General features: G+C 70.3%; 51 protein-coding genes, 1 tRNA gene and 1 pseudogene (1 of these 53 cut by a window edge). 26 read left to right on the plus strand and 27 right to left on the minus strand.

What is annotated here, in order from left to right; all coding sequences use genetic code 11:
- Positions 1-121: 121 nt before the first annotated feature.
- Both CFN78_RS16610 and CFN78_RS30340 read left to right on the plus strand, forming a co-directional pair.
- On the plus strand, positions 122-478 hold the full coding sequence (locus tag CFN78_RS16610) for an AfsR/SARP family transcriptional regulator (protein WP_094863726.1): 357 nt from the start codon (positions 122-124) through the stop codon (positions 476-478).
- A 218-nt stretch (positions 479-696) separates the two neighbouring features.
- A pseudogene (locus CFN78_RS30340) lies at positions 697-852 on the plus strand (AfsR/SARP family transcriptional regulator); the annotation flags it as partial.
- A gap of 327 nt (positions 853-1,179) precedes the next feature.
- Here CFN78_RS30340 and CFN78_RS16620 read toward each other — a convergent pair.
- Positions 1,180-1,253: transfer RNA gene (locus CFN78_RS16620), tRNA-Leu, on the minus strand.
- Between the two features lie 179 nt (positions 1,254-1,432).
- Between CFN78_RS16620 and CFN78_RS16625 the strand changes: the two genes are divergently transcribed.
- From CFN78_RS16625 to CFN78_RS16655, 7 genes are all read left to right on the plus strand, one after another.
- Positions 1,433-2,035 carry an ANTAR domain-containing response regulator gene (locus CFN78_RS16625; protein ID WP_094863727.1) on the plus strand — a complete coding sequence of 201 codons (603 nt, stop codon included), beginning with the start codon at positions 1,433-1,435 and terminating at the stop codon, positions 2,033-2,035.
- Between the two features lie 269 nt (positions 2,036-2,304).
- Positions 2,305-3,489, plus strand: coding sequence for a branched-chain amino acid ABC transporter substrate-binding protein (locus CFN78_RS16630; RefSeq protein WP_094863728.1), 1,185 nt, complete (start codon positions 2,305-2,307; stop codon positions 3,487-3,489).
- A gap of 97 nt (positions 3,490-3,586) precedes the next feature.
- The gene (locus CFN78_RS16635) at positions 3,587-4,597 is read left to right on the plus strand and encodes a branched-chain amino acid ABC transporter permease (RefSeq protein ID WP_094863799.1); all 1,011 of its coding nucleotides are present in this window, start codon (positions 3,587-3,589) and stop codon (positions 4,595-4,597) included.
- A complete protein-coding gene (locus CFN78_RS16640; RefSeq protein WP_094863729.1) occupies positions 4,594-5,718 on the plus strand; it encodes a branched-chain amino acid ABC transporter permease in 1,125 nt (374 codons plus the stop codon). The genes CFN78_RS16635 and CFN78_RS16640 overlap by 4 nt, the downstream gene beginning before the upstream one ends.
- Positions 5,715-6,644 (plus strand): ABC transporter ATP-binding protein, encoded by a 930-nt coding sequence (locus tag CFN78_RS16645; RefSeq protein ID WP_094863730.1) that lies wholly within the window; start codon positions 5,715-5,717, stop codon positions 6,642-6,644. The genes CFN78_RS16640 and CFN78_RS16645 overlap by 4 nt, the downstream gene beginning before the upstream one ends.
- Positions 6,631-7,344 (plus strand): ABC transporter ATP-binding protein, encoded by a 714-nt coding sequence (locus tag CFN78_RS16650; RefSeq protein ID WP_094863731.1) that lies wholly within the window; start codon positions 6,631-6,633, stop codon positions 7,342-7,344. Before CFN78_RS16645 ends, CFN78_RS16650 begins: the two co-directional genes overlap by 14 nt.
- Positions 7,345-7,478: 134 nt before the next feature.
- Complete coding sequence (locus CFN78_RS16655) at positions 7,479-8,285, plus strand: prolyl oligopeptidase family serine peptidase (RefSeq protein ID WP_094863732.1); 807 nt, start codon at positions 7,479-7,481, stop codon at positions 8,283-8,285.
- Here the strand turns inward: CFN78_RS16655 and CFN78_RS16660 are convergent.
- Both CFN78_RS16660 and CFN78_RS16665 read right to left on the minus strand, forming a co-directional pair.
- Positions 8,251-9,225, minus strand: coding sequence for a LysR family transcriptional regulator (locus tag CFN78_RS16660; protein ID WP_094863733.1), 975 nt, complete (start codon positions 9,223-9,225; stop codon positions 8,251-8,253). The two genes, CFN78_RS16655 and CFN78_RS16660, sit on opposite strands and share 35 nt — an antisense overlap.
- An 11-nt stretch (positions 9,226-9,236) precedes the next feature.
- On the minus strand, positions 9,237-9,644 hold the full coding sequence (locus CFN78_RS16665) for a PaaI family thioesterase (RefSeq protein ID WP_094863800.1): 408 nt from the start codon (positions 9,642-9,644) through the stop codon (positions 9,237-9,239).
- A 151-nt stretch (positions 9,645-9,795) separates the two neighbouring features.
- On the opposite strand from CFN78_RS16665, the gene polA reads away from it, so the two are divergent.
- Both polA and CFN78_RS16675 read left to right on the plus strand, forming a co-directional pair.
- On the plus strand, positions 9,796-12,507 hold the full coding sequence (polA, locus tag CFN78_RS16670; RefSeq protein WP_094863801.1) for a DNA polymerase I: 2,712 nt from the start codon (positions 9,796-9,798) through the stop codon (positions 12,505-12,507).
- Between the two features lie 62 nt (positions 12,508-12,569).
- The gene (locus tag CFN78_RS16675; protein WP_240519499.1) at positions 12,570-13,160 is read left to right on the plus strand and encodes a Rossmann-fold NAD(P)-binding domain-containing protein; all 591 of its coding nucleotides are present in this window, start codon (positions 12,570-12,572) and stop codon (positions 13,158-13,160) included.
- 30 nt (positions 13,161-13,190) lie between these two features.
- On the opposite strand, the gene CFN78_RS16680 is transcribed toward CFN78_RS16675, so the two are convergent.
- Genes CFN78_RS16680 through CFN78_RS16690 form a run of 3 tightly spaced genes read right to left on the minus strand, consistent with a single transcriptional unit; the run spans position 13,191 to position 16,362 of the window.
- Positions 13,191-13,790 (minus strand): TetR/AcrR family transcriptional regulator, encoded by a 600-nt coding sequence (locus CFN78_RS16680; protein ID WP_094863734.1) that lies wholly within the window; start codon positions 13,788-13,790, stop codon positions 13,191-13,193.
- On the minus strand, positions 13,787-15,682 hold the full coding sequence (locus CFN78_RS16685) for a YhgE/Pip family protein (protein ID WP_094863735.1): 1,896 nt from the start codon (positions 15,680-15,682) through the stop codon (positions 13,787-13,789). The genes CFN78_RS16680 and CFN78_RS16685 overlap by 4 nt, the downstream gene beginning before the upstream one ends.
- Complete coding sequence (locus CFN78_RS16690) at positions 15,679-16,362, minus strand: ATP-binding cassette domain-containing protein (RefSeq protein ID WP_094863736.1); 684 nt, start codon at positions 16,360-16,362, stop codon at positions 15,679-15,681. Before CFN78_RS16690 ends, CFN78_RS16685 begins: the two co-directional genes overlap by 4 nt.
- Before the next feature lie 142 nt (positions 16,363-16,504).
- Between CFN78_RS16690 and CFN78_RS16695 the strand changes: the two genes are divergently transcribed.
- Positions 16,505-17,290, plus strand: a complete 786-nt coding sequence (locus CFN78_RS16695; protein ID WP_094863737.1) for a GNAT family N-acetyltransferase — start codon at positions 16,505-16,507, stop codon at positions 17,288-17,290.
- 22 nt (positions 17,291-17,312) lie between these two features.
- Here the strand turns inward: CFN78_RS16695 and CFN78_RS16700 are convergent, their stop codons facing one another.
- Positions 17,313-18,236: a GNAT family N-acetyltransferase gene (locus tag CFN78_RS16700; protein WP_094863738.1), complete on the minus strand. Its 924-nt coding sequence runs from the start codon at positions 18,234-18,236 to the stop codon at positions 17,313-17,315.
- A 10-nt stretch (positions 18,237-18,246) separates the two neighbouring features.
- Positions 18,247-19,143 (minus strand): class I SAM-dependent methyltransferase, encoded by an 897-nt coding sequence (locus tag CFN78_RS16705; protein ID WP_240519500.1) that lies wholly within the window; start codon positions 19,141-19,143, stop codon positions 18,247-18,249.
- Positions 19,144-19,480: 337 nt separating this feature from the next.
- On the opposite strand from CFN78_RS16705, the gene rpsA reads away from it, so the two are divergent.
- On the plus strand, positions 19,481-21,001 hold the full coding sequence (gene rpsA / locus CFN78_RS16710) for a 30S ribosomal protein S1 (RefSeq protein ID WP_094863739.1): 1,521 nt from the start codon (positions 19,481-19,483) through the stop codon (positions 20,999-21,001).
- Between the two features lie 203 nt (positions 21,002-21,204).
- On the opposite strand, the gene CFN78_RS16715 is transcribed toward rpsA, so the two are convergent.
- Positions 21,205-21,417, minus strand: coding sequence for a hypothetical protein (locus tag CFN78_RS16715; RefSeq protein ID WP_094863740.1), 213 nt, complete (start codon positions 21,415-21,417; stop codon positions 21,205-21,207).
- A gap of 166 nt (positions 21,418-21,583) precedes the next feature.
- On the opposite strand from CFN78_RS16715, the gene coaE reads away from it, so the two are divergent.
- Positions 21,584-22,765, plus strand: a complete 1,182-nt coding sequence (gene coaE / locus CFN78_RS16720) for a dephospho-CoA kinase (protein ID WP_094863741.1) — start codon at positions 21,584-21,586, stop codon at positions 22,763-22,765.
- Positions 22,766-22,784: 19 nt separating this feature from the next.
- On the opposite strand, the gene CFN78_RS16725 is transcribed toward coaE, so the two are convergent.
- From CFN78_RS16725 to CFN78_RS16755, 7 genes are all read right to left on the minus strand, one after another.
- Entirely contained in the window at positions 22,785-23,411 is a 627-nt protein-coding gene (locus tag CFN78_RS16725; protein ID WP_094863742.1) for a response regulator, read from the minus strand.
- The gene (locus CFN78_RS16730; RefSeq protein ID WP_094863743.1) at positions 23,408-24,685 is read right to left on the minus strand and encodes a sensor histidine kinase; all 1,278 of its coding nucleotides are present in this window, start codon (positions 24,683-24,685) and stop codon (positions 23,408-23,410) included. Before CFN78_RS16730 ends, CFN78_RS16725 begins: the two co-directional genes overlap by 4 nt.
- A 1-nt stretch (position 24,686) precedes the next feature.
- A complete protein-coding gene (locus CFN78_RS16735; protein ID WP_094863744.1) occupies positions 24,687-26,219 on the minus strand; it encodes an ArnT family glycosyltransferase in 1,533 nt (510 codons plus the stop codon).
- Positions 26,220-26,336: 117 nt separating this feature from the next.
- Positions 26,337-27,899 (minus strand): ArnT family glycosyltransferase, encoded by a 1,563-nt coding sequence (locus CFN78_RS16740; protein ID WP_094863745.1) that lies wholly within the window; start codon positions 27,897-27,899, stop codon positions 26,337-26,339.
- Positions 27,899-28,657 (minus strand): ABC transporter permease, encoded by a 759-nt coding sequence (locus tag CFN78_RS16745; protein WP_094863746.1) that lies wholly within the window; start codon positions 28,655-28,657, stop codon positions 27,899-27,901. The genes CFN78_RS16740 and CFN78_RS16745 overlap by 1 nt, the downstream gene beginning before the upstream one ends.
- A 49-nt stretch (positions 28,658-28,706) precedes the next feature.
- A complete protein-coding gene (locus CFN78_RS16750; protein ID WP_094863747.1) occupies positions 28,707-29,606 on the minus strand; it encodes an ABC transporter ATP-binding protein in 900 nt (299 codons plus the stop codon).
- Between the two features lie 263 nt (positions 29,607-29,869).
- On the minus strand, positions 29,870-30,370 hold the full coding sequence (locus CFN78_RS16755) for a polyketide cyclase (protein ID WP_094863748.1): 501 nt from the start codon (positions 30,368-30,370) through the stop codon (positions 29,870-29,872).
- 142 nt (positions 30,371-30,512) lie between these two features.
- On the opposite strand from CFN78_RS16755, the gene CFN78_RS16760 reads away from it, so the two are divergent.
- A complete protein-coding gene (locus CFN78_RS16760; protein ID WP_094863749.1) occupies positions 30,513-31,379 on the plus strand; it encodes a class I SAM-dependent methyltransferase in 867 nt (288 codons plus the stop codon).
- Positions 31,380-31,404: 25 nt separating this feature from the next.
- Here the strand turns inward: CFN78_RS16760 and CFN78_RS16765 are convergent, their stop codons facing one another.
- Complete coding sequence (locus CFN78_RS16765) at positions 31,405-31,917, minus strand: ribonuclease FAU-1 family protein (protein ID WP_094863750.1); 513 nt, start codon at positions 31,915-31,917, stop codon at positions 31,405-31,407.
- A 146-nt stretch (positions 31,918-32,063) separates the two neighbouring features.
- On the opposite strand from CFN78_RS16765, the gene CFN78_RS29525 reads away from it, so the two are divergent.
- Both CFN78_RS29525 and uvrB read left to right on the plus strand, forming a co-directional pair.
- Entirely contained in the window at positions 32,064-33,302 is a 1,239-nt protein-coding gene (locus CFN78_RS29525) for a DUF5685 family protein (RefSeq protein ID WP_094863751.1), read from the plus strand.
- A gap of 59 nt (positions 33,303-33,361) precedes the next feature.
- Positions 33,362-35,521 (plus strand): excinuclease ABC subunit UvrB, encoded by a 2,160-nt coding sequence (gene uvrB, locus CFN78_RS16775; protein WP_094863804.1) that lies wholly within the window; start codon positions 33,362-33,364, stop codon positions 35,519-35,521.
- Here uvrB and CFN78_RS16780 read toward each other — a convergent pair.
- The 3 genes from CFN78_RS16780 to CFN78_RS16785 all read right to left on the minus strand — a co-directional run bounded on the left by CFN78_RS16780 (position 35,514) and on the right by CFN78_RS16785 (position 38,044).
- Positions 35,514-36,725: a nucleotide disphospho-sugar-binding domain-containing protein gene (locus tag CFN78_RS16780; RefSeq protein ID WP_165777583.1), complete on the minus strand. Its 1,212-nt coding sequence runs from the start codon at positions 36,723-36,725 to the stop codon at positions 35,514-35,516. The genes uvrB and CFN78_RS16780 overlap by 8 nt on opposite strands.
- A gap of 222 nt (positions 36,726-36,947) precedes the next feature.
- Positions 36,948-37,106: a hypothetical protein gene (locus CFN78_RS29180; RefSeq protein WP_165777584.1), complete on the minus strand. Its 159-nt coding sequence runs from the start codon at positions 37,104-37,106 to the stop codon at positions 36,948-36,950.
- Positions 37,107-37,459: 353 nt separating this feature from the next.
- On the minus strand, positions 37,460-38,044 hold the full coding sequence (locus CFN78_RS16785; protein ID WP_094863752.1) for a TIGR03086 family metal-binding protein: 585 nt from the start codon (positions 38,042-38,044) through the stop codon (positions 37,460-37,462).
- Positions 38,045-38,647: 603 nt separating this feature from the next.
- Here CFN78_RS16785 and CFN78_RS16790 point away from each other — a divergent pair.
- Positions 38,648-39,565 (plus strand): methyltransferase, encoded by a 918-nt coding sequence (locus tag CFN78_RS16790; protein WP_205660537.1) that lies wholly within the window; start codon positions 38,648-38,650, stop codon positions 39,563-39,565.
- A gap of 14 nt (positions 39,566-39,579) precedes the next feature.
- On the opposite strand, the gene CFN78_RS16795 is transcribed toward CFN78_RS16790, so the two are convergent.
- From CFN78_RS16795 to CFN78_RS16810, 4 genes are all read right to left on the minus strand, one after another.
- Positions 39,580-40,341, minus strand: a complete 762-nt coding sequence (locus CFN78_RS16795) for a phytanoyl-CoA dioxygenase family protein (protein ID WP_094863754.1) — start codon at positions 40,339-40,341, stop codon at positions 39,580-39,582.
- Between the two features lie 387 nt (positions 40,342-40,728).
- Positions 40,729-40,929 carry a hypothetical protein gene (locus CFN78_RS16800; RefSeq protein WP_094863755.1) on the minus strand — a complete coding sequence of 67 codons (201 nt, stop codon included), beginning with the start codon at positions 40,927-40,929 and terminating at the stop codon, positions 40,729-40,731.
- A gap of 171 nt (positions 40,930-41,100) precedes the next feature.
- Positions 41,101-42,066, minus strand: coding sequence for an ABC transporter permease (locus tag CFN78_RS16805; protein ID WP_165777585.1), 966 nt, complete (start codon positions 42,064-42,066; stop codon positions 41,101-41,103).
- A gap of 61 nt (positions 42,067-42,127) precedes the next feature.
- Positions 42,128-45,025: an alpha/beta fold hydrolase gene (locus CFN78_RS16810; RefSeq protein ID WP_094863756.1), complete on the minus strand. Its 2,898-nt coding sequence runs from the start codon at positions 45,023-45,025 to the stop codon at positions 42,128-42,130.
- Positions 45,026-45,327: 302 nt separating this feature from the next.
- Here CFN78_RS16810 and CFN78_RS16815 point away from each other — a divergent pair, with 302 nt between their 5' ends.
- The 3 genes from CFN78_RS16815 to CFN78_RS16825 are packed head-to-tail and all read left to right on the plus strand — an operon-like array spanning position 45,328 to position 48,967.
- Positions 45,328-46,401, plus strand: coding sequence for a TerC family protein (locus tag CFN78_RS16815; protein ID WP_094863757.1), 1,074 nt, complete (start codon positions 45,328-45,330; stop codon positions 46,399-46,401).
- A 29-nt stretch (positions 46,402-46,430) separates the two neighbouring features.
- Complete coding sequence (locus tag CFN78_RS16820; RefSeq protein ID WP_094863758.1) at positions 46,431-48,416, plus strand: S9 family peptidase; 1,986 nt, start codon at positions 46,431-46,433, stop codon at positions 48,414-48,416.
- The gene (locus CFN78_RS16825) at positions 48,416-48,967 is read left to right on the plus strand and encodes a GNAT family N-acetyltransferase (RefSeq protein ID WP_240519504.1); all 552 of its coding nucleotides are present in this window, start codon (positions 48,416-48,418) and stop codon (positions 48,965-48,967) included. Before CFN78_RS16820 ends, CFN78_RS16825 begins: the two co-directional genes overlap by 1 nt.
- Here the strand turns inward: CFN78_RS16825 and CFN78_RS16830 are convergent.
- Together CFN78_RS16830 and CFN78_RS16835 are read right to left on the minus strand one after the other, a co-directional pair.
- On the minus strand, positions 48,945-49,601 hold the full coding sequence (locus CFN78_RS16830; protein WP_094863760.1) for an RES family NAD+ phosphorylase: 657 nt from the start codon (positions 49,599-49,601) through the stop codon (positions 48,945-48,947). The two genes, CFN78_RS16825 and CFN78_RS16830, sit on opposite strands and share 23 nt — an antisense overlap.
- A 53-nt stretch (positions 49,602-49,654) precedes the next feature.
- Positions 49,655-50,233 carry a DNA-binding protein gene (locus CFN78_RS16835; protein ID WP_094863761.1) on the minus strand — a complete coding sequence of 193 codons (579 nt, stop codon included), beginning with the start codon at positions 50,231-50,233 and terminating at the stop codon, positions 49,655-49,657.
- Positions 50,234-50,420: 187 nt separating this feature from the next.
- On the opposite strand from CFN78_RS16835, the gene CFN78_RS16840 reads away from it, so the two are divergent.
- The 4 genes from CFN78_RS16840 (at position 50,421) to CFN78_RS16855 (ending at position 54,839) form a co-directional block, all read left to right on the plus strand.
- Positions 50,421-51,035 (plus strand): hypothetical protein, encoded by a 615-nt coding sequence (locus tag CFN78_RS16840; RefSeq protein WP_094863762.1) that lies wholly within the window; start codon positions 50,421-50,423, stop codon positions 51,033-51,035.
- A gap of 108 nt (positions 51,036-51,143) precedes the next feature.
- Entirely contained in the window at positions 51,144-52,742 is a 1,599-nt protein-coding gene (locus tag CFN78_RS16845; protein WP_094863807.1) for a sugar ABC transporter ATP-binding protein, read from the plus strand.
- A complete protein-coding gene (locus CFN78_RS16850; protein ID WP_420807892.1) occupies positions 52,735-53,793 on the plus strand; it encodes an ABC transporter permease in 1,059 nt (352 codons plus the stop codon). The genes CFN78_RS16845 and CFN78_RS16850 overlap by 8 nt, the downstream gene beginning before the upstream one ends.
- Positions 53,794-53,810: 17 nt before the next feature.
- Entirely contained in the window at positions 53,811-54,839 is a 1,029-nt protein-coding gene (locus tag CFN78_RS16855; RefSeq protein ID WP_420807893.1) for a substrate-binding domain-containing protein, read from the plus strand.
- 48 nt (positions 54,840-54,887) lie between these two features.
- Here CFN78_RS16855 and CFN78_RS16860 read toward each other — a convergent pair whose 3' ends face one another.
- The gene (locus CFN78_RS16860) at positions 54,888-55,886 is read right to left on the minus strand and encodes a LacI family DNA-binding transcriptional regulator (RefSeq protein WP_094863764.1); all 999 of its coding nucleotides are present in this window, start codon (positions 55,884-55,886) and stop codon (positions 54,888-54,890) included.
- Between the two features lie 220 nt (positions 55,887-56,106).
- Between CFN78_RS16860 and CFN78_RS16865 the strand changes: the two genes are divergently transcribed.
- Positions 56,107-56,907 carry the 5' portion of an L-fucose/L-arabinose isomerase family protein gene (locus CFN78_RS16865; RefSeq protein ID WP_094863765.1) on the plus strand. 615 nt of this gene lie beyond the right edge of the window, so only the first 801 of its 1,416 coding nucleotides appear in the window; it begins with the start codon at positions 56,107-56,109; its stop codon lies beyond the right edge, outside the window.

Raw genomic sequence — 56,907 nt, forward strand, 5'->3', positions numbered from 1 at the left:
ACGACTGTCACCTACTCGTGCAGCAGACCCCGGGACTGTCCGAATAACGGTGGATCCGGAGGTGGCCCGCGGCTACCAGGCCGTGCGCTGACTGGGACGTGGGTAGGGCAACGCTGGATGCGTGTTGCCATTTTTGGCAACGGGCAACACGTTGCTGGACGGGCCGTCAGCTGGAAAAACTGGAGCGGTGGAATACTGCATCACATTGCTGGGCGAGTTCCGAATCGACTGTGATGGTAGTGAAATTCAGTTGCCGCCAGGAAAACTGAGATCTCTACTTGCGGTTCTCGCGCTGCGCCCCGACCGGGCGACCACTGTGGCGGAGACCTGCGACTACTTATGGGATGGTGAGCCGACGGAGGCGGCCGCGACGACCGTGCGCAGTTACGTCAAACGCCTGCGCCGCGCCCTGGCCGGTCCGGCCCCGCGGTCCGTGGTCGTCACCCAGCAAGGCCTACCGCTTGCACGTGAACCGTGAGTCGGTTGATGTCAACTTGTTTTTCAGCATGGTGGACAGGTCGAGGAACGTGTCCGGCCCGGCTCAGGAGCGGGAGATTCTCGGCCGGGCACTCGAATTGCACCGGGTGCCTTCGTTTTCGACGTGCAGTGTGAGGCGCTGCGGCGGGAGTTCGAGCCGATGCTTCGTGAGGGTTTTTCTCCGCCCTGAGCCGGCGAATCGAGATCGACATCGCCACGATGCCGGAGATCGTGCTGGGCGAACTGTACCGCCTGGTTGCCGAGAACCCGATCCGTGAGGATTTCTGGGGCCACCTCATGCTCGCCTTAAGCCGAGTTGGCCGCAAGGCCGAGGCGCTCCTGTGCTTCGAGAGGTGCCGTCGTGTACTGGCGGAGCAGCTGGCCTCGACCCGGGCTTGCATGTTCGCCGCATGCACCAGCGAATTCTCGACGACGACACGCTGTTCGAGCCCGTCAGGGCTCAGCCGATCACACTTGCTCCGTAGCCGGTGGCGGGGTCGTCTCCCAGTCGAGAGTCTGCCGGTGACCGGATCACACCCGGAGAACAGACGCACCTGTAGCGAGTTGCCACGCTGCCGGACCGAGCCGAGCGAGCGCACAGAAGTAACTCTGACCATCTCACCAGTGGACTCATGGACACCGGCATGGACAGAGCTTCTACTTCTGATCTTGTATTCGGTTATATTGGCTGCTCAGAGCCCGTGCCCCCGGTGCGACTCGAACGCACACTGGACGGATTTTGAGTCCGCTGCCTCTGCCGATTGGGCTACGGGGGCGGCGACGAGAAACCCTACGCGATCAGTGACGGGTGCCGGTGCGCGGGGTGAGACCGTTACCTGTTCGCGGATGATCACGCCACGTGGTGAACGCCATCTGGCCGGACGGCCTCGTGGCGGTAGTCTTCAGGCTCCGGCATTTGCCGTTTCCGCAGTCGAGCGCACGTAGGAGGACCCCGGTGACCGAGCAGGCTGCCGAGGGAGACGGCACCGTGAAGCGCCGTGTACTCGTTGCCGAGGACGAGGCCCTGATCCGCCTCGACCTGGTGGAGATGTTGCGCGAAGAGGGCTACGAGGTCGTCGGAGAGGCGGGCGACGGCGAACAGGCCATCAAGCTGGCCACCGAGCTGGTGCCGGACCTGGTGATCCTCGACGTCAAGATGCCCAAGCTGGACGGTATCGAGGCCGCCTCCAAGATCACCGGTGACCGGATCGCGCCCGTGGTGATTCTGACGGCGTTCAGCCAGCGCGATCTGGTGGAGCGGGCGCGGGACGCGGGCACGATGGCGTACCTCGTCAAGCCGTTCGCGAAGCGGGACCTGGTGCCGGCGATCGAACTCGCGGTGAGCCGGTTCGCCGAGTTGCAGGCCCTCGAATCCGAGGTCGCCGGTCTCACCGACCGGCTGGAGACCCGGAAGGTCATCGACCGCGCCAAGGGGCTGCTGATGACCAAGCAGGGCCTGACCGAACCCGAGGCGTTCACCTGGATCCAGCGTGCGGCCATGGACCGCCGCACCACGATGAAGGCCGTGGCCGAGGCCGTGGTCGACAGCATCGCCTGAACTGCCGGGAATCGCTGGCGCATCGCTCAGTAATTACTGACACCGTGCCATCACTCGTTCGTTGCAACGGGGTCTCGGCTCGCCGCGTGCGCTAACGCTCGTGAACACCGTCACGATGTGGAAACAACAAGGTCAGTGACCCTGTGCAACCCCACGCTGGGCCGCTACGTTCAGCGACCAGTCCAACGTCCCGACGGGACTGCCGTTCACCGGGCGGCATGTGGCATTTGGAGGAACGAGTGTCAAGAGCACGTCTCACGAGGGTCATCGTGCTGGCAGCGGCGGCGACGCTGACGCTGGGCGCCTGCGCAGCGCGCGATGACAGCGGAGGCTCCGGTGACGCACCGGCCGCCCCGCAGGCCGAAGCCCCCGCCCAGGCGGACAACGCCGCCGACCCCAAGGGCGACGGTCAGGCGCAGTGCGATCCCAACACCTCGATCGCCTACGCCGGCACCATCAACGGCAACAACGCCGCTCTCGGCCAGAACATCCTCAACGGTGTCAAGGTCGCCGTGGAACGCCACAACGGCAACAACCCGAACTGTCAGGTCAAGCTGGCCGAGTTCGAGACCGAGGGCGTGCCGGACAAGGCCCCCGGCATCGTCACCCAGATCGCCAACACTCCGAACATCATCGGCGTGGTCGGCCTCCCGTTCTCGGGTGAGTCCAAGGCCGCGGGCAACATCTTCAACGATGCCAACCTGGTCCAGGTGACGCCGTCGGCCACCGGCCCGGCGCTCAGCGAGAACGGCTGGAAGACCTTCTTCCGCGGACTCGGCAACGACAACACGCAGGGCCCGGCCGCCGCGAAGTTCATCACCGACGAGCTCAAGGCCGAGAAGGTCTGCGTCATCGAGGACGACTCCGAGTACGGCATCGGCCTGTCGAACGCGATCAAGTCCGCGCTCGGCGAGAAGGCGAGCTGCCAGGACAAGGTCAAGACCAAGCAGACCGACTTCTCGGCGATCGTCAACAAGGTCAAGGGCGAGGCCCCGCAGGCCGTCTTCTACGCCGGTTACTACCAGGAAGCGGCGCCGTTCGCGCAGCAGCTCGCCGACGCCGGTGTCGAGGCCAAGTTCGTCGGCCCCGACGGCGTGAAGGACGACGAGTTCGTCAAGGGTGCCGGTGACGCCGCCGCCGCCGCGTACTTCACCTGCCCCTGCGTCCCCGCGGACCAGTTCACCGAGTTCACCGACGCCTACAAGGCCGCGTCCGGCAAGGAGCCGGGCACGTACTCGCCGGAGGGCTACGACCTCGCCACGATCCTGCTCAAGGGCATCGACTCCGGCAAGACGGACCGCGCCGGGATGCTGGACTTCGTCAAGACCTACGAGGGCCAGGGTCTGACCAAGAACTTCAAGTGGGACGAGAAGGGCGAGCTCGCTCAGACCACCGTGTGGACCTACAAGGTCGAGAACGGAAAGATCGTCCGCAACACCGAGATCAAGAACTGATCATCGGTTCCGACTGACTTTGTAGCCGGGGTGCGGGTTCAGCGGTGAAAACCCGCCGAGCCCGCACCCCGGACTCACATGGAGAACGAGTGTGTTCATGCACCACAATCTCCCTGCGCAGTTCCTCGCGCAGGACGAAAGCTGGATCAAATTCGATGTCGGTGCCCTCGGTGATCAGTTCTGGAACAACACCGTCGACGGGCTCACCCAGGGCAGCATCTACGCGCTGATCGCGCTGGGCTACACCCTGGTCTACGGCGTGCTGAAGCTCATCAACTTCGCGCACTCCGAAGTCTTCATCTACGGCGCCTACGCCACCTGGTTCACGTTCTACGCGCTCGGTTTCCGGCCCGGGCCGACGCCGGAACTGGGCGCGCTGGAGATAGTCGGGTTCCTGATACTCGCGTTACTGGCGGCCATGGTCGTCTCCGGCGGTACGGCGGTGATCCTGGAACGGGTCGCCTACCGGCCGCTACGGAACCGCGGCGCCCCCAGACTCGCGTTCCTGATCACCGCGATCGGCGCCTCGTTCGTGCTGCAGCAGATCATCTTCGTCTGGCGCGGCGGCAACGCCGAGCAGGCGATCCGGTTGCTGAAGCAGGAAGAGGTCTTCCAGGTCTTCGGCGCCAGCGTCACCAACATCTCGATCATCATCGTGGTGGCGTCGATCATCCTATTCCTCATCGCCGACACCTTCGTGAACAAGACCCGCTTCGGCCGCGGTATCCGCGCCGTGGCGCAGGACCCGGACACGGCCACGCTGATGGGTGTCAACAAGGAACGCATCATCGTGCTGACGTTCCTGGTCGGTGGTCTCCTCGCGGGTGCGGCCGCACTGTTCTTCATGATGGACATTCCGCAGGGTGCCTCCTACCAGGGTGGTTTCCTGCTCGGCTTGAAGGCGTTCACCGCCGCGGTCCTCGGCGGTATCGGAAACCTGCGCGGCGCCCTTCTCGGTGGCCTGCTGCTCGGGCTCGCGGAGAACTACGGCCAGGCGCTCTTCGGTGGCGAATGGCGCGACGTCGTCGCGTTCGTCCTGCTCGTGGTGATCCTGATGTTCCGCCCGACAGGCATTCTCGGCGAGTCCCTCGGAAAGGCGCGGGTATGACGACGGCAACGGCGAAACGCCGTTCACTCGGTGAATGGTGGAACAATCTCAACCGGCCCCAGCAGTGGGGCGTGCTCATCCCGGTGGTCGTACTCGTCTACGCACTGCCGATCCTGAACCCGCCGATCCTCACCACGGAACCCGGGTTCGACTTCCCGATCGCCATGTTCGAGGTGGCGCGGTACGCCCTGATCGCTATCGGCCTCAACGTCGTGGTCGGCCAGGCGGGGTTGCTCGATCTCGGCTACGTCGGGTTCTTCGCGGTCGGTGCCTATGTGGCGGCACTGTTCACCAGCCCGGACTCGGTGCTCTCGAAGCTGCCGTTCCTGGCGGTGCTGCCGATCGCGATGGCGATCACGATGATCTTCGGCATCATCCTGGGCACACCGACGCTACGACTACGCGGTGACTATCTGGCGATCGTCACGCTGGGCTTCGGCGAGATCGTCCGGCTCCTCGCGGACAACGTCGACCCGCTGCGCGGAAACCAGGGTTTCCAGCAGGTCGGTCACCCGCCGGGCACCAACGCCGACGGCACGGACTTGTTCAACAACACCGACGGTGTGCCGTGGTACTGGCTGACGGTCACGATCATCATCGTGATCCTGTTCGCGGTGGGCAATCTGGAACGCAGCCGTGTCGGCCGCGCCTGGGTCGCCATCCGCGACGACGAGGACGCGGCCTCGATCATGGGCGTGAACACGTTCAAGTTCAAGATCTGGGCCTTCGTCATCGGCGCGGCGATCGGTGGTCTCTCCGGCGCGCTCTACGCCGGGCAGCTCGCCTTCGTGAACAACCAGAAGTTCGACGTCGTCACCTCCATGTTGTTCCTCGCCGCGGTCATCCTCGGCGGGTCGGGCAACAAGGTCGGCGTGATCCTGGGCGCGATCGTGGTGGCCTACATCCCGCTGCGCTTCCTGGTGATCGCCGAGTACAAGTTCTTGATCTTCGGTGTCGCGCTGATCGTGCTGATGATCTTCCGCCCGCAGGGACTGTTCGGTGCCCGGCAGCGATTGCTCACCTACGGGCGACTCGCGTATCAGCGGCTACTGGGCAAGGGTGAACAGATCAGCAGCGACGGTGCGATGACCACCGAGGACACCGCGGGGGGCAAGCGATGACCCAGCCGGACAACGAGAACGGGCCGGAGGTGCCCGCCGAGGGCGGCATCGTCGCCGAGGTCGCCAACATGACGGCGCAGGAGCGTGCCGAGCACGAGGCCGAGGTCGCCGAGGTCGTCGCACCCGACCGCGAGATCGAGGTCGCGGTCGGCGAGACGCTGCTGCGGGTGGAGAACGTGACGATGCGCTTCGGCGGCCTCGTCGCGCTCGACGACGTGGACTTCGGCATCCGCCGCGGCGAGATCCTCGGGCTGATCGGCCCCAACGGTGCCGGGAAGACCACCTGCTTCAACACGATGACGGGTGTCTACCGGCCCACCTCGGGCCGGATCATGCTCGAGGACAAGCCGCTCGGCAAGGCCGCGAAGTACGACATCACCCGTCGCGGCATCGCCAGGACGTTCCAGAACATCAGGCTCTTCGGCGAGATGACGGCGCTGGAGAACGTCGTGGTGGGCACGGACGCCCGGCACAAGACCAGCGTGCTGGGTGCCCTGCTGCGGCTGCCGCGCCACCTCCACGAGGAGCGTGCGGCCGTGGACAAGGCGATGGCGCTGCTGGAGTTCGTCGGGATCGCCGATCGGGCCGCGGACAAGGCGAAGAACCTTCCCTACGGTTACCAGCGGCGGCTGGAGATCGCCCGCGCGCTGGCGACCGAGCCGAAGCTGCTCTGCCTCGACGAGCCCGCGGCCGGATTCAACCCCTATGAGAAGGAAGAACTCATGGGGCTGATCCGGAAGATCCGCGACGACGGCTACACCGTCCTGCTGATCGAACACGACATGAAGCTCGTCATGGGCGTGACCGACCGGATCGTCGTGCTGGAGTTCGGCAAGAAGATCGCCGAGGGCCTGCCCACGGAGATCAGGGAGAACCCCGCGGTGATCGCGGCTTATCTGGGAGTGCCAGACGATGACGTTGCTTGAGCTATCCGACGTATCCGTCCACTATGGACGGATTCAGGCGGTGTCCGGCCTGACGCTGACGGTCAACGAGGGCGAGATCGTGACGCTGATCGGCGCCAACGGCGCCGGCAAGTCCACCACGATGCGCGCCATCTCGGGTATCCGGCCGGTCTCGTCCGGTTCGATCCGCTTCGACGGCGAGGACATCACCAAGCTGCGGGCCGATCTCCGGGTCGTCCGCGGCATCTCCCAGGCACCCGAGGGCCGGGGCATCTTCCCCGGTATGACGATCCTCGAGAACCTGGACATGGGTGCCTACGCCCGCAAGGACCGCAAGAACCTCGAACCCGAGATCGAGCACGTGTTCGAACTGTTCCCGCGGCTCAAGGAACGCAAGTCGCAGATGGGCGGCACGCTCTCCGGCGGCGAGCAGCAGATGCTCGCCATCGGCCGCGCGCTGATGGCCAAGCCGAGGCTGCTGCTGCTGGACGAGCCCTCGATGGGGCTCGCGCCGCAGTTCATCCAGCAGATCTTCCGGATCATCACGGAGATCAACAAGGAAGGCACCACGGTGCTGCTGGTGGAGCAGAACGCGCAGCAGGCGCTGTCCCGCGCCCATCGGGCGTACGTGCTGGAGACCGGTGAGATCACCAAGACCGGCACCGGCAGGGAACTGCTCGCCGACGACTCCATCAAGGAGGCGTACCTCGGCGTCGGCTAGCCCGTGGCCGGGACACAACCACCGGTTGTGATCCCGGAGCCGAAAGGTTGTTGGACGCGAAGCCCCGTCCGGATGTGTGATTGTCCGGACGGGGCTTCCGGCGTTTCCGGGCCCCATGACATCGAGGAGCCACCATGCGGAGCACCGCCGCCGTCACCGGTCTCGCCGCCGGAGTGCCCTACCTCGCGCTCCCACCGCAGAACCACACTGGCCCCGCGCCCCTGGTCGTCACCTGGCACATGATGGACCCGCCGCGTACCGAGGCCGCCATGGCCGCGGCCGTGCCGATGGCCGGGCTGCCCGCGTGGCGGGTCCACTTCGGACTGCCGATGTTCGGCAGCCGTGTTCCGGAGGGTGGGCCCGAGGCGTTCTACGCCCTCGCCGGCCAGGACTACGTGCTCAACGTCGCCGGCCCGGTGACCGAGCGGGCCGCGGACGAGTTCCCCGCGGCGGTGCGGGAACTGCGCCGGACACTGTCCATCGTGGACGGCCCGGTCGGGGTGGTGGGCGGGTCCGCGGGCGGCGCGGTGGCGCTGGAAGTCATGGCCAGGGCCGAGGTGCCGATCACCGCCGCGGGACTGGTGAACCCGGTGACCACGCTCGCCGCGGTCGTGGCCGCGAACGAGCGCAGGTACGGCGTCACCTACACCTGGACCGAACGGTCCCGCGCGGTCGCCGACCGGCTGGACTTCGTCCGCCGCGCCGACGAGCTTCCCGGCGAGGTGCTGCTGGTACTCGGCGGCCTGGACGACATCTCCGTCACCGAACCCGCCGCGCGACTCGCCGCCGCACTGGGCGGACGGGGACACCTCGTCACCGTCGACGACCTGGAGCACGCGCTCGCCGAGGAACCCGGGGTGGATCCCGCCCCGCAGACCCCCGCCGCGGTCACGGCCGACGCGGCGCTCACCGACTGGTTCCGGTCCCGGCTGACGGGCTGATCCCCTCGTCCTCGGGTACCCAGTGCCGTGCCGGGTCGTAGGCGCACCAACCCTCGGCCCGGCCGGTGGCCACCGCCAGCGTCAGGAACCTGCGCAGGTCCGCCCGTTCGCCACCCCGGCGCCACACCACCGACCACGGGAACAGTGGGGCCGGTTCGAACGGCAGCACCCGCAGGTTGAGATCGCGCGGCAACTCCATGTCGGCACCGACCAGCGTCACTCTCGGCACGCCGTAGCGGGCCTGCTCCAGCGTGTGCCGCAGGTCGTAGCTGCGGCCGCCGGTGTCCACGGGCACGGCCAGGCTGGCGCTCATGTTGCGCAGGAACCCGGTGAACTCGGCCGGACCGGACAGCGACGGCAGCCACAGCCCCTCCGTGCGCAGGTCCTCGACGCGGACCGCCGAACCGCCCGCGAGCGGATGTTCCGGCGGTAGCAGCGCCAGCAACGGCTCGAGGCGGACCACCCGGTGGTCCAGTTCCTCCGGCCAGGGCACGCCCAGGTCGTGCACCCGGCCGAAGGCCAGGTCGATCTCCCCGCGCACCAGCGGATCCAGAGCCGCCGCCAGTCCCGACCGGCCGCTGCGCTCGACGCGCAGCGCGGGATCCCGTTCGGCCAGGCTGCGCAGCACGAACATCGGCGACAGCCGGTTGTCCACCAGGTCCACCCGCAGCGGACGGTCGTCGCCGCCCACCGAGGCGAGGGCCTCGTCCTGGACGCGCAGGAGTTCACGGGCGTGCGGCAGCAGCGCCGCGCCGTCCGGGGTCAGCTCGATCGCCCTGCCGGTGCGCGCGAACAGCCGCACCGAGAGCGTGTCCTCGAGCCTGCGGACGCGTTTGGACAGGGCCTGCTGGGTGAGGAAAAGCGTCTCCGCGGCGCGGCCGAACCCGCGCTGCTCGGCGGTGACCACGAAGGCACGCACCTGCGCCAGGTCGAGGTCCACGGCCCGCTCGCTCAGCCGGCCGGTGGCCGGTCCCGGACCACGCAGGTCAGCCGCGCCGAGCAGGTGCGGCGGCCCTGGTCGTCGGTGAGGACGATGTCGGCGGTGATCGTGCCGCGGCCGATGTGCAGGGGAGTGGCGACACCGGTGACCGTGCCCTCGCGAACCGCGCGGTGGTGGGTGCAGCTCAGTTCCAGCCCCATCGCCACCCGGCCCTCGCCCGCGTTCAGCGCGGCGATGGTCGAACCGAGCGCCTCGGCGAGCGTGGCGTTCGCGCCCCCGTGCAGCAGGCCGTACGGCTGCAGGTTCCCCTGTACCGGCATCGTGGCGACGACCCGGTCCGGGCCGAGCTCCACCAGCTCCATGCCGATCTTGTCGTTGAGCTGCTGACCCGCGATGACGGAGTTCATGCCGTCGAGCATCGCCTGGTATTCCTCGGACACGGAGGCGGACAAGTCGGGCTCCTCTCGGGGCGACGGCAGCGGTGCCGCACGCGACGCGGTGAACGCTCACGAAAGAGTGTCAGGGCTTCACCCTAGACTCGGCCGCGTGAGCAGCACGGAGAAGACCCCCATGGTGGACGCCTCAGTAACGAACGACACACCGCAGCCGCGGCTGCTGCTGATCGACGGGCACTCGATGGCCTACCGGGCCTTCTTCGCCGTGCCCGCCGACCGGTTCCGGACGTCGACGGGGCAGGTGACCAACGCGGTCTTCGGGTTCACCTCGATGCTGATCAACCTGCTGCGCGACGAGCAGCCCACCCATCTCGCGGTGGCCTTCGACCTCTCCCGCAAGACCTTCCGCTCGGAGGCCTTCGCCGAGTACAAGTCCAACCGGTCGGCCACCCCGGACGACTTCAAGGGCCAGGTCGCCCTCGTCCAGGACGTACTGGGTGTGCTCGGCATCCCGGTGCTGACCAAGGAGAACTACGAGGCCGACGACATCATCGCCACGCTCACCACCCAGGCCACCGGGCTCGGCTACCAGGTGCTGATCTGTACCGGCGACCGGGACGCGCTGCAGCTCGTCACCGAGGCGGTGACCGTGCTCTACCCGAAGAAGGGTGTTTCCGACCTCGTCCGCTACGACCCGCCGGGTGTCGAGGCGAAGTACGGCCTGACCCCGGCCCAGTACCCGGACTTCGCGGCGCTGCGCGGCGACCCTTCGGACAACCTGCCCGGTATCCCGGGGGTGGGGGAGAAGACCGCCACCAAGTGGATCAGCCAGTTCGGTTCGCTCGGCGAGCTGATCGACCGGGTCGACGAGGTGAAGGGCAAGGTCGGCGACGCGCTGCGTGCCCACGTCGACGCCGTGATGCTGAACCGCCAGCTCACCGAACTGGTGCGGGACGTGCCGCTGGAGCACACCCCCGACGAACTGGAACTGCGGCCCTGGGACCGGGACGCGGTGCACCGGCTGTTCGACGAGCTGGAGTTCCGCGTGCTGCGCGACCGGCTCTTCGCCACCCTGTCCAGCGCCGAGCCGGAGGCCGAGGAGGGCTTCGACGTCGCGGGCGGGGCGGTGGAACCGGGTGCGCTGGGCGACTGGCTGACCGTCCACGCGGGAGCGGGTACCAGCACCGGGCTGTCCTTCCGCGTCACCGGGGCTTCGGTCGCCGCCGACGTGCAGGCGCTGGCCTTCGCCGCGGCCGACGGCGAGGGCGCCTATGTCGACGTGACGACCATGGACGAGGCGGACGAGCGCGCGCTGGCCGGCTGGCTGGCCGACCGGTCCGCGCACAAGGTCGGGCACTCGCTGAAGGCGGCGCTGCACGCCGTGCTCGCCCGCGGCTGGACCCTCGCCGGGCTCACCATGGACACCGCACTCGCGGCCTACCTCGTCCGCCCGGGACAGCGTTCCTTCGAACTCGACGACCTGGTGCTGCGGTACCTGCAGCGCGAACTGCGCGACGACTCCGGCGAAGGGGACGGTCAGCTCTCGCTGCTGGAGAACGAGGACGCCGCGCAGGACCGGATCGTGCAGGCCGAGCTGGTGGCCGCCCGCGCCGTCGCCGAACTGGCCACGGCTCTCGCCGAGGAACTGGCCGGAATCGACGGCACCTCGTTGCTGGCCGACCTGGAGCTGCCGCTGCTGGAGGTCATCACCGACCTGGAGGCGGCGGGCATCTCGGTCGATGTCGAGCAGCTCACCGATCTGGAGGCGCACTACGCGAACAGGGTCCGGCAGGCCGCCGACGCGGCGTACGAGGTGATCGGCAAGCAGATCAACCTCGGCTCGCCGAAACAGCTCCAGGTGGTGCTCTTCGACGAACTGGGCATGCCGAAGACCAAGCGCACCAAGACCGGCTACACCACCGACGCCGAGGCGCTGCAGTCACTGTTCGAGAAGACCGAGCACCCGTTCCTGCAGCACATGCTGGAACACCGGGACGCGACCCGGCTGCGGGTCACCGTCGAGGGTCTGATCAAGGCGGTCGCCGACGACGCCCGGATCCACACCACGCTGCACCAGACGATCGCCGCCACCGGCAGGCTCTCCTCGGTCGACCCGAACCTGCAGAACATCCCGGTGCGCACCGAGGAGGGCCGCCGCATCCGCGACGCCTTCGTCGTCGGCGGCGGCTACACCGAGCTGATGACCGCCGACTACAGCCAGATCGAGATGCGGATCATGGCCCACCTCTCCGGCGACGAGGGCCTGATCGAGGCGTTCAACACCGGCGAGGACCTGCACACCTTCGTCGCCTCGAAGGCGTTCTCGCTGGAACCGGGCGAGGTCACCCCGGAACTGCGATACCGCGTCAAGGCGATGTCCTACGGACTGGCCTACGGACTGTCGGCCTACGGACTGGCCCAGCAGCTCCGCATTTCCACCGACGAGGCCAAGGCGCAGATGGACGCCTACTTCGCCCGGTTCGGCGGAGTGCGGGACTACCTGCAGACCGTGGTCGTGGAGGCCGCCAAGGTCGGCTACACCGAGACGATCTTCGGCCGCCGCCGCTACCTCCCCGACCTCAACAGCGACAACCGGCAACGACGCGAGATGGCCGAGCGGATGGCGCTGAACGCCCCGATCCAGGGCAGTGCCGCCGACATCATCAAGGTCGCCATGCTGGGCGTGCACCGTGCGCTCACCGCGTCCAACCTGCGCAGCCGGGTCATCCTGCAGGTCCATGACGAGCTCGTGCTCGAGGTGTCCGAGGGCGAGCGGGACGAGGTGGAAGCGCTCGTGCGTAAGGAGATGGGTGCAGCCTACGAACTGGCCGTGCCGCTGGAGGTCTCCGTCGGCCTCGGCCGGTCCTGGAACGACGCCGCGCACTGACCCGCGCCGTATCCAGGCCGAACCCGGCCATGTCCCGGCCCGATCGGCGATAACGTGGGCCGATGACGGCGGCGCGCGCTCTGGTACTGGGAGGCACCGGCATGCTCGCGGGCGTCGCCGAGGCGCTCGCGGCCGACGGCTGGAACGTCGTGCTGCCCAGCAGGAGATACAGCCCGATCCCCGGGGTGCCCGCCGGACCGGGCGTGGCCGCCAGGGCCGCGCTGCGCCGTCCCGGCCACCGGCCGGACGTTCCGGCGGCGACCGGGCGGGCGATCTGGGTGGAGGCCGACTGGTCGCGTCCCGCCGAGTTGGCGGCGGCAGCGGGAACGGCGCTCGGCGGGCGGGCCGATCTGCTGGTCGCCTGGGTGCACCCCGGTTACCGGGCCGCGGTGCTGGACGCGGTCGCACCCCTGCTCGCCGAGGGCGCTCCCGCCGTCGAGGTGATCCTCGCCCCGCCGTCCCCACGGATCGAGGGGGAGGGCCGGGAGCGCTCCGCGCTGGACCGGCATCCGGTGCACCGCGTCGTCCTCGGTCGCCGACCCGCCCGCCGCCTCACCCACGCCGAGATCGTGCACGGAGTCCTCGCGGCGGTGCGTCGCGCGGTGGCCGGGAGCCCGCCGGCAGCGTACGACGTCCGCCCGCCCCCGGCCTGACGCACCACCCCGGGCCTGCCCGGCGTACCGCTACGGCGCGCCCGCCGCCGGACCGCCGGTCACCCCGCGCACGAGCAGCAGCACCGAGTCGCGCACCTCCGCCCTGGTGCGCTGCGGCTGGAAGACCAGCCAGTCCAGCGCCACCACCAGCAGGGTGCCGAACAACCCGGCCGCCGCCGTCGCCACCTGCACGCCCCGCGGCATCCGGCCCGCCGCTTCCAGGACTTCGAGGCGCTCCTTCAGGATCCCGACGACGTCGTCCCGCAGCAGCGTCAGCGTCTCGTGCCACTGACCGGGCGTGCGCCACAGCTCGCTGACGACGATCTGCGAGAAACCGGGATACTCGGCGATGAACTCCAGCATGGCGTCCACAATGGACTCCAGGGCGCGGGACGGATCCGGATCGTCCCCCGCGGACCGCAGGCGCCGCGCCAGCATGCCGATGCCGTACCTGAGCAGGCCGTCGATCAGGCCGTCCTTGCTCTCGAAGTTGTAGTAGACGGTGCCCTTGGCGACGCCCGCCTCGGCGGCGATCTCGTCCACCGTCAACCCGACCAGACCCTTGCTCCCGGCCAGTCGCAGCGTCGCGGTGAACAGTTTCCTCTTCGTGGCATCGGACCGGGCGCTCACAGGCTCAGCTCCGGCTTGAGCTGGGAGACCGTCCACATGCGACGCTTGCGTGCCGCGAGTGTGGACACCAGCAGCCCGCCCGCCAGATAGGCGAGCAGTACCGCGACATCGCCGAGAATGCTCAGCGACGCACCGGTGTAGAGCAGGTGCCGCAGCCCGTCGATCACGTACCCCATCGGCAGCACGAGGTGCAGCGGATACAGCGCGTCGGGGATCGTCTGCCACGGGAACGTCCCGCCCGCGCTGACCAGTTGCAGTACCAGCAGTACCAGTCCCAGGAACTTGCCCACCGCACCGAACATCGCGTTCAGCGCGTGCATGATCGCGGTGAAGGCCAGCGAGGTGAGCACCAGGAAACCGATGGCGCCCAAGGGATGCGCGACCCGGATGCCGACGAGCCAGGTGACCGCGCCGAACAGCACCACCACCTGTGCGACGCCGAGAGCCGCCGAGGCCAGCCAGCCGCCGACGGCCACCCGCAGCGGTGACGCCCCCGCGGCCAGCGATCGGGTGGACAGCGGCCGCAGCAGCAGGAACAGCACGAACGCACCGATCCAGGTGGCCAGTGCCATGAAGAACGGTGCCAGCCCCGCACCGTAGGTGCCCGCCGAGGCGACGCCCACCGAGTTCACCGACACCGGATCGGCGATCGTGCTGGCCGTGGCGTCCCGGGTCGGATCGTCCGGGTTGGGGATCTGGGCCAGCCCGTCGCGCAGCCCGTCCCGGAGCTGCGCCGACCCCGAGGCCAGCTCGTTCGTGCCGCCGACGGCCTGCTGTTCGCCCTCGTCGAGGCGCGCCGCGCCGTCGCGGAGCTGGTTCGCTCCGTCCGAGGCCTTCGCGATACCGCCGGTCAGTGCCGGCGCCGAACCGGCGAGCTGGGCCGCCCCGTCGGACACCCTGCGTGCGCCGTCGGCGAGAGTGTCGAGCTGCCCGGAGGTCTCCTGGATCTTGCCGTTGGCGTCGTTGACGGGTTTCCGAGCGTCCTCGAGCACGGCGATCGTCGCCTGCACCTCTGCTTCCGGAAGGCCCGCGTCCCGCAGTCGCTGGGTGATCCGGTCCCGCGCGGCGTCAAGGTCGCCCTGGAGCCCGGTGGACGCGCTCGCGAGCAGAGATCCGGCCTCGGCCAGCCTGGTGTTGCCCTCGGCGACCTGGCTCGCCCCGTCGGCGAGTTGCCGGGACTGGTCCGGTAGCGCGGTGGTGCGCTCGCGCAGGGTGGTCAGTCCGCTCGCCAGTTCGGTCCCGCCGCCCGCGAGCTGCTTGGCCCCGTCGGCGAGTTCCTGTTGCCCCGATTGGAGTTTTCCGGCCCCGTCCGCCAGCGTGGTGGCCCCGTCGGAGGCCTGCCCGATGTTGGCGTAGATGGTGGAGAAGCCGACGAGGAACTTGTCGGCGGCCTCGGTGCCGACCTTCTTCGCGATCGTCCCGCGTACCTGCTCGGCGACCTGGTCGGCGATGGTGCCGGACAGGTAGTTGTTGGCGTCGTTGGTGGTCAGCGTCATCGTCGCCTGCTGCGGCCGGAAGTCGCCGGAGGAGAGCAGGGCGGCGGAGAAGTCCCGGGGGATTGTGATGGCGAAGGAGTACCGGTCGTCGCGCACCCCGGCCTGCGCTTCCTCCTCGGAGACCTCGTGCCACTGGAAGGTGCCCGAGCCGAGGACCTCGTCGGTGACCTCGCGCCCGATGTCGCGGCGCGCGCCGGAGGAGTCGGTGGCACCGGCGTCGGTGGTGACGATCGCCGCGGGCAGCTTGTCCAGCCTGCCGTACGGGTCGTAGTTGGCGTAGAGGTAGAAGCTCGCGTACAGCAGGGGAACGAGCACCATCGCCGCCAGCGCCAGCTTCGGCAGGACGCCGGTGCTGAGCCTGCGCAGTTCGTTGCGCGCGATGCGGAGGCCGCTCATTCGCCTGCTCCCTCGGCTTCGCCCGCCGGTACCGGTTCGGGTGCGCAGCGGGTGGGTGCCGGTTGCTCGTCCGAGCCGGCCCTCGCCGCCTCGGCCGGCAGGGCGGCGGACGGGACGGTCGCGGTGAGCACCACGACGGCGAGACCGCGCGCGGCGTGCTCCGTGGCGAGCGTCCACCAGCCGCCGGTGTCGCTGGTGTGCCGGTCGGGGGTGTCCAGCACCAGCGCGACCACCCCTGGCCGGGCGGCGGCGAGGTCCGCGAGCAGCCGGGTGCGGACGGCCGGTTCCAGGTTCTCGAAGCGGGTGCCCGCGTAGGGGGCGAGGTCGTGCGCCGCCAGCCAGGCGGCGACCTCCGCTCTGCCCGCGCCGCGCCGGGCCAGTGCCAGTTCCTCGCCGACGACGACCCGCAGCGGCAGCGCGTCGTCGGGTTCGCTGACGCCGGGCACGTCCACCAGGCCGACCGCCCGGCGCAACCCGGCCCGGTCGTCGTCACCGTCGAGGGTCACCGCGCCGGTGCCCGGCCGCAGGCGCCCGGCCAGTGCCAGGCCGAACGCGGTCAGTCCGGTGCCGGGATCGCCGTGCAGCAGTGCGAGTTCACCGCCGGCGACGGTGAGCGAGGTCGGTGGCAGCAGGCGCCCGTGCGGGCCGTCCACGGACACCCGATCGGCCTGTATCCGCATCGGGACTCTCCCCTGAATTGAACTGACTGGTCAGTCTAAAATTAGGCGCTCATCAGTCAGAACGGCAAGCCGAGGTGACCTGATCCACCGATACGAGTGATCCAGGGACCCTGCCGTGCGCCGTACCTGGGATGCTGGAGGAATGGACGACCCGCCGCCGGACGACCTGCGCCGCGCCGAGGCCGCGCTCCACCTGCGCGCGGAACTGGCCTGCGCGGCGGCCACCAGCGCGAGCCTGCCCGGACGGTTCGACGCCCGGCGTCGCGGTGGCCTGTTCACCGTCCACGTCAGCGAGCCCTCGCTGAGGTTTCTCTGCGCGGTGTGGGGTGCCGATCCGGGCGATCTCGGCCCCGCCCTGCGCGCGCTCGACGATCTGCCGCTCGCGCGACTGGTGCTCCCGCGGCCCGGAGTCGACGGCGCTGCCCGTTGCCGGTCCGCCGGGCTGCACCGCCTGCCGGACAGCGTGCTGGCGCTCGCCTCGCCTGCCTCCCCATCCGCCGGTCCGTCCGCCGGTTCCGTCCGGGTGCGGGTCGAGGACGCGGAACCCGCCGCGTTCGCCGCCGTTCTCCTGGATGGTTACCTGGCGGGCGGAGTGCTGGCGGATTTCCTGCGCACCGAGCACCTGGCATGGCCGGTGCACCGCTTCCTCGCCCGGTCCGGCGGACAGCTCCTCGGCGCCGCGGCGATGACGCTGCACGGCGACGTCGCCGTACTCGGTGGGGCGGCCACCCCGGTGCGCCATCGTGGACGCGGGGCGCAGTCGGCCCTGCTGCGGCATCGGCTCGGCGTGGCGGCCGGCTTCGGCTGCACTCTCGCCGTGGCGACCGCGGCGGTCGGTTCGCCGAGCGAACGCAACCTGGCCCGACACGGCTTCGCCACCCACCGCAGGACGAACTGGGTGCGTCCCGCAACCGTGCTCACTCGCTGAGGCGCCCGTCCCGCCCGCGTGCTCAGGCCGCCGGGCGGGCCTCCCAGACCGTCCACACCGGACGGTAGCCACGGCGGGGCCAGAAGACCGAGGACAACGGGTTGGTGGGGCTGAAGAACAGCACCGTGCCGTTGACCCCGTCGACATCGAGGGCCTGGTGTGCCTCCCGGGTCAGCGCCGCGCCCACGCCCCGGCCGCGCGCCCACGGCGCCACCGACAGCGTCAGCACGTACCCCCACCGTCCGGAGTGGACCTTCCCGTTGAGGGGACTGCGGCCGGTGGTCGGCATGGTGCCGCAGTCGGCGAGACCGGCCGGACGACCGTCGAGTTCCGCGATCCACACCGAGCCGCCGAAGAAGATCGACCGGCGCAGGCCGCGCTCCAGCAGGGCCGCGGAGTTCTCCCGCACCACGCTGGGTCCGGACGCCGCCGAGTAGCGCAGTTCCTCCAGTGCCAGCCCCACCAGTTCGCCCACGTCCTCGGCGGCGGCCCTGCGGATCACCGGGCCGTCCCCGGGCGTGGGTTGCGCCGCGGACGGGGGCGCGGCCGGCCTCGGCCGTACCGCGAGATGGTTCAGCGCCGCGAAACCGTGCGCGAGCAGTGTGTGCGTCGGCTCGACGTCGCGGCTCGGCCACATCACCGTGCGCACCGAGTCGGCTCCGGGATCCTCCTCGCGCACCCGGTCGGCGAACACCCGCAGCAGCGCGTCCATCCCGGCCGCACCGGTGTCGCCGAGCAGCGGGGTCAGCTCGAAGTTGTCCCTCGGCCCCCACAGGCTCTCCATCGACTCCGGGCCGTGGAAGCTGCGCACCAGCACGCCGCGCACCTTCGTGCCGTCCGGCAGCGCCGCGGTCAGCGTCTCGCCCTCGGGAACGTGCGACTCCGCCGCGATCATCGGGTCGAGCGCGGTGAACCGGCGGGACTGCGCCTCGTCGAACTCGCTCACCGTGTCTCCCTCATCGCGTCCCGTTCGTACAGCGGAAGATCGCCGTGCCGGGGAAGAGCCTGCCACGCAACGGGCTCCACTGGCCCCAGATCCGGTCGTGCCCCGGAGGCCACTCGGGTTCGAGCAACTCGTCGAGGACCAGCCCGGCGGCGGTCAGCGCGCGCACGTAGTCGCCCAGGGTCCGGTGGTACTCCACGTACGTCGCCCGGCCCGTCTCGTCGACCTCGACGTAAGGGGTGCGGTCGAAGTACGGCTGGGTCACCGTCAATCCGAGTGGCCCCGGATCGTCCGGGAAGATCCAGCGCATCGGGTGGGTCACGGCGAAGACCCACCGCCCGCCGGGCCGGAGCACCCTGGCCACCTCGCCGAACACGGCCTCGACGGAGGCGACGAAGGGCACCGCGCCGAAGGCCGAACAGGCGGCGTCCATGCTCGCGTCCGCGATGGGCAGGTACTCGGCGTTCGCCTGCACGAGCGGGACGGGCACGCCGGTGCGCTCGTTGGCCGCCCTGGCATGCCGCAGCATCCCGCCCGAGATGTCCAGCGCCACGGCGTCCGCGCCGTTGCGGATGAGCCAGCGCGCACAGGGTGCCGAGCCGGCGCCCACCTCCAGCACCCGGGCGCCCGCGACCTCGCCGAGCAGCCGGGCGTCCGCCTCGCGCAGTCCCTCAGGGCACCAGACGAAGTCCTCGTCGCCGAGGAAGCCGCCATGGGTGGCGTGGTAGTCGTCGGCGTCGGCGTCCCACCAGGCGATGCCGGCCGCCGCGGCCTCCGCGGACCCGACCTGCCGGTGGGCCGTCCCGGTGGTGCCGAGTGCCTGCTCGGCGTCCTGGTGACGGTGCGGGTCGGCGCCGGTCGCGGGCGGGGTTCCTGGGCTCTCGCCGGTGGCGGATCTGGGCGTGGACACGGCGGTATTCTGGCTGTTCACCCCGTACGGCCGGGCAGCGGGATGGGGCCGGTTGATCGGGTGCCACCCTGTTTGTGCCGGCGGGACGCGGCCGCGTAGGATAGCGGACAGCGCATTGGGTTCGCGCTGCCTTCCGTCCAGCGGACTCGATGCTGGGCAGTGTTCCGGATAGGACGTTCCGGAAGGGACATTCCGCACGGAACAAGGGGTCGCGCACCTGGCGGTGATGCTCGCGGCCGTTCTCCTGTGGACGTTTGCTCGCTCCGTCGCCTCGTGCCCATCGCGCACGCAAACCACACACCCACTATTCCCTATCCGTACCGGAGCAACCCGCCTAATGACCATCGACACCGCCACCGCCCCGACTGCTGCCGCCTCGCCGCAGGTCGCCATCAACGACATCGGGACGGAGGAAGACTTCCTCGCAGCCATCGACAAGACCATCAAGTACTTCAACGATGGCGACATCGTCGAAGGAACCATCGTCAAGGTCGACCGCGACGAAGTCCTGCTCGACATCGGTTACAAGACCGAGGGCGTCATCCCCTCGCGTGAGCTCTCGATCAAGCACGATGTCGACCCGGCCGAAGTGGTCACCGTCGGCGATGAGGTCGAAGCCCTCGTTCTCCAGAAGGAGGACAAGGAAGGCCGCCTGATCCTGTCCAAGAAGCGCGCCCAGTACGAGCGCGCCTGGGGCACGATCGAGGAACTCAAGGAGAAGGACGAGCCGGTTTCCGGCACCGTCATCGAGGTCGTCAAGGGTGGTCTCATCCTGGACATCGGCCTCCGCGGCTTCCTCCCGGCCTCCCTCGTCGAGATGCGCCGCGTGCGCGACCTGCAGCCCTACGTCGGCCGCGAGCTCGAAGCCAAGATCATCGAGCTGGACAAGAACCGCAACAACGTGGTCCTGTCCCGCCGCGCCTACCTGGAGCAGACTCAGTCCGAGGTGCGCAGCGAGTTCCTCAACGCGCTCGCCAAGGGCCAGGTTCGCAAGGGCGTCGTCTCCTCGATCGTCAACTTCGGTGCGTTCGTGGACCTCGGCGGCGTCGACGGCCTGGTGCACGTCTCGGAGCTGTCCTGGAAGCACATCGACCACCCCTCCGAGGTCGTCGAGGTCGGCCAGGAGGTCACCGTCGAGGTGCTGGACGTCGACATGGACCGCGAGCGCGTGTCCCTGTCGCTGAAGGCGACCCAGGAAGACCCGTGGCGTCAGTTCGCCCGTACCCACGCGATCGGCCAGATCGTGCCGGGCAAGGTCACCAAGCTCGTTCCGTTCGGTGCGTTCGTGCGCGTCGAGGAGGGCATCGAGGGCCTGGTGCACATCTCGGAGCTGGCCGAGCGCCACGTCGAGATCCCGGAGCAGGTCGTCCAGGTCGGTGGCGAGGTCATGGTCAAGGTCATCGACATCGACCTCGAGCGTCGCCGCATCTCGCTGTCGCTCAAGCAGGCCAACGAGGGCGTCACCACCGAGACCGAGTTCGACCCGACTCAGTACGGCATGGCGGCCGAGTACGACAACGAGGGCAACTACATCTACCCCGAGGGCTTCGACCCGGAGACCCAGGAGTGGCAGGAAGGCTTCGACACGCAGCGTGAGGAGTGGGAGCGTCAGTACGCGACCGCGCACGAGCGCTACGAGCAGCACATGAAGCAGATCGCGAAGGCCGCCGAGGCCGACGCGGAAGCCGCTGCCGAGGCCATCGCCGGGGGCGGCGAGTCCGCTACCACCGGTGGCGGTGGCGGGGAGCAGAGCTACACCTCCGCTCCGGCCGACTCCGCGCCCAAGGGTGGCGGCGGCTCGCTCGCCAGCGACGAGCAGCTCGCGGCCCTGCGGGAGAAGCTCTCCGGCGGTGCGTGAGCATCCGCTGAGCAGAGCTGACGCCTAGCGGCACCCAGCAGCGACAGCGAGGCCCCGTGTCCTATGTGGACACGGGGCCTCGCTGCGTTCCGGGCAACGGTATCGACTGGTCGTGCGGTAGGCGAAAAATGGTGGCGGACCTGCCGAGGGCATGCCGAAGCCCGCGGCCACCGGGGTGGTCGCGGGCCTCTGAAGCGATCGGGTCAGGTGGTCGCGGGCGCCCAGACGTGTTCCGCGGCGGCCGCGCGCGCCCTGCGGCGGAGGCCGGCCAGGCTGTGCTTCGCGGGTACCAGGAGCGCGGTCAGCCAGTTGCGGCGGTACTCGTCGAGTGCCTCGGAGACCATTCGATGGGTGATGCAGTGGACCAGGCCCGGCGTGCCGAGCCGGTGCCTGCCGACGTGCGTGCTGGCTGGCATGGTTCCTCCGTGTGGGCGACTGTCCCGTTCGGCACCGTACTCAATCGGCCGGTGAAAACTCGACAGGCCGACGGCGTGTCACCCACATCAGTTGCCGATTCGCAACTTGGACCCGGAGGGTCATCTCGCACGGGCCGGACCAGCGGCGACTGGTTGAATGCGTGTCATGTTGCGAGTGGGACTCACCGGAGGCATCGGAGCGGGCAAGTCGACAGTGGCGAACCGGCTGGCCGAGCACGGTGCCGTGATCATCGACGCCGACCTGATCGCCCGCGAGGTCGTGCAACGCGGTACCGAGGGACTGGCCGAGATAGTGCGCGCCTTCGGCACCGGCGTGCTCGACGCCGGCGGTGCCCTCGACCGCCCGGCACTGGCAGCGAAGGCGTTCGCCGACGAGGAGTCGCGCCGGACCCTCAACGCGATCGTGCATCCCCGGGTCGGTGCGCGGACCGCCGAACTCATGGAGCGCGCCGCGCCCGACGCGATCGTCGTGCACGACATCCCGCTGCTCGTCGAAGGCGGCCTCGCGCCGCACTACCACCTGGTGCTGGTCGTCGACGCCGATCCCGAGGTGCGGGTGGCGCGGCTGACGGACGCGCGCGGCATGACCGAGGCCGACGCCCGCGCCCGGATCGCCGCGCAGTCCACCGAACGGCAGCGCCGCGAGGTGGCCGACGTGTGGCTGGACAACGGCGGCCACACCGAGATCGTACTGTCCGAAGTGGACACTCTCTGGGCGGACCGGCTGGTGCCCTACGAGGCCAACGTGCGCCTGCGCCGCCCGCGCCCGCCCCTGTCGCCGGTGATCGCGGAGTACGACCCGTCGTGGCCGGAGCAAGCCGGCCGGGTGCTGGCGCGGATCCGCGCGGCCGTCGGCGACCGGGTCGAGCGAGTGGATCACATCGGCTCCACCTCGGTACCGGGACTGCCCGCCAAGGACGTGCTGGACCTGCAGATCCTGGTGCCCAGCCTGGACGCGGCCGACGGGATCGCGGACACGCTCTCCGAGGCGGGCTTCCCGAGGGCCGAGGGCGAGTGGTGCGACGAGTCCAGGGAACGGGACGGCCGGCTGCCGAAACGGTTCCACTTCGGCGGGGACCCCGGCCGGCCGGTCAACCTGCACGTCCGCTCCCCGGAGACACCGGCGTGGCGGGTCGCGCTGCTTTTCCCGGCCTGGCTGCGCGCCGAACCCGCCGAACGCGACGCCTACGCCGCGGTGAAACGGGAGCTCGCGAACGTGCACGAGGGCGGCAGCACCCTCGCCTACGCCGACGACAAGCAGGACTGGATCAACGCCGCCTTCGACCGTGCGGAGGAGTGGGCGGAGCGCACCGGGTGGACGCCCTGACGATCCGCCGCGGCAGGGCTCAGGACCGGAGCAGCCCGCGCTCGAAGGCCACCGCCACGGCGGCCGCCCGGTCACGGACACCGAGTTTCGCGTAGGCGTGCAGCAGGTGCGTCTTCACCGTCGCCTCGCTGATGAACAACCTGGCCGCCGCCTCCTTGTTGGTGGACCCGCGGGACACCAGGCCCAGCACCTCCAGCTCGCGTGCGCTCAGCGGCTCCTGCGCCGGCGCCCGCATCTGCACCATGATCCGGCTGGCGACGGCGGGGGAGAGCACGGCCTCGCCCCGCGCCGTCGCGCGGACGGCGCGGAACAGTTCCTCGCGTGGGGCGTCCTTGAGCAGATACCCGGTCGCGCCGGCCTCGATCGCGGGCAGCACGTCGGAATCGGTGTCGTAGGTCGTCAGCACCAGCACCCGGGCGGTGCTGCCGGAGCGGGTCAGTTCGGTGATCGCGCTGACGCCGTCCGTGCCCGGCATCCGCAGGTCCATCAGCACCACGTCGGGCCGCAGCGCGGTGGCCAGTGCCACGGCCTCGGCCCCGCTCGCCGCCTCGCCGAGCACCTCGAACCCGTGCTCGCCGGTGAAGATCCCGCGCAACCCGTCCCGGACGATCGGGTGGTCGTCGACGATGAGCAGGGAGATGGTCACGCCCGCTCCCCGCTGCCGATCGCCGGGACGCTCGCCGAGATCGCCGTGCCCGCGTCCGGTTCCGACTCGATCTCCAGCCGCCCGGCGAGCCGGTGCACCCGGTGCCGCATGCCGGCGAGCCCGAAACCGCTGTAGGGATTCCCGTTGCCGGACAACGAATCCGTTCGGAAACCGACTCCGTCGTCCCGGACGTCGAGAGTCACCAGATCCTCCATGTAGGACAGTGTCAGGCCGACCCGGCCGGCGGTGGCGTGTTTGGTCACGTTGGTCAGCGCCTCCTGGGTCACCCGCAGCAGGGTGGCCTCGATCTCCGGGTGCAGTCGTTGCGGGGTACCGGTGACCGTCAGCCCGGCCGGCACGCCGCTGAGGTCGGACCACCGCCCGACGACGCCGTCGAGAGCCTGCGGCAGCGTCGAGGACGCCAGCGCCTCGGGGCTCAGCGCCCGTACCGACCGCCGGGCCTCGGCGAGGTTCTCCCTGGCCAGGGTGAGTGCCTTGCCGATCCGCTCCCGCCCGCCGTCGGTGTCACCCGGCGCCTGGGCCGCCGCCTCGAGCTGGGTGATGATCCCGGTGAACCCCTGCGCCAGGGTGTCGTGGATCTCCAGGCTGAGCCGCTGGCGTTCGTCGAGCGCGCCCGCCTCCCGCGCCTGCGCCAGGAGTTGCCGGTGCAGTCCGGCGTTCTCCTCCAGTGCTGCCTCCAGGTCGACGACCGTGCGCCGCTGCTGCTCGCTCTTGGCGAGCAGGTGCACCGACATCCGCGCCCCCGCCCCGATCGCCAGCGTCTGCACGGCGACGATGGTGAGAAACGGGTAGGTCCAGTCGGTCAGCGCCCGGACCGGGCCCTCGTCGCCGAGGCTGTTGATCAGGGCGGACGTCGCGGCCAGCCCGAACCACATCAGCGGTTCGGGCCGCAGATGCAACGCGTGGAAGAACGAGCCGATCATGAACACCAGGAACGGCAGATCGCGGACCATCAGCAGGGAGGCGAACGTCAGCGTGCCCACGAAGGACACGGCGATCACGATCGCGCTGGTGCGTACCCGCTCGGGCAGCAGGGTGTCGAAGACGAGCAGCCAGAGGGCCGCGGCGGCGACCAGCAGCAGCGTCCCGTCGAACGGGGCGCCGTCACCGTCGGTGGCCGCGATGACCGTGGCCAGGGCGAGCAACGCGAAGGCCAGGTAACGCTCGGCGAAGCGCACCGCCGGTTCCCAGCGGGACGACGCCGGCCACAGCACGGCCCTGGCGCGGTCGTTCGCCGGGTTCCCGGGACTCATCTCAGACCCAGAGGTTGCGGAACTTCGGCCACAACGTCTGCCACGGTTCCTTCGGCCCCGTCGCCAGCCAGATCGGCTGCCGCTGGCTGATGTTGCCGATGCCGAGGCCGTTGTCGATCAGGCCGATCTTGTGCACGTCGGTGAAGTGCTCCTCGATCAGGCTCGGGTCCCAGGCGACGAACATCACGATGTCCTTGTCGTCGCCCGGCTGCCCGAAGTAGCCGAAACCGCGGTTGCCGCTGTACACCTCGGTGAGGCCGTGCTCGGCGCCGAACCGGTCGATCGCGCTCGCCTGCCAGTACTTCGCCGTCACGATCGCGGTGCGGTCGCGCATCGAGTCCGGCAGCCGGTCGTAGGTCTCGGCGACCGAGGCGGCCATCTCCGGCCAGCCGACCTCCTCCACCGAGTACGGCGGACGGGGGAATTGCGGATGATCGCGCAGCCACGACATCGGGTAGATCGGCAGCGCCGTCGGCAGGGTGATGATCGCGGACAGTACGAACACCGGCCAGGTGGGCACCCAGCGCCACCACTTCGACGGCTGCCCGCGTTCCACCGCGACCGCACCCGCCGCCCAGCAGACCGCGTAGATCCCGGATACGTAGTAGAAGCGGCCGTTGGTGATCGTGAAGATCAGCACCAGGCCCAGCACCGTCCAGCCCAGGAAGCGGTACGCGCGCAGCTCCTCCGAGCGCAGGAGCTGCCACAGCCCGTACAGCAGCAGTACCGAACCGACGACCAGCCCGGCTCCCTGGACCATGCCGGGAACCAGGTTCAGCCGTCCGCCCCAGCCCTGGTCGACCTCCGCGGAGATGGCCTGCCCCATACCGAACTGCGGCCAGCCGTTCGCGGTCTGCCAGATGATGGTGGGCACCAGCGCCACCACCGAGACGAGCGCGCCCGCCCACAGCATCGGCCGTCGTGGCAGCTCCCTCGGGCCGACCACCAGGGCGCACACCCCGGCGACGGCCCAGAAGGCCAGCACCAGGAGCTTGACGTTCAGCGCGACCCCGGTGACCACGCCTGCCCACAGCAGCAGGACGTCGTTGCGGGTCCGCACCCAGCGCACCACGACCCAGAGCAGCACCGTCCACAGGAAGGGATCGATCGTGGACGTCGCGAGGTTGTGGCCGGTCGCGAGGAAGTGGGCACACAGGGCGCTCGCCGCGGCACCGAGGGTCTGCGCCCTGCGGCCGCCGCCCAGTTCCCTGGCGATCAGCGCGGTGAAGACCGCTCCGGCCGCCGTGGCCAGCGTCGCGGGCAGCCGCAGCATGGTGACCGAGCCGGGGGCGATCGAGTCCATGGCGAGTGCCAGCAGGGGCAGCAGCGGCGGCTGGTCGGCGTAACCCCAGTCGAGCCGCTTGCCCGCGGACAGGAAGTACAACTCGTCGCCGAAGTACCCGTACCGGCTGCTGAGCAGGAACATGACCAGGGCGACGGCCGTGGCGATCGTGAGCACCGGGCCACGGGCGAACGCGGGGATCGCGCTCGCCGGTGCCAGTTGCGGCTCGGGAGCCGCCGTCGTGGTCGTCATGCGTCACTCCCAGCAGGACCGCGTGCGGAACAGCGCTGGAAACATTACGGTCTCCACGTGACCGGGGCGTAACCAGTAGCCCCGTCGCCCGTTCGGGGGCCTGGTATCGGCCGCCGCTCACACCCCCATCTCCCGCATTCTCGGCCAGACCGCCGACCACGGCTGCCGGATGTCGGTGGCCAGCCAGATCGGCATTCCCTGGCTGCTGTTGAGAACGCCGTGGCCGTTGTCCAGCGCGCCCACCGGGCGGACCTCGCCGAACATCGGCGTGATGCGGCCGGGGTTCCAGCCGACGTACAGGATGTCGGTGACCGTGTCGTCCGGCCTGCCGAGGGCCCAGTACCCACGGTTGCCGCTGTGTGGTTCCGGCAGGCCGAGTGCCGGTCCGTACCGGTCGACAGCGCCCGCCTGCCAGTAGAACTCGGTCACCACGCCGGTGCGCTCCCGCCGCTGCGGGGGCAGGGCCCGGTAGGCGTCGGCGACCGAGGTGGTGACCTGTGGCCAGCCGATCTCCTCGGTGGCGAACGGTGCGCGGGGCACCGCCGGGTTCGCGGCCAGCGTCGGGATCGGCAGCACCGGCAGGCCCAGCACGATCGCCAGCATGCCGCTCACCGCGAACGACGGCCAGGACAGCAGCCAGCGCCACCAGCGCGCCGGACGTGCCCGTTCGATCTCCACGGCGGCCGCCGCCCAGCAGACGCCGAACATCCCGGCGACGTAGTAGTAGCGCCCGTTGACGGCGAGGAACAGCACGGTGAGCCCGAGGACCGTCCAGCCGAGGAAGCGGTACGGCCGCAGGCGCGGCGAGCGCAGTAGCCGCACGACGCCGTAGACCAGCAGGATCGCTCCGGCGACCAGGCCCGCCCCGGAGAGCGCGGAGGGAAGGAAGAACAGCCGGCCACCCCAGCCCGCACCGACCTCCGTCGAGATCGCCGCCCCCATGTCGAGCTGCGGCCAGTCGTTGGCCGCCTGCCACACCACCGTCGGCGCGACGGCGAGCAGCGCGATCACGGCACCGGCCGCCAGTGCCGGCCTGCGCAACAGCTCCCGCGGTCCGCAGGCCAGCAGGCAGAGCCCGGCGACCACCCAGAACGCCGGCACCAGGAACTTGACGTTCAGTGCGATTCCGGTGACCACACCCGCCCACAGCAGCAACCGGTCGTCCCGGGTACGCACCCAGCGCACCAGCAGCCACAGCAGCATCGTCCACAGGAACGGGTCGAGCGTCGAGGTGGCCAGGTAGTGCCCGCCGCCCAGTAGCTGCGCGGAGCAGGCCGCCGCCGCGGCGGCGAGCACCTGCGCCCTCCGGCCGCCGCCGAGTTCCCTGGCGATGAGCGCGGTCAGCACCACGGTGCCCACGGTCGCCAGCACGGCGGGCAGCCGGAGGACCGTCAGCGAGCCGGGCGCGAGGGTGTCCATCGCCTGCGCCAGCAGGGGCAGCAGCGGCGGCTGGTCGGCGTACCCCCAGTCCAGACGCCGACCAGCCGCCAGGAAGTAGAGCTCGTCACCGAAGTACCCGTAGCGGCCACTGGTCACCAGGAGCACCGCCGCCACCGCCGCGGCGACGGTGAGCACGGGCCCGCGGGCGAACGCGGGCACCCCGGTCTCCGGCGGGGCCACGGCCGCCGCAGCCCGCCCCGCCGCGTCCGGCGCTGTCGTTCTCGTCGGCGGCTTTCCCATCACTGCCACCGGAAGAATCGGGCCGAGAGGCCGGCGAACACCAGCGCCGTGACCACCAGGGCGACGAGCTGGATCGCCTGCGGCGACCCGCCGGCGGCGGTCTCGCGCAGGCCGTTGAGTGTCCCGCCGAGTGGCAGGACGTCGGCGGCGTGCTGCAGGAACACGGGCAGCTTCTCCTTGGGCACCCACACACCGCCCAGTGCCAGCATCGGAAAGAAAGCGAGCGCACCCACCCCGCCCGCGGTCCGTGCCGTGCGGGCCAGGGCCGCGATCAGCATGCCGACCGAGAACAGCGCGGCCGTGCCGAGGACGGCGACGAGGGCGTAACCGGCGGGGTTCTCCGGCAATGCCATGCCCAGCGCCCCCGCCCCGAGCACCAGCACCAGGAGCAGCACGACGACGGCCGCGAGGAGGTTGACGATGAGCTGGGCGGTCAGCAGCAGAGCGGGCGACACCGGGCCGGCGGCGAACCTGCGCAGCACGCCCTTCTCCCGGTAAGTGGCGATGACCACCGGAAACAGGGTCAGGGCCAGCATCGCCAGCAGGATCGCCACCGATATCGGCGCGATGACCGTGGCGAGTGCGGACCGGCCGCCGTACTCGGCGCTCGGTTCCCGCACGCCCGGCATCAGGCCGAACACCAGCAGCAGGGCGATCGGAATGCCCACGACGGTGATCGGTGCCCCGGGATCGCGCAGGAACAGTTTCGTCTCGACCGCGGTCATCGCGGCCAGTGGTCCGGAACTCGGTGCGGGCATGGTTCTTCCCCCGGATCGGATGGTGGCGGGTAATGGGTTCGGTGGCGGATCAGCCGGGTTGCCTGCCGGTGAGGGCGACGAAGGCGTCGTCCAGGTTCGCCCGCTCGACGCGCAGGCCGTCGGCGATGACCTGCCTGCGGGCCAGCACGGAGGTGACGGCGTGCAGCAGGTAGCCGGTGACGATCACCTCGGGGCCGTGCCGCTCGACGGACCGGACCTCGGCGAGGCCGGTGAACACCGAGTCCTCGACGGGGGCCGAAGGGCGGAAACGGATGCGCTGCTCGTCGTCCACGCCGGCGACCAGCCCTGCCGGCGTGTCGATCGCGACGATCCGGCCCGCGTCGATGACGGCGAGCCGGTCGCACAACCGCTCGGCCTCCTCCATGAAGTGGGTGACCAGCACGATCGTCACGCCGCGATCGCGGACACCTTCGATCAGCGACCAGGTGTCCCGGCGAGCCTGCGGGTCGAGGCCGGTGGTCAGTTCGTCCAGCACGGCGATCTCCGGGCTGCCGACGAGAGCCAGCGCGATCGACAGCCGCTGTTTCTGGCCGCCGGAGAGCTTGGCGAACGCGGTGTCCTGCTTGTCCGCGAGCCCGAGCGTGTCGAGCAGTTCGTCGATGTCGGCGGGGTTCCGGTAGAACGAGGCGTACAACGCGAGCGCCTCCCGCACCCGCAACTTGTCCGGCAGTTCGCTCTCCTGAAGCTGGACGCCCAGTCGCTGGCGCAGCTCGGCCGTCTGCCGGTGCGGATCGAGGCCGAGTACCGAGACGGTGCCGCGGTCGTGCTGCCGCATCGCCGTCACGCACTCGACGGTCGTTGTCTTCCCTGCCCCGTTGGGCCCCAGGATCCCGAAGATCTCGCCGCGTTCCACGTCGAAGGACACGGAGTCGACGGCGATCTTGTCCCGATAACGTTTGTGCAGTTCCCGCACCTGGATGACCGGCATGCGATTCCCCTTCCCGAACTCGTCCGCGTCGAGCCTCGCCGAGAGGAGGGGGTGCCCGGATCGCCTCGCCGGCCATCCTTCGATCCACCACGCGGAAGGCTGCGATCAACCGTTCGGTGGACCCGGCTGCCCTTAGGGGTGCCTGGGCGCGGACGGACCCGAACTCGGTTCCGGCGTAACCGGCGTGGGACCGGGCACCGAGATGCTGATCGGCGGGCACTCGGTGTGGCGGCGGCGTTCCCTGCTCGGGGCCGCGTGGCGACTCAGGGCTGGTGTCGTTCGGCGAGCAGCTTGAAGTTGAGCAACTGCCGTCGAGCCATGACGAGGTCGCCGAGGGACAGGCCGGCGGCCAGCCAGCGGCTGGTGCGCATGACGAGCTTCAGCAGCAGGCGCGAGGTTCCGCGATCCCGCGGTACGAGCACATAGGACATGAAGGCGCCCATGATGGCGCCCGTCAGCTCGCTCCCCGGGGCGACGGAGACGATCCGGCCGAGCTTGTGCCCGCCGGCGGCGGTGAACGCCTCGCCGACCCGGGGTTCGGGAAGTTGTCGCAGCTCGCGCGGTGAGCGGCGGCCGAGGTTGTCGATCCAGTCGTACGAGTACGGCGCGAGCCGCACTTGTGCGACCCAGGGCCAGACCGCCTCGGTGGGCGCCTCGACACTCACGCCCCGCCATGCTCGCAGGGTGGGGGAGGTGACGAATTCGTCGCAGGGGAAGGTGCGCACGATCTCCTCGTCGCTCACACCCCATCGATCGCCGATCATGCAGCCATCCTCCCCCAACGTTCCCGGTCACCGGCAACTCCTCGTCGGGGGCACGCGCGTAACGCCGGGGAACGTCGTTGCGCGGCGGGGGCGTGATCGACTGCCGGTATCCTCGTCCGGGCGAAACCGGGGGGAGTATCCGATGACGGACCGCACCGAGGGCATCGCGGGGCAGGTCGATCCGGCCAACGCCGGGCAGTTGCGTGCCTGGGACGGCGATCAGGGCGCCTACTGGACCGAACGCGCCGAGCGCTTCGACGAGGGCGTTGCCCGCTACCACGAGCGGTTCATCGCCGCCGCGGCGATCGAGCCGGAGTCGGACGTGCTCGACATCGGCTGCGGCAGCGGGAGAACGACCAGGGACGCGGCCCGCGCGGCCCCGGCGGGCTCGGCGCTCGGCGTCGACCTGTCCTCGCGCATGATCGACCTCGCCCGCCGGACGGCCGAACGGGAGCACCTGGCCAACGTGACCTTCCGGCAGGCCGACGCGCAGGTCCACCCGTTCACGCCGGCCGGTGTCGACGTGGCGATCAGCAGGCACGGCGCGATGTTCTTCGGTGACCCGGAGGCGGCGTTCACCAACATCGCCCGCGCCCTGCGCCCCGGCGGCAGGCTCGTCCTGCTGACCTGGCAGCCGATGGATCGCAACGCGTGGATGAGCACGTTCCGCTCCGTCTTCGCCGGTGGCCGGGAGTTGCCAGCCCCAGCCGCAGACGGGCCGGGCCCCGCCGCGCTGAGCGAGCCCGGCACCGTCCGGGCGCTGCTGGAGTCGGCCGGATTCGCGGACGTCCGGCTGGACGCCCTGCACGAGCCGATGTACTTCGGCCGCGACGTCGACGACGCCTGCCGGTTCATTTCCGGCCAGTTCGCCGCCATGGCGGCCGAACTCGACGCCGAAGCGCGGGCTCGTGCCCTCGAACTGCTGCGCGCGGACATGGCCGGCCACCTGACCGGCGAGGGTGTGCGCTACGACTCCGCCGCCTGGCTGGTCCGGGCGCGGCGCCCCTGACGGCCGCGCCAGCACGCGGTGCGGATCAGTGCCGTCGCCAGCGCAGCTCCACGCCCTCCCCGGTGAGCCAGGCGCCGAGGTCGTAGCCGTGCGAGGCGAGCGCGTCGACCGTGGCGTAGGCGCGGTCGAACGCCTGGCAGGCCCGTTCGGCCCCGATCAGGTCCGCGGTCACGGCGGCCAGCAGCTCGTCGGTGTCCAGCACTCGCACGCCCCGGCCCTGGGACAGCACCAGGTCGAGGTACAGGTCGGTGGCGCGCCACCGGTCGCCGTCCCGTTCGATGTGGACGACGTCGAGGTAGAAGTCCTGATCGCGTTTGTGGCCAGGGTTGAACCAGAAGTCGGTGACGCGGAGCCCGAACCCGGGCAGCAGCCAGGACTCCAGGTACCGGAACTGCGGCCTGCCCGGTGTCGGACGGGCCATGTACAGCCCGAACGGTTCGACCCGGAACTCCTCGACGGCGCGCTCGATTCCCTTCGGGTCGGTGTTGGTGCGGGTGGCCACGTCGAAGATCTCGACCTTCGGGGGGTGCACATCCATGACCGGCATCCTGCCGGGCCGTCGGGTGAAAGACGATCACCGAGCCCGGTGGCGAGGGTGCGCGCACGGACATCCCGGTTCCGCGAACACGGCGACGGCCACCCGGCTAGCGTCGCGGTGACCGATCGAGGAGCGAGGAGACGCCGATGTTCGGCATCATCAGGCCGTGCCGGCACCGGTTGACCGCGCGGTTGCGTGCCGACTGGACCGCGCACCTGTGCGGGCTGTGCCTTGCCCTGCGCGACGAGCACGGTCAGCTCGCGCGGGTGGTGACCAACTACGACGGGCTGGTCGTCTCCGCGCTGGTGGAGGCGCAGGTACCGGACGGCGGGCAGCGTCGCGCCGCCGGGCCGTGCCCGTTGCGCGGCATGCGCGGGGCGTCCGTCGCCAAGGGCGGTGGCGCGCACCTGGCCGCCTCGGTGTCGCTGGTGCTGGCCGCCGCGAAGGTCCGCGACCACGTCGAGGACGGCGACTGGGCGTTCGGCCACCGTTCGATCGCGGGCGGAGCGCGCAGATTGGCGGGTCGCTGGGCGGAGCAGGGCGGAGCGACGGGGCAGCGGATCGGCTTCGACACCGCGGTTCTGCTGGACGCCGTCGACGGGCAGGACAGTCTGGAACGCGGCATCCGGACGGGCGACTCGGTGCTCGCGGCGACCGGGCCGACCGAGGAGGCGACCGGGGCGGCGTTCGCGCAGACCGCCGTGCTGGCGGGCAGACCGGGCAACATGGCGCCGCTGCGGGAGGCGGGCAGGCTCTTCGGCCGCATCGCCCATCTGCTCGACGCGGTGGAGGACCTCGCCGCCGACGCCGCCGCGGGGGCGTGGAACCCCGTCACGGCGACCGGGACGGCGCTGGACGAGGTGCACCGGCTGTGTGTGGACGCGGTGCTCGGGGTGCGGCTCGCGCTCGGCGAGGCCGAGTTCGCCGACGGCACGCTCGTGCACGCACTGCTCGCGCACGAACTCGAGGTCGCCGTCGGCCGGACGTTCGGGCTCGCCGGTCACCGTCCGCCCGGTGAGTGGCCGGGCCGGCAGGGGGCCGCGGGCAACCCTCATCCCGGCGCGTATCCCGGCCACGGGATGCCTCCGCCCGGATACCAGCCGACCGGTGCGCCCGGTCCCTCCGGCCCGCCCCCGCCGGGACCACCGGGGCCGTACGGCCCGGGCGGTCCGCCTGCCGAGGAGCCTCGTCCGGAGGGCTGGATGTACCCGCGGATCCACACCCCGCCGCGGCGGCGCGGTGCTCTGCACGGCTGCGCGGTCGCGCTGTTCATGTGCGTGACCTGCCAGTTCTGCTGCCGTGATCCGTTCCCCGGACCGTGGAGCGGTACCCGGCGCGACGGGCTCTGCGACTGCTCGTGCGACTGCCCGTGTTCGTGTGACTGACCGGTGGCCACCGTCGCCGTGCCGTGAAACTGTCGGGGATCGCGCCTACTCTGGACGGCGTGGCTTTCGCAACCGAACACCCCGTGCTCGCCCATTCCGAGTTCCGCCCGGTCTCCGAGGTCCCCCGTGCCGGGGGCCGGTTCGAGGTCGTCAGCGACTATCAGCCGGCGGGTGACCAGCCCGCGGCGATCGACGAGCTGGAACGCCGGATCGGTGCGGGCGAGGAGGACATCGTCCTGCTCGGGGCCACCGGTACGGGCAAGTCGGCCACCACGGCCTGGCTGATCGAGCGGGTGCAGCGGCCGACGCTGGTGATGGCGCCGAACAAGACGCTCGCGGCCCAGCTCGCGAACGAGCTGCGCGACTTCTTCCCGAACAACGCGGTCGAGTACTTCGTCAGCTACTACGACTACTACCAGCCCGAGGCGTACATCGCGCAGACGGACACCTACATCGAGAAGGACTCGTCGATCAACGACGACGTCGAGCGGTTGCGCCACTCGGCCACGATGAACCTGCTCTCCCGGCGCGACGTGATCGTCGTGGCGAGCGTGTCCTGCATCTACGGCCTGGGCACCCCGCAGTCCTATCTCGACCGCTCGGCCAAGCTGGAGGTCGGCGGCCAGGTCGAGCGCGACGCGTTCCTCCGTGCGCTGGTCGACGTGCAGTACACGCGCAACGACATGGCCTTCGCCCGCGGCACCTTCCGCGTCCGGGGCGACACCGTCGAGATCATCCCGGCGTACGAGGAACTGGCCATCCGCGTCGAGTTCTTCGGCGACGAGATCGACAAGCTGTACTACCTGCATCCGCTCACCGGCGACATCGTCCAGGAGCTGGACGAGGTGCGGATCTTCCCGGCCACCCACTACGTGGCGGGCCCGGAGCGGATGGAGCGCGCCATCCGCAGCATCGAGTCCGAGCTGGAGGGACGGCTCGCCGAGCTGGAGAAGCAGAACAAGCTGCTGGAGGCCCAGCGGCTGCGGATGCGCACCAGCTACGACATCGAGATGATGCGCCAGGTCGGCTTCTGTTCCGGCATCGAGAACTACTCGCGCCACATCGACGGCCGCGAGTCCGGATCGTCACCGGCCACCCTGATCGACTACTTCCCCGAGGACTTCCTGCTCGTCATCGACGAGTCGCACGTGACGGTGCCGCAGATCGGCGGCATGTTCGAAGGGGACATGTCCCGTAAGCGGAACCTGGTGGAGCACGGTTTCCGCCTGCCGAGCGCCGTCGACAACCGGCCGCTCACCTGGGAGGAGTTCTCCGACCGCATCGGGCAGACCGTGTACCTCTCGGCCACCCCCGGCCCGTACGAGATGGGACAGGCGGCCGGCGAGTTCGTCGAGCAGGTCATCCGTCCCACCGGTCTGGTCGACCCGGAGGTGGTGATCAAGCCGACCGAGGGCCAGATCGACGACCTGGTGCACGAGATCCGGGAGCGGGCCGAGAAGGACGAGCGGGTCCTGGTCACCACCCTCACGAAGAAGATGTCCGAGGACCTCACCGACTACCTGCTCGAACTGGGCATCCGCGTGCGGTACCTGCACTCGGAGGTCGACACGCTGCGCCGGGTGGAGCTGCTGCGCCAGCTCAGGGCGGGCGACTTCGACGTCCTGGTCGGCATCAACCTGCTGCGGGAGGGGCTCGACCTGCCGGAGGTCTCCCTGGTCGCCATCCTCGACGCGGACAAGGAGGGCTTCCTGCGCAGCGGCACCTCGCTGATCCAGACGATCGGCCGCGCCGCCCGTAACGTCTCCGGTCAGGTGCACATGTACGCCGACAAGATCACCGACTCGATGCGGCACGCCATCGACGAAACCGATCGCAGGCGCGCCAAGCAGGTCGCCTACAACACCGAGCGCGGACTCGATCCGCAGCCGCTGCGCAAGAAGATCGCCGACATCCTCGACCGTGTCTACTCGGAGGCGGAGGACTCGGAATCCGAGGTCGCCGTCGGCGGTTCCGGGCGCAATGCCTCCCGGGGCAAGAAGCCGGAGCAGGGCGACCGGGTGCGCAGCTCCGGGGTGCTCGCGGACAAGGACGTCACCAGCATGCCCCGGGCCGAGCTGGCCGATCTGATCCAGCAGATGACCGATCAGATGATGCAGGCCGCCCGCGACCTGCAGTTCGAGCTGGCTGCCCGACTGCGCGACGAGGTCTCCGATCTGAAGAAGGAGCTGCGCGGTATGGACGCCGCGGGCATCAAGTAACGGCGACCAGGCGTTCGATGATCGTCGCCGGGCTGGGCTGTGCCGCCATCTCGGCGCTGACCTCCCGCGCGGCGCGGGCGAACGACGGCTCCGTGAGTACCCGGCCGGCCAGCAGGCGCACCATCTCGACGTCCACTGTGGACGGATCGTGGGAGAGCCCGACGCCGCGGCGCACCACCCGCTCCGCAGACATCGGATTGTCCGCGAACGCGGGGAAGACGAGCTGGGGTACCCCGTAGAACAGTGGCGCCGCCGTGGTGCCGGAGCCACCGTGGTGCACCAGCAGCGCGCAGGTGGGCAGCAGCGCCGACAGGGGCAGGAAACCGGCTGGGCGCACGTTGCCGGGCAAGGTGCCGAGTCCGGACAGGTCCGCCTCGCCCGCCGCGAGGACCACGTCGACGTCCATGCCGCCGAGCGCCTCGATGGTGACGGCGAGATCGCTGGTGCCGCTCATGGCGGGCACCACCGTGCCGAGGGTGACGCCCACTCGCGGCCGTTCCGGGGCGTCCCGGAGCCATCCGGGCAGCACCGTGCCGCCGTTGTAGGGCACATAGCGCATGGGCCACCAGGGGGCACCGTCGCGGGGATCGGGCTCGTCGGCCCGCAATCCGCCCATACTGGGAGCGCGCGGATCGATCCGGGCGATCACCTCAGGTGGTCCGTCCGGAATGGACAGTTCGGCACGCAGCGCCCGGATGATCTCCTCGTCGACCAGTCCGCCGCGTCCGTCGCGGAAGTCCTGGTCCCGCATGGACCAGGAGATCCGGTTACCCAGTTCCAGGACGGGGACGCCGAGCGCGCGGGCGGCCAGCGCACCGGCCTCGTGGTCGGAGGTGTGCACCACCAAGTCGGCACCGAACTCTCGGCCCGCGGCGATGGTGCTCTCCGTCATGGTCAGCGTGAACAGGCCGAACGGGCTGCCCGCCGCCGCGGCCCGCCGGTACAGCTCCGGCATGCCGTAGGGGGCTGTGTCGTCCGCCCTGTTGTCCTGGCGATCCGCATGGAGCCCGCCGAGCAGGTCGTCCCACACGTCCCGTTGCGGGAACACGTCCACCACCGGTAGCCCGGCCCGCGCGCCGACCTCGGTCATGTCGGCGGTGGTGGCGAGCAAGACCTCGTGACCGGCGGCGCGCGCCGCCCAGATCAGTGGGACCACGGGCAACAGGAGGCCGTAGCCGGGCGCGGCGGCGAACAGGATCTTCACCCCGTTACTGTGGCACCGCGCGACCCGGCCCGACAAACGAGATCCAGGTGCCGACCGGAGGGTCTACTTTGCCGAGTTCGCCCACATCTCCGCGAAGGACACAACCTGACCGTCCGCGAGTGGGCCGAGGTGTTCGCGCTGCACGACAACGTCACGGTGGCCGAACCGTGAACTTCCGAACATGGTGGGGCGCGACGTCGCGCCGGGACTTGGGCCCAGAACTCAATCGGCAAGGACCTGTTCGCGCAGGATGTCGGCGTGTCCGCAATGGTGGGCCTCGGTGAGACCGTCGAGAGTCGCCTCAATGGCACGACGATATTCCTCGACGAACGCATCGAGCTGGGTACGTTCGTCGTTCAGCGGCACATCGAATGAACCCATCGGACCCTCCTGTCACCTCGCGGACCGCGGCCACAGCAACCGCACGAGCAATGGAGATGTGCTCGGTGGCCGGCGCCGCCCAGTCCTGGAGGTCACGGGGCCGACCGCGCCGCCGCACGTCTCGTCGCGGCCGTGGACGGATGGAGGCGTTGCCACACAAGGGATTGAGCCCGTCCCGTCGCCCGCATCCTCGGTCCATGTCCATGTCCTCGTCCGCGCCGGCGCGAGCACCCGTCGCCGTGCGTGAAGATGACGGACGCGAAAGACATCACTTGGCGCCGGGGGCCCAGAGGCGGTAGGCAAGTCGGGACCCTTTCGTCACGGTCGGCTTCCCCCGTGTCGCTCGTCAGCAGCTACACCGGCCGGCCGGCATGAGCGGCGAGCCGGAGGTACACGTCGGCGTCGGCGGCGACCGCCACCGCCGGTGCGAACGGGCCACCCTCGCGGTGGTCCTCCGTGGTGAGGTTGCGGGTGAACCAGTCGAGGGCGGCTTCGGCCAGGACCGGGTCGAGGTCGTCGCCGCGGCCGGTAACTCGGGAGAGATCCCAGGCGTGGACGGTGAACTCGTGCGTGTACGCCTCCAGCAGCTCGTATCCCGTCAGCGTTGCCCAGGGCAGGGCGTAGCTCTTGCCGAGTGCCGATGCGGGTGTCCAGACCTGCTCGAGATCGGCACGAGCGCCGCGAAACGTGTCACCCCAGTGCTCTGTGCGGTCCTCGGCCGGATCTTTTACCTGGGCCATGTCTTCGCCGTTGCCGAGGGATGTGAGCTTGCGCAGGACAGCGACGAGGTGAGCCAGCAGTGTCCGCAGGTCGTACTCGGCACACGGTGTGGGCAGGCCCAGGTCAGCGTTTCCAATCGCGTCGATCTGGTGTTCGGTCTGGTCGAGCGCGGCACTCAGGTGTGGCCGCGGATCCGTTGTCGCATCGATTTCGGTCATCAGGAAGTCGCTTCCTCGTGCTGAGCGGACGATCACTCGCGCACCCAACCACGGGGCACCGACAAGCAATGCGTCCACAAGCCGATCCGCCCGCCCACGTCTGCGGTGGGTCGCATCCGCTCGCGTACGAACGAGACGGTGACACCATTGGTACCGCAGGGTCCGGAGGCAATGATTTCCGCTGGCGGTGACCGGACTGGTCGGGCCCCGGGTATGGTGACCGCATGTTCTGCTTGTGCGTGGCTCTGGACTGGTGGGTGCCGTCAGAGTGACGGCCGTCGTGTAACCCACTTCGAGCCGTCTTCGGACGGCCGCGTCTCTGTTTCGCGCTACCCGCGTGCCTGCTCGTTCGAGGACGGCTCCTCACCATGGAGTCCCTTCGTGGAACATTGTGCCGATCATGGCAATGAGACCGTTTCCTGGTACGAGAACGGTCATGTGAACTCAGCCGAGTGGCGCTCGGCCGGAGGCTTACGGCCACCGAAACGAGTCGACGTCCTGGAGACCCCGCCCCCTACCGATCTCGCTCTCCGTCGAGCGGCACAGGGCGTCGGAATGTTGTGGCGAGCCGATTTCCCGGATGCCCGGCGCCTGTTGTCCAGCATGAGCAAGCGGCTGGACCGCACACGGGCCGAACCCGCACGGGATTCGGCCGCGCGCTTCTACCAGTACCGGCAGGGACGGAGGAACCGCGCTCGGGTGCTCGGAATGCTGCTCGTCGAGCTCGGCGCCGGGCCTGCCGTGGATCTTCCCCGGGCACCGGACGTACGTGCCGCGTGCGGCGAGGTGTACGGCGACACAGTGGGTCCGCGCGTCGTGTCACTTCGCGAGCTTCTCGGCGTACTGAGTGCTCACCGGTGGCGCCGGAACGGCATCGCCGTTCCGGCACTGGGCGCGAGGATTCATCCGCACTACGGTGTTTTCCCGCCGACACGAAACGAATACGTGGATCTGGTCGCGGCCGCCGAGGTGGCCGCAGTACGAACGGCGTTCGACATCGGCACCGGCACCGGAGTGCTCGCGGCGGTACTCGCCAGGCGGGGGATTCCCCGGGTCGTGGCCACCGATATCGCTCCGCAGGCCGTGGCGTGTGCACGGGACAACGTGCGGAGACTGGGAATGGGCGACCGGGTGATCGTGGCCCAGGCCGATCTGTTCCCGCCCGGCCGTGCGGATCTGATCGTCTGCAATCCGCCGTGGTTGACGGCATCGCCGAGTTCGCCACTCGATGCGGCGGTGTTCGATCGTGGCGGGCGGATGCTCTCGGGGTTCGTTCGCGGCGTCGCGGACCACCTGACCGTTCGTGGTGAGGCCTGGCTGGTGCTGTCGGACATCGCGGAACTGCTCGATCTGCGTACCCGTGCACAACTGCTGGGCGAATTCGACTCAGCGGGACTGTCCGTGCTCGGGCGGCTAGACGTGCGTCCACGCCATCCCCGGGCGCGGTCCGCGCGCGGACCGCTCGCGTTCGCGCGGGCGGCGGAACAGGTGTCACTGTGGCGCCTCGGTGCGAAGCGGTGACCCCCGCCCGGGCCCTATCGGCGGAGGCCGTCGAGCACGGCCCTGGCGACCGGAGCCGGCCGCGCCTCCCGCAGGTCGAGGGATTCCCGTGCGTAGAGCGGCGGTTGGGCCATGAAGCGTGGCGTGCGTCCACGGTGTGGTTGCGCGGCGTGTACCAGGAACGGATGGCACAGGTAGACGTCGCCGAGGGTGCCGGTCGCCAGGGTGACCGGACGATGCTCGGAGGCCGGCACGGCATCGCGGCACAGCGACATCCACTCGCGCCCCTCGTCGCCCTGGGCTTCGAGCAGTGGCGGCACGTCGAGATGGGAGCCGACCCGGATCCGCGTCGGCGCGTCATCGGGGCCCACGTCGGAGAACAGGAACAGCATCAGCAGCGCGCGCTCCCGGGAGCGAAGGCTGAGCATGCTCTCTCCGTCGGGAGAGGCATAGCTGGCCTCGACGTGCCATCCGTCATCGCCGGGTTCCGCGTCGCTGGGAAAGCGGACAGGAAAGGTGCCGAGACCGACACGGGGGATCCACCGGTTCTTGCCGACGAGCTGGTCGAACGCCTCGTGCAGCACGGAGGTGGTCGCGGCCTCCTGGAACGGAGGCGTGGCGAAACCGCCCAGCCGGACCACGGGCTCGGACCAGGTCGTCGGATCCTCCCGCGAACAGCCGGTCGCCGCCCACAGTTCGTCCACGCAGCGTTCGCCCACCTCGGCGGGAAACGCCCCCTCGATTTTGACGAATCCGTCGGCGACGAACGCCTCGATCTGCTCGGCGGTGAGCGACATACGGTCCCCAATCCTCGTTCTCCGACCGCACATGCTGGCGACGGGCGAAGGGAATGGTCAAACCGTTTTCCGCTTCCGCGCCCACAGTCCCGGGACAGCGCGTGCCCGGCGGGTTTCCGCGAACGGTGTCAGGCCAGGGCGGGGGAGCGAGTAGATCCCCGCTGTGGCCGGTGATCCGCGGGCCGGTCGATGCGGGATCACCCGCGTGCCAGGTGTTCCCCAGGTCGGTGGCCTCGAGCAGAAGCGCCGGCATCCGGTGCCGGCCGGTCACGGTGCGGACGGTCGGTTCGCCGAGATCGGATTCCACGGTCGTGGGCGACGATGGTGCCGCACGCCGCCGACGTCGACGGCGAATCCGTGCTGCGCGGGCTGTTCCGGAAACGAGGGTCAGGCGCGGAGCTGGGGGATTCCGGCGAGTTCGCGGACGATCCGCTGGGCCTCGACCAGCCCGGCGACCCGGCGGCCGTTGCCTGCCATGGATTCGTACTGCGCCAGGCCGAGCCGGACCAGCGCCTCACTGGCGTCGATCATCGGGGCGTCCTGGGCGGCGGCGATGTCGTGCTGGTTCGCGTCGTGCGTTGTGCTCACCCGTCCCACGGTCGCACAGCCGTCGCGGCCGCCGCTCGCCCCCCACCCGTCCCGATCCGTCCGGCAGGGTGTTAACGCGGTCGGGATGCGCTGCCGTGCAACGGAATCCGCACGGCACGCCCGAGGGACCCCGTCCGGCGGCGATGCTCGCGAACGGGGTCCGGCGGGCGCTCAGCTCGTGATGTCCTTGGTGGCGAAACGACGGGCGGCCAACAGGGTGAACGCCGTGCCGAACAGCACCGAGGACAGTGCACCGCTGGCCATGTTGCTCCAGTCGATGTCGGTCGAGATCAGGTCCATCCAGGCGAACGAGTAGTGCGTGGGCAGATAGTTCCGCAGATCCGCCAGCGCGGTGATCTGGTCGAGGATCTGCGACACGATCGCCACCAGCACCGCACCGCCTACCGCTCCGAGGGGAGCGTCGGTGACCACGCTGAGCAGCAGCGCGAAACCGGCCACCCAGGCGAGCTGGATGACGATGTACACCACCGACAACAGCATCGCGAGGAGGCTGTCCGCGAAGGCCACCGTCTCGCCCGTCGGACTGATCGCATCCCCCGCCCCGTACCAGATGACGCCCACGATCAGCGCCACCAGCGGAAGCAGTGCCAGCGCGAACGCGGACAGCATCGCCGACACGATCGCCTTCTGCCGTAGCACCCGGTGCCGGGGCACCGGAATCGCCAGCAGGTACTTCAGGCTGGACCACGAGGACTCGCTGGCGATGGTGTCGCCGAAGAACAGGGCGACGATCATCGGCAGCAGGAAGGTCCCCGACACGAACAGCGCCAGCACGACGAAGTTCGGTGCGCTGGCGGTCGCCAGGTCGACGAAGCCGCCCGACCGCCGGTTCGGCTGCGCGTCACCGATCTCGAACGCCACCACCAGGATGAACGGCAGCAGCGCCACGAACCCGAGCAGGAACTGGGTCCGCCGCCTGCGTAACTGCCTGCGCAGTTCCACACCGAGCCGGAGCGTGCGCCCCGCCCGGTAACCGGCGACCGCGCCGTCCGCCCCGACCTCGGTGTGCTGCCGCTCGGCTGCGTCGGTGAGTTCCTGCAACGCCGCCGGGTCGGTGTGCACACCCGTGTCGAGCACGGCGTTCTCCTCCGCCGCGGTCTTCTCGGTCCTGCTCATGACACCTCCCCCTCGACGGTCCGCTCTCCGGCGACCTTCTTCCCGGCGGCTCGGAACCCGCTCATCGGCCGTCACCCTCTCCGACGAGTTGCAGGAACGCGTCCTCCAGCCTGCGCCGCGGACCCGCCTGCTCCACCGCGACCCCGGCACCCACCAAGGTGGCGATCGCCTCGGCACGGGGCAGGCCGTCCAGATCGGCGTGCACGAGGCTGCCCTCGATCTCCACACCGGTCACGCCCGCCGCGGAGCGCAGCACCTCGGCCGCGTCCTCGGGACGGTCCACCCGGAACGTCGCCTCGCCGCCGGCGGCGACGATCTCGCTGACCTCTCCCGAGGCGACCAGCGCACCGCGGTGCATCACCACCACGTGGGTGCAGGTCTGTTCCACCTCGGCGAGCAGGTGGCTCGACACCAGCACCGTGCGGCCGGTGGCCGCGTAGCGCTGCAGCACCTCACGCATCTGGTGGATCTGTGGCGGGTCGAGTCCGTTGGTCGGTTCGTCGAGCACGAGCAGCTCCGGCAGGCCGAGCATCGCCTGCGCGATCGCCAGCCGCTGGCGCATCCCCTGGCTGTAGGTGCGGACGCGGCGGTGCACCGCGTCGCCGAGCCCGGCGATCTCCAGCGCCTCGGCCACGTGCGCCTTGTCGTCCGGACGTCCCGAGGCCGCCCAGTAGAGCTCGAGGTTCGCGGCACCGGACAGGTGCGGGAGGAAGCCCGCCCCCTCCACGAAGGAACCGATCCGGGAGAGCACCGGGGCGCCGGGGCTGACCGTATGACCGAAGACCTTGATCCGGCCCTCGGTGGGCGCGATCAGTCCCATCAGCATGCGCAAGGTGGTCGTCTTGCCCGCGCCGTTCGGGCCCAGCAGGCCGAGAACCTGGCCCGGCTCGACCCGGAAGGACAGGTCCTTCACCGCGGTGAGCCCGCCCGGGTAACGCTTCGTCAGGTTCTCGATCACCATCGGCGTGGTTTCCAGCGCAGGGTCGACGCGGTGCGAACGGCGCCTGCGCAAGGCCGCACCGAAGGCGACGAGCGCCGCCAGCAGCAACGCGCCGGCGATACCCAGGATCTGCCCCCATGGCCAGCCGGTGGTCACCGCCGTACCCGGTACGACGGGCACCGCGATCGAGCCACCGTCGGCGAGGGAGACCTGATACGCCGCGGGCTCGGCGGGCGTCGCGTACGCCTGGTCGGTAGTGCTCACGACGAGCTGCAGGGAATGCCCGGCCTCGATGGGCCGCACCACACCCGGCAGGGTCACCGTCACCTCGGCCGGGCTGCCGTCGGCGGGCAGAGAGGACACCCGCAACGGTGCGATCGCGTTGGTGGGCAGGGTGCGCACACCTTCCGGCGAGACGTCGTAGAGCTTGGCGAACAGCACCGCCTCACGGGCGGTGCCCGGCGGGGCCGCCACCCGCATGCGGACCGTCGACGCCCCGGTGACGAGAAGCTGCGAGTCGACCGGCGCCGAGGTGAACGTCGCGGACTGGCCCGGTGGATCCGCGGAGAACAACCCGGCCAGCCGGGACGAGCTGGAGGCCAGCCGGTTCAGTCCGGGGATCCCGCTCACCGCCGCGGGGTTGCCGCCGGGCGGGTTCACGATGCCCTGCTCGGCGCCCTCCAGCGCCAGGGTCCGGCGTTCGGTCGGCGCTCCGCCGAGGCCCGGGTAGGCCGGCGCCTCGACCGAGCGCACGGAGGGCGCGCCGGACGCGCGCAGGGCGCCCTGCACGTCGTAGCTGAAGCCGGTGCCCGGGTCCGCGCCGTTGCCGGTGAGGTGGAAGTCCATCCAGTCGGCGATCTTGCCGCGCAGCGCGGGCCCGGGACGCCCGCCGTCGTGACCGCCGGTGTACCAGACGGTCTTGACCTTTCCGCCCGCCGCGGCGATCTGGCGAGCGGTGGCGTCGGACTGGTCCAGCCCGAACAGCGTGTCCGCCTCGCCCTGCACCAGCATGGTGGGCGCGGTGATCTTCGATGCCACCGAGACCGGTGAGACCCGGCGGAGCAGTTCGGTGGTCTGCGCGTTCGCCTTGCCGGTGGTGGCCACGTCGTTGTAGGCGCGGCAGACCTCCTCGGTGAAGCGCCCGCACGGGTTGGCGGCCGCCGAGGGGCCCTGGCCGCCGGGTGCCCCGGCCGGGGCACCCGCCGCGGCCGCGCTGTCCGCCGCGCCCGCACCACCCGCGGCGGCACCGGCGGTGGCCTGGTCGTCGTCCTGCTCCTGGCCGGGCTCCGGTGCCTCGGAGCCGGGCTGGCCCGCGCCGGCCGCGCCGGTGCCCGCGGAGAAGAAGATCCCGGCCCAGGAACGCTTGAACACACCCTCCTCGGCGAACGCGCCGGCCGAGGGGGTGCCGGGCTCCACCGGGTCGGGTGAGGCCGCGTTCGGGATGAGGCCCTGGGTGAGGTCGTTGTAGGTGATCACCGGTGCGATCGCGTCGACGCGCTTGTCGGTGCCCGCGAGCATGAGCGCGAGCGCACCGCCGTAGGAGGCGCCGGTGACGCCGACCTTGGGGTCGCCGCTCGCGTCCGAGACGACCTCGGGCCTGGCGGCCAGATAGTCGATCAGCGTGCCGCCGTCGGCGACCTCGGCGTCCGGATCGTTCAGCGCGATCTTGCCGGTGCTGCGGCCGAATCCACGCGCGGAGTAGGTGAGTACGACGAAACCGCGGTCGGCGAGTTCCCTCGCCTCGCTCGCCACGCTGTTCTTGTCCCCGCCGAAGCCGTGGGGGAGCAGCACCGCGGGGGCGGGCGTCGTCTCCGGTACGTACATCGTCGCGTCGAGCTGGACCAGCTCGCCGGAACCGGGAGCGGCGGGGGAGTCGATCGTGGCGTCCTGGGTTCGCACGGCGGAGGTGTCCTCACCGCTGCCGGTCCAGAAAAGCGCACCCGCCGCGAGGACCACGACGACGAGCACCAGCGCGACGAACCGGCCACGGCGGTCGCTGAGAAGGGGGATTCGGGGCACGAAGCGACCGTATGTGAAGTTTCCTGAGAACGTCCGCTGGGGAACCTATCGATCGGGTATCCGAGGGGGCGTTGTGACACACGTTACGCACGTGGCACGGTGACCGAATCGGTCCCGGCTGGCTTTCCGGCCGCTCAGACGTGAAGATGGAGGGTGTTGTGGAGGGGAGTATTCCTTCGCGGTGGTGTCGTCAACACGGTTGCCCAGGTGGCGCCCGGTGCCACCGGCCGGTCTCAGCGAACCGGTGGAAGAGACCTCCGGCTAGTGGCAGTGCCCATCCGCTATCCGGAGGAAACGAGTAAATGAACGTGCCTTTGTGGCTGTGGCTCGCGACGATCGGCGGGCTGATCGTCCTGCTCGCGATCGACCTGGTCATCGTCGATCGCAAACCCCACGAGGTCACCACCGGTGAAGCGGCCAAGTGGGTCACCTTCTACGTGGCCTGCGCCGTGCTGTTCGGTATCGGCGTGTGGGTCTTCGGCGGGCACGATCCCGGCGTCGAGTTCTTCACCGGTTACATCACCGAGTACTCGCTCAGCGTGGACAACCTGTTCATCTTCATGGTGATCATGTCCTCGTTCAAGGTGCCCGGGATCCACCAGCACCGAGTGCTGCTGATCGGCATCGTGCTCGCGCTCGTCATGCGCAGCGTGTTCATCGCCGTCGGTGCCGCGCTGATCGCCCAGTTCGTCTGGATCTTCTTCCTGTTCGGCGCCATCCTGGTCTGGACCGCCGTGAGCATGGTCCGTGGCAACGGCGATCACGACGAGTACAACGAGAACGCGGTCACCAAGTGGGTCCGCAAGGTCTTCCCGGTGACCGAGGACTACGTCGGGCACAAGTCGTTCGTCAAGCGGGACGGCAAGCGCTGGATCACCCCGATGTTCGTGGTGATCGTCGCGATCGGCAGCGCCGACCTGCTCTTCGCCGTCGACTCGATCCCGGCGATCTTCGGCATCACCCAGGACGCCTTCCTGGTCTTCGCCGCCAACGCGTTCGCCCTGATGGGCCTGCGGCAGCTCTACTTCCTGCTCGGCGGCCTGGTCACCAAGCTGGTGTACCTGTCCTACGGTCTGGCGATCATCCTGGCGTTCATCGGGCTGAAGTTGTTCCTGCACGCCCTGCACGAGTACCACCTGGTGCCGGAGTGGCTGGAGATCAACAACTGGATGTCGCTCGGCGTGATCGTCGTGGTCCTGGCCGCGACCACGATCCTGAGCCTGCGTAAGGCGAAGAAGGATCCGGAGTCCGTCCAGGGGCCGACGCTGGAGCTGCACGCGAAGGCGCCGGAGGAGCGTGAGGCCGAGGCGAAGGCCGAGAGCGGCGAGTCGGCCGACTCGGATTCCGGTTCCTCGTCCGCACACGGGGATCGTTAGTTCGGCTAAGTACATGTACGGTCGGGACCGTGCGTCCTGCTGACATCGAACACATCGCCGTCCCCAGCACCCCCGCACTGCGCGGGGAGCTGCTGCTGACCGGACTGTCCACACCCGACCCGGTGCGTGACTCCTACCGGAGTTCACTGCGCCGGGTCGGGTTCGACGGGAGCGACACCCTCTGGTCACGCGGGGAGGCGGACACCGCGCCCGCCATCTCCCCGGACGGCCGCTGGGTCGCGTTCCTGCGGGCGTCCCGCGAGGACACCGGGGCCACCGCCCGCGCTCAGGTGCACGTCATGCCGGCCGGCGGCGGCGAGGCCGTCCGGGTCACCGAGTTCCTGCTCGGTTCCGGAGAGCCGGTCTGGTCGCCGGACTCCACCAGGATCGCCGTCACCGCACGGATCCCGGAGCCGGGCCGGTACGGCAGTACAGACCCGCGCTGGGACACCGAGCCCGGGGCGGCCGCCGAGGCGCCCCGCCGCATCACCCGATTCGACTATCGCGTCGACGACGTCGGTTTCCTGCGGGACCGGCCCGCCCGGCTGCACGTGGTGGACGTGGCGGCCGCGCTCGCTCCCGAGCGGCCGGCCCGCGCACGGCCCGCCGAGCCGATCACCCTGACCGACGGGCTCGCCTCGGTCGAGCATCCGGCCTGGCTCGACGACGAGACCGTGCTGGTGGTGGCTCCGCGGGACTGGGACGTCGCGGAGTCCCTGCACAGCGACATCTACGCGATCCCGGTGGCGGGCGGATCGCCGCGTGAGGTCGTCCGCTCGGCCGGCCAGGTGGTCCGGCTGGCTGTGGACCAGGCAGGGAACGTGTGGTTCCTCTGCAACGCCTTCGACGGGTTCGCCCCGGTCGCCCGCAACCACGGCCTGTGGACCGCCGACGTTCCCCCTGGCGGCGGTGGGCCCGTCGTACCGCGCAGACTCACCGACCCGGAGAGCGTCGCCTGCGCACCGGAGGCGGGACCGCCGGTGCGCTTCGGCGACGGGGTACTCGTGGGCGTCAACAACCGCGGCGCGGTGGAACTGCGGCACGTACCGGCGGACGCCGAGACCGCGCCACTGGGCGAACTCGCCCTCCTCGCGGGCGACCGGGGCCTGGTGCGTTCCTTCGCCGCGGACGTCACCACGATCGTCGCGGTGATCTCCACCCCGCACAGTGCCGGTGAGCTGGTGCTGCTGCGCGACGGTACGGCCACCGAACTGACGGACTGGTCGAAACCGTTGCGCGGCAAGGGAATCCTGCCCCCGGAAGAGCTGTCCGGGCAGGCGGGCGACGGGTATCCGGTGCACGGCTGGCTGGTCCGGCCCGAGGGCCCGGGGCCGCACCCGGTGCTGCTGGTCGTGCACGGCGGCCCGTTCGCCGCGTACAACTGGGGACTGTTCGACGAGGCGCAGGTGTACGCCGCCGCGGGCTACGCCGTCGTCCTGCCCAACCCGCGCGGATCCTGCGGATACGGGGAGAAGCACGCCCGCGCCATCATCGGCAGGCTGGGCACCGACGACGCGGCGGACGTGCTGGCGCTGCTCGACCTCGCCCTCGAGCAGTCCGATCTGGACGGTGACCGGGTCGGCGTGATGGGCGGGTCCTACGGCGGGTTCATGACCGGCTGGCTGGCCGCGCACCACGGGCAGCGGTTCCGCGCCGCGTGGAGCGAGCGTGCCGTCAACGCCTGGGACTCCTTCGCGGGCTCCTCCGACATCGGCTGGTACTTCGCGGAGAACTACGTCGGCACCGATCCCGAGGAACAGCGGGCCCGCAGCCCGCTGACCCACGCGGACCGGATCGGCATCCCGTTCGCCGTGGTGCACTCGGAGCAGGACTGGCGCTGTCCGCTGGAGCAGGCGCAGCGGATGTTCGTCGCGCTGCGCTCGCACGGCGTCGAGACGGAGCTGTTGCTGTTTTCGGGGGAGGGGCACGAGCTGACCCGCTCGGGCAGCCCCCGGCATCGGCTGCAGCGCTTCGAGGCCGTCCTGCACTGGTGGGCGCGTCACCTCCGGCCGTGATGACGGACTGGCTGGTCCGCCGGGCGACGGCCGCCGACGCGGCGGAGATGGCCCGCGTGCACACCGAGGGCTGGCGCGCCGCCTACCGAGGCCTGCTGCCGGAGCGCCATCTCCACGGCCTGCGCGCGGTGGACCGGGTGGAGTCGATGGCCGACCGCGCGTCCCGGCCGGATCCGGAGGCCGTGTTCGTGGCCGTCCGCCCCGATGGCGGGACGGGACTGGGCGCCGTGGCCGTGGTGCTGCCGGTGCGATCGGCGGGCGACCGTCATCCGGTGCTGCCCACCGGTGAACTCGCCTCGCTCTACGCCGATCCCGCCGCCCTCGGCACGGGAGCCGGGTTCGCCGTGCACCGGGCGGGGCTGGATCACCTGAGCCGGTGCGGGTTCCGGTACGCCGTGCTCTGGGTGCTGCGGGGCAACGCCCGTGCCCGCACGTTCTACGAGGCGCGCGGCTGGCGACCGGACGGCGCGGGCAGGCAGGACATGATCGGCGGGTTCGCGGCCGAGGAGATCCGGTACGCGATTGCGCTCAGTCCAGCAGCAGGTAGTTGAGTTCCTGGCAGATCCGGCCGAGCGGCACGTCCAGGCCGGGATGGTCGAGGGGCAGCAGGACGTCGGGGCGCAGGGGCAGCGCCGCACCCGCGGGCGGGTCCCACAGGGCCAGCGCGGGGTCGCCGGAGTCCATCGAGGACCGGTACCAGAGCCCGTCGATGTCCGGCACCGCCGCGCGGATCGCGCGGGCCCAGGCCTGGGTGGTCCGCTTCGGGCCGCTGGATATCTCCTGGGAGGCACCGACCCTGGTCGGCCACAGCCCGGACAGGTCCAGCAGGCGCAGGGTGCGGGACGGCCGGACGATGACGAGCTGCGGTTCACGTGTCTTGCGGTCCACTGTGGACGTCGTCTGGAAGACCTCGGCGACACTCGTCCGCACGGTCAGCCCGAAGTAGCAGACGCCGTTGCCCGCGTCGGTCACCGGTGCGTGGTCCCGGCCGGGGGTCTGCTGGTCGAACCGTCCGTGCGGGAGCGGGCCGGTGTGCCGGAAGGAGTCCCACTGCTGGGGATGGTTGCCGCCGGAGGAGAAGATCCGGACGAGCCGGGTGGCCGGGTGCACCGCGACGACGTCCTGCGTGGGATGGAGTTCCTTGAGCAGGACGGCGCGCGCGGGCGGCAGGGGAAGCCTTGCCATGAGGAGCTGGTACCTGTTTCGTGCCGTGAGCGGACCCGAGGGAAGTGTGACCCTCAGGCGGGCGAGCCGAGCGTGGCCGCGAGCGCCGCGACCCGTTCGGGGCCGCCGCCTGCCAGCAGCCAGTGCCGCGGCGTCGCGGCCCGCCCGTTGATCTCGAGGTCGTCCTGCGTGGTTCCCATGAACGCCGCGACGACCAGTGCCGGCTGGTCCTCCGGTACCGCGCGCAGCACGACCTCCAGGCCGGGCAGCACACCGCTGGCGGTGAACTGCCAGCTCGGCAGCCGCCACGCGGGCGTCTTCCAGCCGGTGAGCCTGCCCTCGGAGAGCCGGTGTCGGATGCGGCTGGTGTCGACGCCGAGCAGCCGCGCGGCGGCGGTCACGGTCAGTGCGGACTCGGCGAGGACGGCGTGCGCGGCGACCGTCCGGGCACGGAAGTCCTCCTGGTCCGCGTAGGGCGACAGGTCCAGGCCGACGTCGGTGAGCGCCTCGCGTTCGTCGGTGGTGAAGAACCTGGCCGGATCGGGGTTCGTCGGCGCCAGCTTGCGTGCGGCGTCCTCGACCAGCGTCAGGAACTGCGTGACGTCCACTCTCAGTCCGGCCTTGGCCAGGATAGTCTCGAGCGCGAGGGTCATGAGCACAGGCTAACCGCAATGTGCGGGTTCGTGCGCTTCGCGACCCGGATGTGTGGCAATTCACCAAAGATCGACACGCAACGCACACGATCAAACACATGGTGTGCATACAGCCGCCAGTCTCCCCAGTGCGCGCTACCTTGTCCAGACCCCGGACGGTGGCTGTCGGGCGCCAGGGGAGGCGGTTGTGCTCATCGCCCGCGCGACACTCGACAGGATCGCCGATGACACGGTCACGCTCGCGTTCCGGCGCTGGAAGCGATGTGCGGTCCGGTCCGGCGGGACCGTGCGCACCGCCGTGGGCGTGCTCCGGCTCGGCGCCGTCGAGTCCGTCGAACCCGCCCGGATCACCGAGGCCGAGGCGATCGCGGCCGGGTACGCCGACGCGACCGCACTGCGTACCGAACTGGCCCGGCGAGAGGGCGGGACGTACCGGATCGAGCTCGGACTCGACGGTCCCGATCCCCGGATCGCGCTTCGCGCGCGTCCGGCCAGGGGAACCGAACTGGGTGAGCTGACGGCGGCGCTCGCACGGCTGGACAGGGCGAGCCGGAGCGGTGCGTGGACCTCGAGGACGCTGCGGGCGATCAGGGACCGGCCCGGAGTGCGGGCCGGGGAGCTGGCGGCGACCGAGCACCGGCCGCTGCCCGCGTTCAAGGCCGGCGTCCGCAAGCTCAAGGACCTGGGGCTCACGGAAAGCCTGGAAGTCGGCTACCGCTTGTCGCCCCGCGGCACCGCTTTCCTGCGCTCGCGTGCCGGATCGCCGGTGCCGGGTGGAAGCCCCCAGCCGGGTGACGCTTGACACGCTCCGGCGGCGGGCTCTAACTTCGCCGGGTAATCGATTTCTCGTGCGCGCGCGCTGGGGCGCCCTCGCGCACCCGGCCCTGACGGCTGCCGATGAGGTGTGGAGATGGACGACGAGGTCGCTCCGCTGGTCGAGATGATCGGCGTCAGCAAGTCCTACGGTGGCGCGCGCGCTGTGGCCGAGGTCGACTTTGCCGTACGTCCGGGTGAGGTGCACGCCCTGCTCGGCGAGAACGGTGCGGGCAAGTCGACGCTGATGAAGATCCTCTCCGGGGAGGTCGCGGGCGACGCGGGCGAGATCCTGCTCGCCGGGGCGCCCGTCCGTTTCGCCGGCCCGGCCGAGGCGCAGCGCGCCGGGATCGCGATGATCCACCAGGAACTCGACCTGGTGCCCGCGCTGTCGGTGGCGGAGAACATCTTTCTCGGCCGCGAGCCGCGGACCCGGGTCGGCACCGTGGACCGCCGCGGAATGCGCTCGCGTACCCGGGATCTGCTGAGCCGGGCCGGGGTAGACCTCGACGCCGGGCGTCCGGTGGAGCAGCTCCGCACCGGCGAGCAGCAACTGGTCACCATCGCCAAGGCGCTCTCGCTCGACGCGAAGGTGCTCATCATGGACGAGCCGACCTCGGCCCTGTCCTCGCACGAGGTGGAGCGGCTCTTCGCCGTCATCGCCGAACTGCGCCGCTCCGGTGCCGGGATCGTCTACATCTCCCACCGGATGGAGGAGATCGGCCGCGTCGCCGACCGCGCGACAGTTTTGCGCAACGGCTCCGTCGTCGCCGAGTTCGATGCCCGGCGGATGACGGCGGCGCAGGCCTCCGAGGCGATGGTCGGCAGGCCGGTGCACATGATGTTCCACGCCGAGTCGGGGGTCGCGGACGGCGACGGCGAGACGGACGAACTGCTGCGCGTGGAGAACCTGGCGATCCGGCGGAAACGGCCACGGCCGGGCCGCCGCGACCCGGCCGGGATCAGCCTGAGTGTCGGCCGCGGCGAGATCGTCGGGCTCACCGGGCTGCTCGGTGCCGGCCGTACCGAACTGCTCGAAACCCTGTACGGCGTCGGCTCGCCCGGTGCCTGGGAGGGCCGGGTCCTGTTGCACGGCAAGCAGATCCGGCCGCGCGGCCCGCGTGACGCACTGCGCCGGGGCATCGCCTTCGTGCCCGAGGACCGGCGAGTCGCCGGACTGTCGCTGGAACACTCGGTGCTGGCCAACACCGTGCTGTCCATTGTGGACAGGATCGCCACGCTGGGCGCCGTTCCGCGTTCGAAGGAGCGCTCCGCCGCCACCGGCACCGCGGAGCGCCTCGGGGTGAAGCTCGCCTCGATCACCAGCCCGGTCGGTTCACTCTCGGGCGGGAACCAGCAGAAGGTGGTGCTCGGCCGCAACCTGCTCACCGAGCCCAGCCTCCTGCTGCTCGACGAACCGACCAGGGGGGTCGACGTCGGGGCTAAGGCGGAGATCTACCGGCTGCTCGGCGAGACGGCGAGGACCGGTGTCGGCGTGCTGCTGGCCTCCTCCGAACTCGCCGAACTGATCGGCGTCTGTGATCGCGTGGTCGTGCTGAGGGGCGGGAGAAGCGTGCGGGAACTGAACACGAGCGAGGTGGGCGAGGCCGACCTGCTCGCCGCCTCGATGGGAGAGGGCGCAGTGATGGACGAACTGGCCGTGCCGGGCAGTGCGGGGGTGAACGAGCATGAGTGAGCGCAACGACATCATGACCGAGCCGGAACAGTCCGAGGTCGGCGTCGCCGACGGCGGGCGTGGCCGGGACGTCATCGCGCAGCTCTTCAAGTTCCAGAGCCTGTTCGGCCTGGTGCTCGTCTTCATCGCCGCGGTGATCATCTCGCCGAGGAAGAACGGCGAGGTGCTCTTCCTCGGCAGCGAGAACCTGTTCAACGTGGTGCGCTCGGTGTCCGAGACGGGCATCCTCGCGGTCGGCATGACGCTGGTGATCCTGATCGGCGGCATCGACCTCTCGGTCGGCTCGGTGCTCGGCCTGGCCAGTGTCGGGGCGTCGGTGCTGCTCGTCGAGGACGGGTTCGGCGTCATCCCGGCAGCGCTGCTGGTGCTCGCGATCGGGCTCGGATTCGGCCTGCTGCAAGGGATCGCCTCGGCGAAGTTCGGTATCCAGGCGTTCATCGTGACGCTGGCGGGAATGCAGATCGCCCGCGGTCTCGCGCGGATCTGGTCCGACGGGCAGGGCGTCTCGATCACCTACGGCGACGCTCCCGGCCAGGCCCCGGTGCTGTTCTCGCTGCTCGGCGAGCGCACCTTCAACGGCCTGGTACCGGTTCCCGCGGTGATCTTCGTGGTGGTTGCGGTGCTGGCCGGGATACTGCTGCGGGTGAGCGCGTTCTCCCGGCACATCTACGCGATCGGCGGCAACGAGAAGGCGGCCCGCCTCTCCGGAGTGCCGGTGGTGCGGGTGAAGGTGCTCGTCTTCGGCATCTGCGGGCTGCTCGCCGCGCTCGCCGGGATCGTGCACGCGGGGCAGCTCAACTTCGGCGGGCCCAACGACGGCTCCATGTACGAGCTGGACGCGATCGCGGCCGTCGTCATCGGTGGTACCAGCCTCACCGGCGGGCGCGGATCGGTCGTCGGCACCGTGGCGGGCGCCCTGCTGGTGGGCGTTCTGCGCAACGTACTGGCGCTCAACGGCGTCGACCCGAACATCCAGTTGCTGATCGTCGGCCTGGTGATCGTCTTCGCGGCCGGCCTGCAACAGCTACGACCGGCATCGGTGAACTCCTGAGGAAAGGAAGTACTGCCATGACAGCTCGGTACCGGAAGCCGGGGATGCGTGCCGCGGCCGCCACCGCCCTCACCGCCTGCGCGGTACTCGCGGTCGCCGGCTGCGGCACGACCAGTGAGAACACCGAGGGGGGACAGGCTCCCGCCCAGCAGAAGGAATGCGGGGGCCCGGACGGCAAGTACACCATCGGCATGAGCCAGGCCAACGTCGCGGAGCCGTACCGGGAACGGATGGACGACGACATCCGCAAGGCGGCCGAGGCGGTCCCGCAGTTCGAGGTGACCTTCGCCGACGCGGCCAAGGACAACTCCAAGCAGGTGCAGGACGTCGAGACGTTCATGACCCAGCAGATCGACCTGCTCGTCATCAGCCCGAACGAGGCCACCCCGCTGACCGCCGTGGTGAAGAAGGCCTACGACGCGGGGATCCCGGTGATCGTGCTGGACCGCAAGGTCGACGGGGACGCCTACACCACCTACATCGGCGCGGACAACGTCGACATCGGCAAGCAGGCGGGCGAGTTCGTCGCCACGAAGCTGCTGCCCAACGGCGGCAACCTGCTGGAGATCCGCGGGCTGGCGGGGTCCACCCCGGCCAAGGAGCGCAGCGACGGTTTCAAGCAGGGCATCGAGGGCAAGAACATCACCGTCGTCGGGTCCGGTGACGGCGACTGGGAGCGGGACAAGGGCCAGCAGCAGGCGGACGCGCTGCTGAAGGCGCACCCGGACGTCAACGTCATCTACTCGCACAACGACCCGATGGGCGAGGCGGCGCAGATCGCCGCGCAGAACGCGGGCAAGCCGGACATGAAGGTGGTCGGGATCGACGGGCTGCCGATTGAGGCCGGTGGCATCAAGGCCGTCGAGGCGGGCAGGCTCGCCGCGACGCTGGTTTACCCGACCGGCGGCAAGGAGGCGATCGACGCCGCGAAGAAGATCCTGGTGGACTGCCAGGGGGACGGCGTGCAGAAGGCGCAGACGCTGCCCACCGAGCTGGTCACCAAGGAGAACGCGGCCGGCGTCTACGCCAAGCTCAACGCGGGCTGACCCGGGAACCGGGCGGCGCGTACCGGCTCCGGCCGCCGCACCGCCCGGTCAGCCGTGCCTGCGCGAGCTGTGCCGGGCGATGAGGCGGGCGCCGAGCGTGGTCGTGGTCGGAACCCGGGAACTGTCGGCGATCCGGGCCAGCAGCAGTTCGGCGGCGACCCGGCCGATCTCGTAGGCCGGTTGCGCGACCACGCTCAGCGGCGGGTCGACCAGCGTCGCCCATGGCACGTCGTCGAAGGCCACGACGCCGACGTCCCGTCCCGGCCGCTGTTCGCGCAGTGAAAGGGCTTCCAGTACGCCGATCGCCTGGGCACTGTTGGCCACCAGCAACGCGTCCGGCGGCTCCGCCGCGTCGAGCAGGTCCAGTGTCGCGTCCCTGGCGCCCGCGGCCCGGTACTCGGCGCGGCGCACCCGGGCGGCACCGTCCGGATGGCCCGCCGCGCGCACCGCGTCCCGGTACCCGGCGAGCCGGTCGTCGGCCGTGCGGATCCCCGCCGGGCCGCTGATGCAGCCCACCCGCCGGTACCCGGCCTCGATGAGATGGGTGGCCGCCTCCTGCGCGGCGAGCCGGGTGTCCACGTTCACCAGGTCACCGGTGGCGCCCGGCAGCGGCCGGTCCACGGCGACCACCGGGGTGCCGCGGCTGTGCAGGACGTCGACGTTGGTCGCACCGCCGGTGGGGGAGAGCACCACGCCCGCGACCCGCTCCTGGACGGCCACATCGACGTAGCGGCGCTCCTTCTCCTCGTTCTCGTCGGAGTTGCAGAGCACGACCGAGTAGCCCGCCGTCTGCGCCACATCCTCGACGCCGCGGGCGATGGCGGTGAAGAAGGGGTTCTCCACGTCCGAGATGATCAGCGCCAGTACCGCGGTCTCCTGGCGGCGCAGGTTCCTGGCCAGGCCGTTGGGGTGGTAGCCGAGCTCGGAGGCCGCGGCGACGACCCGGGCGGCGAGCTCCGGGTCCACTGTGGACTTACCGTTCAGCGCGCGCGAAACGGTCGCCGTGGACACCCCCGCCTTCGCCGCGACATCGCTGATCGTCGCCATGGCTTGCCCTTCCCTCGGCCCCGGTGTCGAAGCTATTGACACTGCACAGGGTGCAGAATAGCTTCTTAAGAAAACGATTACCCGACGAACCCGCGACAGTGTTCCCGCTGCTCGGAGCACCCACCGGCGTCGGCACCCTCGCGCGGTGGCGAGTGAGGCGGCGCCTCGCTGGCCGCGACTGTCGCGCGCGCATATCGGAGTACAGGTTAGAGGAGGAGTCGTGGCCCGGATCGGCGTCGTCAGTATCTCCGACGGACGTGACCATGTGCACGCCAGGAACGCGGAGTTCATACAGTCCAAACAGGACGGTCTGGTGCGCACGCTGACCGCCGCCGGGCACGAGGTGGTGACCGGCGCCGAGCTCGTCGCGACCAACACCCTGGCGAGCTCGGTGACCAGGGAGGTCGCCGCGGCCGGAGTGGACGTGACGATCTTCTACTACGCGGTCTGGAGCTTCCCGCACTTCACCATGCTCGCGGCCGACGCCACGCGCAGTCCGCTGATCCTGGTGGCCAGCACCGATCCCACCGAGCCCGGCCTGGTCGGCATGCTCGCCGCGGGTGGCGCTCTGGACCAGATCGGCCGCACGCACACCCGGCTCTGGGGCGCCCCCGACGACGGCGAACTGGCCGACTCGGTCGGCGTGCACGCCCGCGCCGCGAGTGCCGTCGCCTCGTTGCGCGGTTCCACCTTCGGCCGGTTCGGTGGCCGCCCGATGGGCATGAACACCGCCGTCGCCAACACCGACCAGTGGATGCGGCAGTTCGGTGTGGACGTGGAGGAGATCGACCAGTACGAACTGGTGCTGCGCGCCGAGAAGGCGGATCCCAGCGAGGCACGCAAGGCCCGCGAGTGGATCGAGGCACACGCGGCAGGCGTGCACTACGACGGCAAGAAGCTCACGCCGGAGCTGCTGGAGAAGCAGATCCGCTCCTACATCGCGGTACGCGAGATCATCGGCGAGCGGAAGCTGGACTTCTCCGGGATCAAGGGCCAGCCGGAGCTGACCGAGCATTTCGCC

This window comes from Amycolatopsis antarctica (assembly GCF_002262875.1).
GTDB classification, from domain to species: Bacteria; Actinomycetota; Actinomycetes; order Mycobacteriales; family Pseudonocardiaceae; genus Amycolatopsis; species Amycolatopsis antarctica.

Coding starts and splice junctions, on each gene's coding strand:
- CFN78_RS16675 (WP_240519499.1), top strand. CDS start 12,570: ATGACGGCGGCGCGCGCTCTGGTACTGGGAGGCACCGGCATGCTCGCG.
- CFN78_RS16640 (WP_094863729.1), top strand. CDS start 4,594: ATGACGACGGCAACGGCGAAACGCCGTTCACTCGGTGAATGGTGGAAC.
- coaE (WP_094863741.1), top strand. CDS start 21,584: ATGTTGCGAGTGGGACTCACCGGAGGCATCGGAGCGGGCAAGTCGACA.
- CFN78_RS16740 (WP_094863745.1), bottom strand. CDS start 27,899: ATGGGAAAGCCGCCGACGAGAACGACAGCGCCGGACGCGGCGGGGCGG.
- CFN78_RS16730 (WP_094863743.1), bottom strand. CDS start 24,685: ATGAGTCCCGGGAACCCGGCGAACGACCGCGCCAGGGCCGTGCTGTGG.
- CFN78_RS16825 (WP_240519504.1), top strand. CDS start 48,416: ATGACGGACTGGCTGGTCCGCCGGGCGACGGCCGCCGACGCGGCGGAG.
- CFN78_RS16665 (WP_094863800.1), bottom strand. CDS start 9,644: ATGCTCGACGGCATGAACTCCGTCATCGCGGGTCAGCAGCTCAACGAC.
- CFN78_RS16755 (WP_094863748.1), bottom strand. CDS start 30,370: ATGATCGGCGATCGATGGGGTGTGAGCGACGAGGAGATCGTGCGCACC.
- CFN78_RS16745 (WP_094863746.1), bottom strand. CDS start 28,657: ATGCCCGCACCGAGTTCCGGACCACTGGCCGCGATGACCGCGGTCGAG.
- CFN78_RS16695 (WP_094863737.1), top strand. CDS start 16,505: ATGGACGACCCGCCGCCGGACGACCTGCGCCGCGCCGAGGCCGCGCTC.
- CFN78_RS16835 (WP_094863761.1), bottom strand. CDS start 50,233: ATGACCCTCGCGCTCGAGACTATCCTGGCCAAGGCCGGACTGAGAGTG.
- CFN78_RS16750 (WP_094863747.1), bottom strand. CDS start 29,606: ATGCCGGTCATCCAGGTGCGGGAACTGCACAAACGTTATCGGGACAAG.
- polA (WP_094863801.1), top strand. CDS start 9,796: ATGGTGGACGCCTCAGTAACGAACGACACACCGCAGCCGCGGCTGCTG.
- CFN78_RS29525 (WP_094863751.1), top strand. CDS start 32,064: ATGTTCGGCATCATCAGGCCGTGCCGGCACCGGTTGACCGCGCGGTTG.
- CFN78_RS16815 (WP_094863757.1), top strand. CDS start 45,328: ATGAACGTGCCTTTGTGGCTGTGGCTCGCGACGATCGGCGGGCTGATC.
- CFN78_RS16785 (WP_094863752.1), bottom strand. CDS start 38,044: ATGACCGAAATCGATGCGACAACGGATCCGCGGCCACACCTGAGTGCC.
- CFN78_RS16650 (WP_094863731.1), top strand. CDS start 6,631: ATGACGTTGCTTGAGCTATCCGACGTATCCGTCCACTATGGACGGATT.
- CFN78_RS16655 (WP_094863732.1), top strand. CDS start 7,479: ATGCGGAGCACCGCCGCCGTCACCGGTCTCGCCGCCGGAGTGCCCTAC.
- CFN78_RS16805 (WP_165777585.1), bottom strand. CDS start 42,066: ATGAGCAGGACCGAGAAGACCGCGGCGGAGGAGAACGCCGTGCTCGAC.
- CFN78_RS16860 (WP_094863764.1), bottom strand. CDS start 55,886: ATGGCGACGATCAGCGATGTCGCGGCGAAGGCGGGGGTGTCCACGGCG.
- CFN78_RS16845 (WP_094863807.1), top strand. CDS start 51,144: ATGGACGACGAGGTCGCTCCGCTGGTCGAGATGATCGGCGTCAGCAAG.
- CFN78_RS16790 (WP_205660537.1), top strand. CDS start 38,648: ATGAGCAAGCGGCTGGACCGCACACGGGCCGAACCCGCACGGGATTCG.
- CFN78_RS16635 (WP_094863799.1), top strand. CDS start 3,587: ATGCACCACAATCTCCCTGCGCAGTTCCTCGCGCAGGACGAAAGCTGG.
- CFN78_RS16830 (WP_094863760.1), bottom strand. CDS start 49,601: ATGGCAAGGCTTCCCCTGCCGCCCGCGCGCGCCGTCCTGCTCAAGGAA.
- CFN78_RS16735 (WP_094863744.1), bottom strand. CDS start 26,219: ATGACGACCACGACGGCGGCTCCCGAGCCGCAACTGGCACCGGCGAGC.
- CFN78_RS16850 (WP_420807892.1), top strand. CDS start 52,735: ATGAGTGAGCGCAACGACATCATGACCGAGCCGGAACAGTCCGAGGTC.
- CFN78_RS16760 (WP_094863749.1), top strand. CDS start 30,513: ATGACGGACCGCACCGAGGGCATCGCGGGGCAGGTCGATCCGGCCAAC.
- CFN78_RS16855 (WP_420807893.1), top strand. CDS start 53,811: ATGACAGCTCGGTACCGGAAGCCGGGGATGCGTGCCGCGGCCGCCACC.
- rpsA (WP_094863739.1), top strand. CDS start 19,481: ATGACCATCGACACCGCCACCGCCCCGACTGCTGCCGCCTCGCCGCAG.
- CFN78_RS16685 (WP_094863735.1), bottom strand. CDS start 15,682: ATGAGCGGCCTCCGCATCGCGCGCAACGAACTGCGCAGGCTCAGCACC.
- CFN78_RS29180 (WP_165777584.1), bottom strand. CDS start 37,106: ATGGGTTCATTCGATGTGCCGCTGAACGACGAACGTACCCAGCTCGAT.
- CFN78_RS16690 (WP_094863736.1), bottom strand. CDS start 16,362: ATGCGGATACAGGCCGATCGGGTGTCCGTGGACGGCCCGCACGGGCGC.
- CFN78_RS16645 (WP_094863730.1), top strand. CDS start 5,715: ATGACCCAGCCGGACAACGAGAACGGGCCGGAGGTGCCCGCCGAGGGC.
- CFN78_RS16765 (WP_094863750.1), bottom strand. CDS start 31,917: ATGGATGTGCACCCCCCGAAGGTCGAGATCTTCGACGTGGCCACCCGC.
- CFN78_RS16795 (WP_094863754.1), bottom strand. CDS start 40,341: ATGTCGCTCACCGCCGAGCAGATCGAGGCGTTCGTCGCCGACGGATTC.
- CFN78_RS16715 (WP_094863740.1), bottom strand. CDS start 21,417: ATGCCAGCCAGCACGCACGTCGGCAGGCACCGGCTCGGCACGCCGGGC.